Origin of the sequence: Dokdonia ponticola, from assembly GCF_042653865.1 — a bacterium.
Taxonomy (GTDB): Bacteria; Bacteroidota; Bacteroidia; order Flavobacteriales; family Flavobacteriaceae; genus Dokdonia; species Dokdonia ponticola.
Window position 1 is genome coordinate 346,028 of record NZ_JBHSFV010000003.1, and the last position, 46,607, is coordinate 392,634.

At 36.7% G+C, this 46,607-nt stretch carries 42 protein-coding genes (1 of these 42 cut by a window edge); 21 read left to right on the forward strand and 21 right to left on the reverse strand.

Annotation, left to right across the window (positions count from 1 at the left end; translation table 11 throughout):
* The 7 genes from ACFO3O_RS07815 to ACFO3O_RS07845 form a co-directional block, all read left to right on the forward strand.
* A protein-coding gene (locus ACFO3O_RS07815) for a tetratricopeptide repeat protein (RefSeq protein WP_379978033.1) crosses the window boundary here: on the forward strand, nucleotides 1-355 show its 3' portion. Its footprint begins 602 nt before the window's first position; 355 of the gene's 957 nt are visible here — the last part of the coding sequence; the start codon falls outside the window, past its left edge; the stop codon is at nucleotides 353-355.
* A 72-nt stretch (nucleotides 356-427) separates the two neighbouring features.
* A complete protein-coding gene (locus ACFO3O_RS07820) occupies nucleotides 428-1,447 on the forward strand; it encodes a sugar nucleotidyltransferase (protein ID WP_379978034.1) in 1,020 nt (339 codons plus the stop codon).
* A gap of 25 nt (nucleotides 1,448-1,472) precedes the next feature.
* Nucleotides 1,473-2,852 (forward strand): tetratricopeptide repeat protein, encoded by a 1,380-nt coding sequence (locus ACFO3O_RS07825; RefSeq protein ID WP_379978035.1) that lies wholly within the window; start codon nucleotides 1,473-1,475, stop codon nucleotides 2,850-2,852.
* Nucleotides 2,849-3,628, forward strand: a complete 780-nt coding sequence (gene lolB1, locus ACFO3O_RS07830; RefSeq protein ID WP_379978036.1) for a lipoprotein insertase outer membrane protein LolB1 — start codon at nucleotides 2,849-2,851, stop codon at nucleotides 3,626-3,628. The genes ACFO3O_RS07825 and lolB1 overlap by 4 nt, the downstream gene beginning before the upstream one ends.
* Nucleotides 3,615-4,847, forward strand: a complete 1,233-nt coding sequence (locus tag ACFO3O_RS07835) for a murein hydrolase activator EnvC family protein (protein WP_379978037.1) — start codon at nucleotides 3,615-3,617, stop codon at nucleotides 4,845-4,847. Before lolB1 ends, ACFO3O_RS07835 begins: the two co-directional genes overlap by 14 nt.
* A 57-nt stretch (nucleotides 4,848-4,904) precedes the next feature.
* Nucleotides 4,905-5,621: a hypothetical protein gene (locus ACFO3O_RS07840; RefSeq protein WP_379978038.1), complete on the forward strand. Its 717-nt coding sequence runs from the start codon at nucleotides 4,905-4,907 to the stop codon at nucleotides 5,619-5,621.
* Nucleotides 5,611-6,219 (forward strand): hypothetical protein, encoded by a 609-nt coding sequence (locus ACFO3O_RS07845; RefSeq protein WP_379978039.1) that lies wholly within the window; start codon nucleotides 5,611-5,613, stop codon nucleotides 6,217-6,219. The genes ACFO3O_RS07840 and ACFO3O_RS07845 overlap by 11 nt, the downstream gene beginning before the upstream one ends.
* Nucleotides 6,220-6,477: 258 nt before the next feature.
* Here ACFO3O_RS07845 and ACFO3O_RS07850 read toward each other — a convergent pair whose 3' ends face one another.
* The gene (locus ACFO3O_RS07850) at nucleotides 6,478-6,987 is read right to left on the reverse strand and encodes an acyl-CoA thioesterase (RefSeq protein ID WP_379978040.1); all 510 of its coding nucleotides are present in this window, start codon (nucleotides 6,985-6,987) and stop codon (nucleotides 6,478-6,480) included.
* Between the two features lie 159 nt (nucleotides 6,988-7,146).
* On the reverse strand, nucleotides 7,147-8,082 hold the full coding sequence (locus tag ACFO3O_RS07855) for an HU domain-containing protein (protein ID WP_379978041.1): 936 nt from the start codon (nucleotides 8,080-8,082) through the stop codon (nucleotides 7,147-7,149).
* 212 nt (nucleotides 8,083-8,294) lie between these two features.
* Between ACFO3O_RS07855 and dprA the strand changes: the two genes are divergently transcribed.
* On the forward strand, nucleotides 8,295-9,398 hold the full coding sequence (gene dprA, locus ACFO3O_RS07860; RefSeq protein ID WP_379978042.1) for a DNA-processing protein DprA: 1,104 nt from the start codon (nucleotides 8,295-8,297) through the stop codon (nucleotides 9,396-9,398).
* A 128-nt stretch (nucleotides 9,399-9,526) separates the two neighbouring features.
* Here the strand turns inward: dprA and ACFO3O_RS07865 are convergent, their stop codons facing one another.
* The 9 genes from ACFO3O_RS07865 to ACFO3O_RS07905 all read right to left on the reverse strand — a co-directional run bounded on the left by ACFO3O_RS07865 (nucleotide 9,527) and on the right by ACFO3O_RS07905 (nucleotide 18,642).
* A complete protein-coding gene (locus ACFO3O_RS07865; protein WP_379978043.1) occupies nucleotides 9,527-11,683 on the reverse strand; it encodes a prolyl oligopeptidase family serine peptidase in 2,157 nt (718 codons plus the stop codon).
* Between the two features lie 146 nt (nucleotides 11,684-11,829).
* A complete protein-coding gene (locus ACFO3O_RS07870; RefSeq protein WP_379978044.1) occupies nucleotides 11,830-12,207 on the reverse strand; it encodes a DoxX family membrane protein in 378 nt (125 codons plus the stop codon).
* A 104-nt stretch (nucleotides 12,208-12,311) separates the two neighbouring features.
* Nucleotides 12,312-12,767 (reverse strand): CatA-like O-acetyltransferase, encoded by a 456-nt coding sequence (locus tag ACFO3O_RS07875; protein WP_379978045.1) that lies wholly within the window; start codon nucleotides 12,765-12,767, stop codon nucleotides 12,312-12,314.
* Complete coding sequence (locus ACFO3O_RS07880) at nucleotides 12,761-12,934, reverse strand: CatA-like O-acetyltransferase (RefSeq protein WP_379978046.1); 174 nt, start codon at nucleotides 12,932-12,934, stop codon at nucleotides 12,761-12,763. Before ACFO3O_RS07880 ends, ACFO3O_RS07875 begins: the two co-directional genes overlap by 7 nt.
* A complete protein-coding gene (locus tag ACFO3O_RS07885) occupies nucleotides 12,931-15,117 on the reverse strand; it encodes a tetratricopeptide repeat protein (protein WP_379978047.1) in 2,187 nt (728 codons plus the stop codon). Before ACFO3O_RS07885 ends, ACFO3O_RS07880 begins: the two co-directional genes overlap by 4 nt.
* Nucleotides 15,118-15,188: 71 nt before the next feature.
* Nucleotides 15,189-16,178, reverse strand: coding sequence for an aspartate-semialdehyde dehydrogenase (locus tag ACFO3O_RS07890; protein ID WP_379978048.1), 990 nt, complete (start codon nucleotides 16,176-16,178; stop codon nucleotides 15,189-15,191).
* A gap of 208 nt (nucleotides 16,179-16,386) precedes the next feature.
* A complete protein-coding gene (gene mscL / locus ACFO3O_RS07895; RefSeq protein ID WP_379978049.1) occupies nucleotides 16,387-16,797 on the reverse strand; it encodes a large conductance mechanosensitive channel protein MscL in 411 nt (136 codons plus the stop codon).
* A gap of 84 nt (nucleotides 16,798-16,881) precedes the next feature.
* A complete protein-coding gene (gene alr / locus ACFO3O_RS07900; RefSeq protein ID WP_379978050.1) occupies nucleotides 16,882-17,979 on the reverse strand; it encodes an alanine racemase in 1,098 nt (365 codons plus the stop codon).
* Between the two features lie 6 nt (nucleotides 17,980-17,985).
* Complete coding sequence (locus tag ACFO3O_RS07905; protein ID WP_379978051.1) at nucleotides 17,986-18,642, reverse strand: thymidine kinase; 657 nt, start codon at nucleotides 18,640-18,642, stop codon at nucleotides 17,986-17,988.
* A gap of 102 nt (nucleotides 18,643-18,744) precedes the next feature.
* Between ACFO3O_RS07905 and ACFO3O_RS07910 the strand changes: the two genes are divergently transcribed.
* The 4 genes from ACFO3O_RS07910 (at nucleotide 18,745) to ACFO3O_RS07925 (ending at nucleotide 21,356) form a co-directional block, all read left to right on the forward strand.
* Nucleotides 18,745-19,602, forward strand: a complete 858-nt coding sequence (locus tag ACFO3O_RS07910) for a hypothetical protein (RefSeq protein WP_379978052.1) — start codon at nucleotides 18,745-18,747, stop codon at nucleotides 19,600-19,602.
* Nucleotides 19,603-19,614: 12 nt separating this feature from the next.
* Nucleotides 19,615-19,983 carry a DoxX family protein gene (locus ACFO3O_RS07915; RefSeq protein ID WP_379978053.1) on the forward strand — a complete coding sequence of 123 codons (369 nt, stop codon included), beginning with the start codon at nucleotides 19,615-19,617 and terminating at the stop codon, nucleotides 19,981-19,983.
* A 124-nt stretch (nucleotides 19,984-20,107) separates the two neighbouring features.
* The gene (gene rsmI / locus ACFO3O_RS07920) at nucleotides 20,108-20,779 is read left to right on the forward strand and encodes a 16S rRNA (cytidine(1402)-2'-O)-methyltransferase (protein ID WP_379978054.1); all 672 of its coding nucleotides are present in this window, start codon (nucleotides 20,108-20,110) and stop codon (nucleotides 20,777-20,779) included.
* A 1-nt stretch (nucleotide 20,780) separates the two neighbouring features.
* Nucleotides 20,781-21,356, forward strand: a complete 576-nt coding sequence (locus tag ACFO3O_RS07925) for a uracil-DNA glycosylase family protein (protein WP_379978055.1) — start codon at nucleotides 20,781-20,783, stop codon at nucleotides 21,354-21,356.
* 28 nt (nucleotides 21,357-21,384) lie between these two features.
* On the opposite strand, the gene ACFO3O_RS07930 is transcribed toward ACFO3O_RS07925, so the two are convergent.
* The 5 genes from ACFO3O_RS07930 to gdhA form a co-directional block, all read right to left on the reverse strand.
* Nucleotides 21,385-21,933 (reverse strand): hypothetical protein, encoded by a 549-nt coding sequence (locus ACFO3O_RS07930; RefSeq protein ID WP_379978056.1) that lies wholly within the window; start codon nucleotides 21,931-21,933, stop codon nucleotides 21,385-21,387.
* 12 nt (nucleotides 21,934-21,945) lie between these two features.
* Nucleotides 21,946-24,366, reverse strand: coding sequence for a TonB-dependent receptor plug domain-containing protein (locus ACFO3O_RS07935; protein WP_379978057.1), 2,421 nt, complete (start codon nucleotides 24,364-24,366; stop codon nucleotides 21,946-21,948).
* Nucleotides 24,367-25,086: a DNA repair protein RecO gene (gene recO / locus ACFO3O_RS07940; RefSeq protein WP_379978058.1), complete on the reverse strand. Its 720-nt coding sequence runs from the start codon at nucleotides 25,084-25,086 to the stop codon at nucleotides 24,367-24,369. It lies immediately after the preceding gene.
* Nucleotides 25,086-27,359: a type IX secretion system anionic LPS delivery protein PorZ gene (gene porZ / locus ACFO3O_RS07945; protein WP_379978059.1), complete on the reverse strand. Its 2,274-nt coding sequence runs from the start codon at nucleotides 27,357-27,359 to the stop codon at nucleotides 25,086-25,088. Before porZ ends, recO begins: the two co-directional genes overlap by 1 nt.
* Before the next feature lie 280 nt (nucleotides 27,360-27,639).
* Nucleotides 27,640-28,983 (reverse strand): NADP-specific glutamate dehydrogenase, encoded by a 1,344-nt coding sequence (gdhA, locus tag ACFO3O_RS07950; RefSeq protein WP_379978060.1) that lies wholly within the window; start codon nucleotides 28,981-28,983, stop codon nucleotides 27,640-27,642.
* Nucleotides 28,984-29,200: 217 nt separating this feature from the next.
* On the opposite strand from gdhA, the gene ACFO3O_RS07955 reads away from it, so the two are divergent.
* Together ACFO3O_RS07955 and ACFO3O_RS07960 are read left to right on the forward strand one after the other, a co-directional pair.
* Complete coding sequence (locus tag ACFO3O_RS07955) at nucleotides 29,201-30,022, forward strand: THC0290_0291 family protein (RefSeq protein WP_379978061.1); 822 nt, start codon at nucleotides 29,201-29,203, stop codon at nucleotides 30,020-30,022.
* Nucleotides 30,023-30,499: 477 nt separating this feature from the next.
* Nucleotides 30,500-32,281: a Na/Pi cotransporter family protein gene (locus ACFO3O_RS07960; RefSeq protein WP_379978062.1), complete on the forward strand. Its 1,782-nt coding sequence runs from the start codon at nucleotides 30,500-30,502 to the stop codon at nucleotides 32,279-32,281.
* Between the two features lie 16 nt (nucleotides 32,282-32,297).
* Here ACFO3O_RS07960 and ACFO3O_RS07965 read toward each other — a convergent pair whose 3' ends face one another.
* Entirely contained in the window at nucleotides 32,298-34,565 is a 2,268-nt protein-coding gene (locus ACFO3O_RS07965; RefSeq protein ID WP_379978063.1) for an inorganic phosphate transporter, read from the reverse strand.
* A 280-nt stretch (nucleotides 34,566-34,845) separates the two neighbouring features.
* Nucleotides 34,846-35,985 carry a cystathionine gamma-synthase gene (locus ACFO3O_RS07970; protein ID WP_379978064.1) on the reverse strand — a complete coding sequence of 380 codons (1,140 nt, stop codon included), beginning with the start codon at nucleotides 35,983-35,985 and terminating at the stop codon, nucleotides 34,846-34,848.
* Between the two features lie 491 nt (nucleotides 35,986-36,476).
* On the opposite strand from ACFO3O_RS07970, the gene ACFO3O_RS07975 reads away from it, so the two are divergent.
* Nucleotides 36,477-40,175: a T9SS type A sorting domain-containing protein gene (locus ACFO3O_RS07975; RefSeq protein ID WP_379978065.1), complete on the forward strand. Its 3,699-nt coding sequence runs from the start codon at nucleotides 36,477-36,479 to the stop codon at nucleotides 40,173-40,175.
* A gap of 219 nt (nucleotides 40,176-40,394) precedes the next feature.
* Here the strand turns inward: ACFO3O_RS07975 and ACFO3O_RS07980 are convergent, their stop codons facing one another.
* Nucleotides 40,395-40,853, reverse strand: coding sequence for a DinB family protein (locus ACFO3O_RS07980; protein ID WP_379978066.1), 459 nt, complete (start codon nucleotides 40,851-40,853; stop codon nucleotides 40,395-40,397).
* 83 nt (nucleotides 40,854-40,936) lie between these two features.
* Here ACFO3O_RS07980 and ACFO3O_RS07985 point away from each other — a divergent pair, with 83 nt between their 5' ends.
* The 4 genes from ACFO3O_RS07985 (at nucleotide 40,937) to ACFO3O_RS08000 (ending at nucleotide 43,797) form a co-directional block, all read left to right on the forward strand.
* A complete protein-coding gene (locus tag ACFO3O_RS07985; protein ID WP_379978067.1) occupies nucleotides 40,937-41,287 on the forward strand; it encodes an arsenate reductase family protein in 351 nt (116 codons plus the stop codon).
* 1 nt (nucleotide 41,288) lies between these two features.
* Complete coding sequence (locus ACFO3O_RS07990; protein WP_379978068.1) at nucleotides 41,289-42,182, forward strand: DMT family transporter; 894 nt, start codon at nucleotides 41,289-41,291, stop codon at nucleotides 42,180-42,182.
* Nucleotides 42,179-43,315 carry a hypothetical protein gene (locus ACFO3O_RS07995; protein ID WP_379978069.1) on the forward strand — a complete coding sequence of 379 codons (1,137 nt, stop codon included), beginning with the start codon at nucleotides 42,179-42,181 and terminating at the stop codon, nucleotides 43,313-43,315. Before ACFO3O_RS07990 ends, ACFO3O_RS07995 begins: the two co-directional genes overlap by 4 nt.
* A gap of 113 nt (nucleotides 43,316-43,428) precedes the next feature.
* Nucleotides 43,429-43,797, forward strand: coding sequence for a SnoaL-like domain-containing protein (locus ACFO3O_RS08000; protein WP_379978070.1), 369 nt, complete (start codon nucleotides 43,429-43,431; stop codon nucleotides 43,795-43,797).
* A 53-nt stretch (nucleotides 43,798-43,850) separates the two neighbouring features.
* On the opposite strand, the gene ACFO3O_RS08005 is transcribed toward ACFO3O_RS08000, so the two are convergent.
* Complete coding sequence (locus ACFO3O_RS08005; protein ID WP_379978071.1) at nucleotides 43,851-44,330, reverse strand: acyl-CoA thioesterase; 480 nt, start codon at nucleotides 44,328-44,330, stop codon at nucleotides 43,851-43,853.
* Between the two features lie 252 nt (nucleotides 44,331-44,582).
* Between ACFO3O_RS08005 and ACFO3O_RS08010 the strand changes: the two genes are divergently transcribed.
* Nucleotides 44,583-45,575: a YheT family hydrolase gene (locus ACFO3O_RS08010; protein WP_379978072.1), complete on the forward strand. Its 993-nt coding sequence runs from the start codon at nucleotides 44,583-44,585 to the stop codon at nucleotides 45,573-45,575.
* Between the two features lie 52 nt (nucleotides 45,576-45,627).
* On the forward strand, nucleotides 45,628-46,134 hold the full coding sequence (gene azu / locus ACFO3O_RS08015; protein ID WP_379978073.1) for an azurin: 507 nt from the start codon (nucleotides 45,628-45,630) through the stop codon (nucleotides 46,132-46,134).
* A gap of 12 nt (nucleotides 46,135-46,146) precedes the next feature.
* On the opposite strand, the gene ACFO3O_RS08020 is transcribed toward azu, so the two are convergent.
* A complete protein-coding gene (locus tag ACFO3O_RS08020) occupies nucleotides 46,147-46,377 on the reverse strand; it encodes an NYN domain-containing protein (RefSeq protein ID WP_379978074.1) in 231 nt (76 codons plus the stop codon).
* Between the last annotated feature and the right edge of the window lie 230 nt (nucleotides 46,378-46,607).

Genomic DNA, 46,607 nt, shown 5'->3' on the forward strand with positions numbered 1-46,607 from the left:
ATCACTGGCTCTTGATCCCAAAGGGAAAATGCCTTTGACAAACAAACCTATTGCCTATGCGATGCTTGGAAATCTTGACAAAGCAATAGAAGCATATCAAGACTATATTACTCTTTTTCCTGAAGATCCAGAAGGATATTATGGGATCGGCAGAATCTATCACGCAAAAGGGGATTATGAAAACGCACTAGATGCTACTATGAATGCATATATCCTGTATAAAAAAATACAATCCCCGTACGTAAGAGATGCAGAGGCAAACCTAAGCATGTATTATGGGGAACTAAAAGAAAAGAACAAACTAGACATTTGGAATAAAGCAGCAAAGAAATACAACATACAAATAACAGATTAAAATAGTACTAATCAACGTAAGATTCCCACTTTCATGGGGATGAAAATAAACCCCGTTTAAGCGGGCATACATATGAAAATAATAGTCCCAATGGCTGGACGCGGTAGTCGTCTTCGCCCACACAGTTTAACCGTACCAAAACCCTTAATTCCTGTGGCTGGACAGCCCATTGTACACCGATTGGTACGTGATATCGCCAAAGTATTAAACCAACCCATAGAAGAGATTGCCTTTGTATTAGGAGATCCCGCATGGTTTGGAGATGAGGTGGTAGGTAGTTTGGTCGATTTAGCCGAAAGCCTAGGCGCTATGCCGTCTATCTATCGTCAGGATCAACCCTTAGGAACAGGTCATGCCATTATGAGTGCAGCAGAGTCTCTTTCGGGCCCTGCCGTGATCGCTTATGCCGATACCCTTATACGTGCCGAGTTTGATCTAGACCCAGATGCAGATAGCGTTATCTGGACAAAAAAGGTGGACAACCCAGAAGCATTTGGTGTGGTAAAACTAAACGAAAAACAAGAAATTATCGAGCTGGTAGAAAAACCAGAAACCTTTGTTTCTGATCAAGCCGTGATCGGAATTTATTACTTTAAAGACGTAGCCGTTCTTAAAGACAAACTTCAGGAAATCCTAGACGAAAATATTATGAATGGTGGCGAATACCAGATTAATGACGGGATTAAAAAAATGATGGCAGAAGGCCGTGTCTTTAAAACAGGAACCGTAGATGAGTGGATGGATTGCGGAAATAAAGCGGTAACCGTAGAAACCAATGGTAGAATGCTTCAGTTTTTACATGATGATGGAGAGGAGCAATTGGTATCAGATAGTGCTATTTTAGAAAACGCAAGCATTATTCCGCCTTGTTACATATCAGAAAATGTAGTCTTACGCAATGTTACCATAGGTCCTAACGTTTCAGTAGGAGCTGGCACGGTGATTGAGGACAGTACGGTCAAGAATAGTTTGATTCAATCGCATAGTGTCATTAAAAACGTACAGCTAGATCAAGCCATGATTGGAAACCATGTAAAATATAATGGGAAGTTTACCCAAGTAAGCCTAGGAGACTATACCGTTTTAGAATAGCAAGCCTTTTAGGCAAGAAAATACCATGAAAAGAAATCTGTACATACTCCTGTTGTTTTTGTGTCTGAGTATGCTTTCGCGAAAGCATATATACGCACAAGACCTAACACCATTTGCAGATCAAAATGTAGATGACCTAGGAGATGTGTCTGATGAATTTCAAGAAACTTTTTTTGAAGCGCTGAAGCAAAAAGGGATTGAAAACTATGAGCTTGCTATTACGGCGTTAAATAGATGTATCGCTATGGAGCCCACACAGGCTATCTTGTATTTTGAAAGAGGGAAAAACTATGAGGCACTCAAAAAGAACGATCTTGCCGAAGAAGATTTCCTTAAAACACTTTCTTTAAAACCTAACGAAGAAGCTGTTTTAGAAGCACTCTACGAACTCTATTATAAGAGTAAAGATTACGGAAAAGCAGAAAATACCGTAAAGCAACTTATTCCGTTTGACAGTCAATATAAAGAAGATTTATCTCGTATTTACACAGCTACAAAACGCTACGATGAAGCATTACAATTGCTAGATGCATTAGATTCAGAAAAGGGAGGCGATCCGTATCGAGATCAGTTGCGGGATCGTATTTATACGCTTTCTGGTAATGAAAAAGGACGTACCGATGCTATCGAAAAAAAGATTGCCAGCAACCCCACAGCAGAGGCAGATTATCTAAAACTCATTTATCTCTATAGCGAACAAGGGGAGACTCAAAAAGCCTATGAAACAGCTTTGAAGTTAAAGGAAATCAACCCAACCGCAGAAGAAGTTAACCTTGCACTGTACAAGCTGTACTTGGATGATGGAAAGACAGAAGATGCTATTCTCGCGATGAAAAATGTGTTGAAGAGTAATAGAATCACTCCCGATGCAAAACACCGCGTATTGAATGATTTTTTACTTTTTGCCAATAAAAACCCGCAGTACGAAGGGGCTTTGGAAGAAGCTATTTTGCTTTTTGATTCACAGGTAGCGGGTTCAAAAATCTATCAGGAGTTAGCTAACTATTTCATAAGCAAAGGGGCAAAAAGTAAAGCCTTGCCGTATCTTAAAAAAGCACTTGAAAATGATCCTGATAATATTGAAGTGATAAAAAAAACACTCTTACTACAATTAGATACAGGCGCTTTTCAAGATGCCGAAGAAATTGCTGCTTCTGCATTAGAGTTATATCCCTCACAACCTTTATTATATCTTACCTATGGAGTAGCCTTGAACAAGCAATCCAAATTTAAAGAAGCTATAGATCAACTAGAAATCGGGATAGATTATATCATAGATGACACACGAATGGAATCTGATTTTTACCAGCAATTAGGAGATGCGTATGCTGGCACAGGAAATGTAGCAAAAGCGCAACAATATATAGATAAGGCAAACGCTTTAAAAGCACAAAACAATAAATGAAACGACTCCTTTTATTACTTTTTATAGGAATGCTTTCTAGTTGTGGAGGCTCCAAAAAAATAGCCAATACGGCAACAACAGAAGATATTGCTACCGCCCGCCTTATTGAAAATCACTATGCTAATAGTTTTGATTTTACAACCCTTGTGGCACGTACGCGTGTTCGTTATGAGGATAAAAAATCGAGACAGACCGTCACGGTGAGTATCCGTATGGAAAAGGATAAAACCATATGGATGAGTGCTTCCATTTTAGGAATTACAGGCGCGAAAGTATTGATTACTCCAGAGAAGGTTTCTTTTTATGAAAAGATCAACAGAAATTACTTTGAAGGAGATTTTTCATTCTTAAGTCAATACTTTGGTGTGCAGATGAATTTTGAGCAATTACAACGCTTGCTCATAGGGCAAACGGTATATAACTTAAGAGAAGGGGCTTATCAAGTAGATCAAGTAGAGGGGTTGTATAAGATGACCCCCAAAAAACAACTAGATCTATTGAATCTCTTTTTCTTTATGGAACCTCAAGATTTTCTTATTAAAAAACAACAAGTTACACAACCTCAAGATAACCTATCGCTAGATGTAAACTACACCGAGCATCAATTGGTCAATGGGAAGCCATTTCCTAGAAATATTGATATTCAAGTGCAAGAAAATGCTGATCAAACTGATATTGAAATAGAGTATCGAAGTGTAGAGATCAATATTCCTGTGCGATTCCCCTTTTCAATACCTTCAGGATATACAAAAATAGCTTTAGATGCGTTCAAGTAAAAGAACATACACATTCATTTTAATACTAGGCCTTCTTTTAGGAGGTTTTCAAACAGTATATGCCCAAAAGCCTACACGTAAACAATTAGAAGCACAGAGAGCTTCTTTACTAGCAGAAATGCAACAATTAACCCGCTTACGCGAAAGCAATAAAAAGCAGGAAATCTCTCTATTAACGCAAGTAGAAGACTTAGATCAGCAGATACAAGTGCGATCTGATATCATAAAAGTAACCAATCGTCAAGCCAACCTCCTTACTCAAGAGATTAATGAAAATCTCAATAAAATGGAGAACCTTAGAGATGAGTTAAAAGATCTCAAAGAAGATTATGCGCTGATGATTCAAAAGTCATACAAGAGTAAAAGCGGTCAAAGCAAAATCATGTTTTTACTCTCTAGCGAAAGCTTTAAACAAGCCTATAAGCGTATGCAGTATATGAAGCAATACGCGAATTACCGTAAAAAACAAGGCGAGCAAATAAAAGAGCGTACCGCTTTATTACAAGAGGTAAACAAAGATCTTGTAGAACAAAAAAAAGCAAAAGAAACCCTTATTGCAGAAAATAAAGTAGCCAAGCAAAAACTCGACAGAGAAAAAGAATCGCAAGACCTATTAATCACTCAAATACGTAAAAAGTCAAACGTATATGCCGCTCAGATTAAAAAGAAGCAGCAACAAGCCGATGCCATAGATCGTCAGATAGATAAACTTATTGCAGAGGCAATTGCGGCAAGTAACGTTAAAGTAGGAAAATCAAAGACCAATACAAATTTTGCCTTGACACCCGAAGAGGTAAGTCTTGCTTCTAATTTTGCCTCTAATAAAGGGCGTTTAATATGGCCCGTAGAACGCGGTAGAGTATCAAGACGTTACGGTACTTCAAGACACCCCACACTTCCTAATGTCACCACGTATAACAGTGGTGTAGAAATAGAAACACCTCCAGATGAAGTGGTAAGAGCTGTTTTTAAAGGAGAGGTATTAAGCATACAAGATATGTCAGGAAGTAATTTGGTTGTTTATATAAAACACGGAGATTACATAACAGTATACTCTAATATAAAAAAAGTAAAGGTAAAAAAAGGAGACAAGGTTGATTTTAAACAACCTATAGGAGAGGTAGGTCTTAACGCATTCAATGGAAAAACATTATTCAAGTTTAGAGTTCAGAAAAATAAAACAAAAATGAATCCTTCAGATTGGGTAAAAGGATTGTAAAAATCAAAATCATCACATTGCTGCGCAACCAAAGCCAACTTTATACATCTACTTAGTATGTATAAAACAAAAATGTTACTATGGCTTGCCCTATGTTGTCTTCTGATAAGCTGTAGCGATCCTATAGAAAATAATAGTCGAATCGTTTTCGAGTTAAAAGTAATTGATGATACAAATCAGCCTATTCCTGATGTAGAAGTTAGCACATCTGTATTTAGAAGATTTGCTACTGCGATTGTTTTTTCAGTATCGAGTTTTGAAGGTATTCTAGGAGTAGGGGCAACAGATGCCCAAGGAGACGTTAGTCTGATTTCACTAGAACCAGACCAAACAGCAGATCGAATAGGCGTTTTGATCAATAGTAATGAGCAGTTTGCTGGAGATCCGATTAATCAAGATTATGGTGTTGTCATCTACCAACTAGACAGTATTGTAACTAAAACCACACTACTTCCTGATGTGATTTTAAAACGTAGTGCCATATTAGAAATAGAGATTATAGATTCTCCTGATATAGAAAGTACACTAGACTACACCATTACCTACCCTACAAGAATTCAACAATTTCAATTTCCCTCAGGAGAAGAGGCTGTAAGCGACAGTAGAACGGGATCAGGAATACCTGGGCCTATGGGTATACTAACTTTCGAGACCTTACAAAATACAACCGCTACGTTTGCGTACACTTTAACATTTAGTACGGGAGCGGTAGAGACCAATACTGTAGAAATTCCTATTAATCAAGAAATTGTCCAATATGCACTTGAATTTTAAAATTTTTATAGGCCTCTTTCTTTGTACGCAATTAGGTTGGGCACAAGAAAAAGCCAAAGACACAACTGCTATAAAAATTATTGAGACTTTTTTTGAAATCGCCTACACACAGCCCCTATTTTATGGAGATAATTTTATAAATAAAGGATACGATGTCAACAGCACGTTAGATTTTGGTGTTACCACTGATTTTTACTACAAAACAACCTTGCATTTTGATTTAAACGTTACATCTGCAGATGTGGTAAGACCTGAGTTAATTGGAAATATCAGATCAGCAAACTTGACCAGAGTTTCTTTTGGTATGGGCTACCCACTAGATATTGTAGATAAATTAAGTTTCTTGCCTTCATTACATGTAGGATATATAAAAATAGGACAAAAGGTAGAAGATGGAAAATTTAGAGATGATGGTGTTTTTCTTCAAATAGAAGCGGCTTTAAATTACAGATTATTTGAGTTTTTTGATATTTCTTTAGGTCTTAAAAATCACTATGATTTCATACGTATAGAGGCTCCATCTCAAGTACAATCATTTTTTGATAATGCACAATCTGTATACCCATATCTAGGCGTACGTTTTCGAGTAGATAAGTGATTTTATAAATAATTTGTTTAAAACGGATCGTTAAAACTGTCCTTACTTTTTCGGCGGAATCTAAGGCGTATTTCTAATTTAGAGAGGAATCCAAAAGCTTTTAGCTTGCCTAAAGATTATTTATTCATAAAGGGTACGCTTTCGCGAAAGCGGATACCACACAACACGCTGTAATGATTACTTTTCTAAATCACGTATATATCCGATAGACGGTACAAGATAATACTGCTAGTTTTGGGAGCGTATTATGAATGCTTTTTATGTGAACAGTGCTTTAAGCTCAGTGGCATCATTAGGTTTCATTTTTCCAGCAAGGACAAGACTCAGTTGCTTACGGCGTAATGCAGCATTAAATCGTTCTTTTTCCTGATCGGTTTCTGGAATTAGTTGTGGCACAGGAACAGGTGTTCCTTGTTCATCTACTGCTACAAAGGTATAAATAGCCTCGTTAGCCTTGCTACAGATTCCGCTCTCACGGTCTTCTATCCATACATCAATGTAAATCTCCATAGAGCTTTTAAAAGCTCTAGAAACTTTGGCTTCTACGGTGACCACAGTTCCTAAAGGAATCATCTTATTAAAAGCTACATGGTTTACAGAAGCAGTGACTACAATTCTTCGAGAATGTCTTCTGGCAGCGATACTCGCAGCTCTATCCATGCGCGCAAGTAATTCTCCTCCAAAAAGATTGTTAAGTGGGTTGGTTTCACTCGGTAAAACAAGATCTGTTAGTATGGTTTTAGATTCACTAGGTGTGCGTGCTTGCATAGGGACTTATTTTTTTGGCAAAGGTAGTCGGTATGACACAAAATACGAAGTTTGGAATCAATAAATTACGCTTAGATTTAAGCATCGCTTTTAGTGCTTTTGATAAGCAGCATGCATAAAAATAAATATAGATTAAAAAGGGAAGTAGTCTTACAAGTATTACAATACTCTTACATCCAACCAAGCAGATTTGTTATCTTCTTTTCTCACCTTACGAAGCACGGTTAATGCTTCTTGACTATTTTGATAACTTCCATAAACAACTTGATGTAAACCAAATTTATTGACACCAACAAGTCTGGCTTTGTCATATCCTTTGCTCTGTAATTGTTGGATTCTTTTTTCAGCATTTTCTTTGACTCTAAAAGCACCGGCAACCACGTGGTATTTTCCTTTGGGTTGTGTAAGATGTAAGGTAATAGCAGGTAGCGGATTTTCGATGACAAAAGTAGCTTGCTGAATTTGTTCATCTACTTGAGTTTTTGCCTCTTGCTCTGCGGCATAATTATGTGCTTCTATGTTTTTAAGGTAATTAAATCCCCCAAAACCAGCAATTCCAAGTGCTATAACAGCAATGGCGGCGTATTTTGTCCAACCGAAGGTAGCCCTTCTTTCTGGAGTAAAAGCAATCGGTGCTTTTACTTCTAAAGCTGTGATCTCTTCTTTATACACTTCTCTAGTAATTTGAGAGGAAGTAAAGGAAGAGAGTCCAAAAGAAGAAGACAAGTAGTTAAGATGATACGAAGGCTCAAATTGAAGCGTATGTTCTTCGCTTAATTGAAAAGAACCTACATTTTTAAGCTCAATAATAGACCCTTTATGCAAGCTATCAAATAAAAAGCGGACATAAGACGCGATCTTAGCATTCGCATCCTCGTGAGGAATTCTATCTTTTTTTGCAATATAATTCGCTAATAAACCATCAGTATCTGTAAGCTGTGCGTTGAAAGAAAGCTTTTTCTTTGGCGGATAAAAAGCATTCGTACTCTCATGAATGATAGCAGATTGATACTGTGTTAAAAACGCCCCAAAACCGGGTACGATTACACACTCATAACGGTATAAAAGGTCACTTATGTATTGGTCTAATTGCATAAAATAAAGATACTTTTTTTTAAAACTTCACAAAGAATCAACATGATATTTTATTAACAAATATGGGAGTCAGCTATGACTTCTTGATTTCCTGTATTTTGACGTAAAGAAGCACAAATTTTGAAAAACAATTACCTTTATGTAAAAATTCCTAAATCTTGTTTTTATTCCAATAATAAAAGTTGTTTCTTGTGTGCTTATTGCATACGTATATGACTGAAAACGAATTCCTTTCTTTACTCACCCTTCAGCATATCCCTCATCTAGGGGATGGAAGTATTAAAAAATTGATTCAACATTTTGGGAGTGCAGCGGTTGTGTTACAACAAAAAAAAGAGCATTTGCTTAAAATAGAAGGGATCGGAGAGCATAAATTACAATCCTTTTGGGATGAGAAGCATGCCGCTTTCGCGAAAGCAGAAGTAGATCACATCAAAACGCATAACATTACCTATAGTTGTTATACTGACGATCACTACCCACAGCGACTCAAACATTGTATTGATGGTCCTGTGATCCTTTTTGAAAAAGGAAATATACAACTACGCCAACGTAAAATAATTAGTATTGTAGGTACTCGGAAAATCACCTCCTACGGGACTGCTTTTGTAGAAAAACTCATCGAGGAAATCGCTCCTTTTAATCCAGTGATTGTTTCAGGATTTGCCTACGGCGTAGACATAACGGCCCATAAAGCTGCCATAGCCAATAACCTTCAAACGATAGGTATTCTTGCCCATGGGCTAGATAAAATGTATCCCAAAGTACATAGTAAGTACGTAAAAGAAGTAACTGAAAACGGGGGTTTTATGACTGATTTCTGGACTTCAGATACGTTTGTACACACTAATTTTTTACAACGTAATCGTATTATTGCAGGACTTAGCGAGGCGACTATTGTGATAGAAAGTGCCGCCAAAGGCGGCTCTCTGGTCACCACCGATTTTGCCAATGGCTATCACCGTGATGTATTTGCTGTACCCGGAAGAGCCAATGATCCGCTGAGTATCGGATGTAATAATTTGATCAAACAACACAAGGCACATTTGCTGACTTCTGCAGCAGATCTAGCGTATATCCTTAATTGGAAATTAGAAGAAGATACCCCATTACCTGTGCAGAAAAAACTTTTTGTAGAATTAGATGATGATGAAAAATGTATCTGGCGCTTTTTGACAGATCATGGTAAAGAACAACTAGACCTGATTGCATTACACTGTAAAATGCCTACACATAAAATAGCGGGTATTCTCCTCACCATGGAACTCAAAGGTGTGATCCGTCCTTTACCCGGGAAGTTATTTGAGGTAATTTGATACTTTTTATCACACTTTCGCAAACTTACTAGTTAGCGGAGCAAGAGCATAAAATCAAAAAGGCCCAAGTAATACTTGAGTCTTTTTGATTTTATTTCCGATTTCGTTTTTCTATTTTCTCATATAGATTACCCTTTTATCTTTTTTGGCAATGCTTTGTATCCCATATTGTATAAAGTAAACCCATAGATATCGGCATATTGCTCAATGGTTTTACTTACAGGAGTCCCTGCACCATGTCCGGCATCAGTTTCAATACGAATGAGTACTGGAGCATCTCCAGCTTGTTTTGCTTGTAATTCAGCAGAAAATTTAAAAGAATGTGCAGGGACCACACGATCATCATGATCTCCTGTAGTCACTAGTGTTGCTGGATATGAAACCCCTTCTTTTACATTGTGAACAGGCGAATACCCTTTAATGTATTCAAACATTTCTTTACTGTCTTCTGCGGTACCATAATCATATGCCCATCCTGCACCCGCAGTAAACGTGTGGTATCTGAGCATATCCATAACACCTACTGCTGGTAAAGCGACTTTCATAAGATCAGGACGTTGGGTCATGGTAGCGCCTACCAGAAGACCTCCATTAGACCCTCCGCGAATAGCTAAATATTCGCTAGAGGTATATTTCTGGTCAATAAGATACTCTGCCGCAGCAATAAAATCATCAAATACATTTTGCTTTTGCATTTTAGTTCCTGCATCATGCCATTCTTTTCCGTACTCGCCACCGCCACGTAAATTAGGCACTGCATACACACCACCTTGCTCCATCCAGACTGCATTTGTAATACTAAAACTAGGCGTAAGACTTACATTAAAACCTCCATAACCATATAAAATGGTAGGGTTTTTTCCGTTGAGTTCGATGCCTTTTTTGTGGGTGATAATCATAGGTATTTTAGTCCCATCTTTTGAGGCATAAAATACTTGGGTGCTTTCATAGGCATCTGGATTAAAATCAATAGCAGGTTTTCTAAATAATTCTGATTCACCACTTTTAATATCGTATTTATAAATATTACCAGGCGTTATGTAATTACTAAAACTATAATAAAGTTCTGTTTCTTCTTTTTTACTTCCAAAACCTCCTGCAGATCCTACCCCCGGTAATTCAATTTCTCGGATGAGGTTGCCGTCATAATCATATTGGAGTACTTTGGAAACGGCATCTACCATATAATTTGCAAAAATATTTCCTCCGCCAGTTCCTGCATTTAATACGTTTTTTGTCTCAGGAATAAGATCTACCCAGTTTTCAGGACGTGGGTCACTTGCATCTACAGCAACAACACGTTTATTAGGCGCATTAAGATTGGTAGATAAAATAAGTTTAGATCCTACATTATCCATGAGATAGGTATCACTATCTGTATGATCTAGAATGGTGACAAGCTTGCTATCGGGTTTTGTGAGGTCTTTAATATATAACTTATTCCCAGAGGTGCTTACTCTTGGACTAATTAATAAATAACGATTATCTTGAGAAACAGTACCATAAATATAACGATGCTTTTCTTCCGGAGTACCCCCAAAAATAAGGGCATCCTCAGATTGTGGGGTGCCAAGCTTGTGATAGTATACTTTATGCTGGTCTGTTTTAGCAGAAAGCGCACTTCCTTCTGGTTTGTCATAACTTGAGTAGTAAAAACCTTCATTTTTGTACCAACTCATGCCAGAAAACTTAATATCTACAAGGGTGTCTTCTACGATTTTTTTTGACTCGGCATCCATAATTAGGATTTTACGCCAGTCACTTCCACCTTCTGAGATGCTATACGCAAACGTTTTTCCGTCTTCAGAAAAACTAGTGCCTCCTAAAGAAATGGTTCCATCTTCAGAAAATGTGTTTGGGTTTAAGAATACAGTAGCTGTTTCTGGGTCATCTCCTGTTTTATAGTGATAGATCACATATTGATTCTGCAACCCATCATTTTTATAAAAATAGGTGTAATCTCCCTCTTTAAAAGGAGACCCTATTTTTTCATAATTCCATAATTTCTCAAGACGTTCTTTAAGTTCTGCTCTAAATGGGATGGTATCAAGATATCCATAAGTAACTTGATTTTGGCGTTTTACCCAATCTTCAGTTTCGGCACTACGGTCATCTTCGAGCCAACGGTATGGATCAGGTACGTCTATGCCAAAATAGGTATCAACGGTATCTACTTTCTTGGTGGGTGTATAGGTCACTGCAATAGGTTTTTCTATAAATTTTACATCATTTGTACAAGAGAATAGCACGCTACTCAAAAAGGCTAAAAATAGAACTCTTTTCATAAGACTAAAATATATTTAAGTAGTGAAGATACGGATTTGTACGCTTTCACGAAAGTGAAGTTTATATTGAGCTTGTCGAAGTACGAGAGCATAAAAAACCCCACCTAAAATTGGCAGGGTGTATTTTACTTTATAGAGTGACTTATTTACTGCATAAGATGCCTGAAATTAGCCCAGCTTTTATAAATAAAATAGAAATTAACAATGGCTACTAATAAAGCAGGTCCTATGTTTGCTGGGTTTAACACTGCATGGAAAAGTACCACATTTACAGAGATAGGTATGAGGGCAAGTAAGGCTGCGGGGAATGCTTTTTTTATGATAAATAAAATACCTACCACCGCTTCAAGACCTCCTACCAATGGCCACATATAGCCACTATCTGTAAAGGCTTGAAATAATGTTTTAGCACCTACATCTTGTCCGAAATCAAAATCTGGTAAAAACCAGAAAAATTTATTAAGTCCAAAAATAAGGAGCATGACTCCCATACCGATTCTAATAATTGTGTTTACTAATTTCATGAGTCTTATTTGTTTTGGTTATTATCGAGCTCTTAGACGCAGTACTTTTACTTCTATTACAAAACAATATAAAACAATTGTCAATTTTACTTAAATCTCACAAATCACTCATTTAATAAATCTTGAAAAAGTGCTATAAAACGGCTTATATGAAGACCGTCTACGAGACCATGATGAACATATACAGCAACAGGCATTGTCTTTTTTTCATTTTTTGAAGTTACTTTTCCAAAAGAAATTTTAGGAACACTGTCTTTTCTTTTAAACATTCTTGAATGAGTAATGGCGCTAAAATCAAGCCAAGGAATTGCTGAATAATGAATAACACTGTTAGGATTTTCATCAGAAAATAAGGCATCACTTTGCTGGATACGTTCTATTTCTTTTTGTGTAGTTTTTGCAAACGTATCAAAATCTTCTGCATACGGAATGTAAGTAAACCCAAAGGTTTCATTAGATCTCATAATAGTCGCTGAGGCACCGATATGGTTATGTACAATCACTTCATTATCTGGCGTAATACGGTATTTAAAATTTTCAATTTGATTGGTTGCTAACACGCATTTATGTAAATAATATTGAAAAAAAGAAACCCTTTTTTCTTTTGCTTTTGCATGGCTATGGTCACATCAACCGTTACGGTGAGACCAAAATAGGGTTCTTCAAATTGGTTAAAAAACTCGAAATGCTGTTTGCGCTTCCAAGTGGATAGATTTATTTTTTTCATGGTTGTGCATCTATAAAATCACGAACTCTTTTTGATAAATAATGTTCATTTCCAAATTTAGACACATATATACTTAGCGCTCTATTCGCATGTATTTGTGAGTATTTTTCCTCTTTCTCAATTCTAGCAATTTGAGCATAAAGAAAGTAAATGTCTGCAAGAAAATCATGTGAATCAGGGTATTTTAAAATCGCAATCTCTTTTGCTTTTTGAAGTTCTTTTTTTGCTAAAATAGTATTCCCTTTGTTTAAATTAAGTTCAGCTATATTGTAATATATTTTTGAATTGTTAGGATGATTTTTACCATACACTTTAAGACTAAGTGCGATTGCTTTTTGAAACAAGGAATCTGAGGTTTTATATTTTTTTTCGTGTAACGCTACAAGCCCTTTTCCGTTTAAAGTGACAGATACATCAGCTTTTAAGTATGTTTTTTCTTTATTGTTTAGTATATGATTATATATAGAATCTGCAATTTTCAAATTGTCTTGCGCATAATATAAATAAGCTATTTTGTTTAGAGTCGCAGCACTTTGTATAGAGTAAGTGTCTACAGTTTCATCAATTTGATATTTTGTTTTTTCAGTATATGTTTTGAGCGCATCAAAACGACCCAAGATAAGATTGATTTCTGCTAAACTAAGAAGAGGATTGACTAGATCTAAATGTGTTTTCCCGTTAGTCCTCTCAAAATAGTTAAGCGATGCTGTGTATATACTTTCTGCATTGGTGTAATTGCCTAATTGTAATTCAATAGCAGCTTCTTTAAGTTTAAACCTATGGTATCTTACATTGTCTTTACCTATTTGATTTATTATAATTTCTGTTCCCTGTTTAATTTCTTCTTTTGCCTTTTTATATAATCCTTTAGCCAAAGAAATAGAGGCCTGTAAGCTTAAACTTTCACTTACTAAAATAGGGAGCTCTTTTGCCTCATAACAATTCTTTGATTTTAATGTAATCTTTTCTGCTTTGTCAAGCTCATATATTTGAAGTTTTAAGAATGCATCGTAAAAAAGATTGCTACAATAATAATCTGAGTATTCATTTATAAGATCATAATTTTCATCAATCACTTCACTTGCTTTTTGAAGACTATCTAAAGCAGATAAATTAAGTGCTATGTTCTGATTATTACTCACAATTTCATCTTGAAAATCTAGCAATTCGTTATCCTTAATTATTTGATTTGATATTCTATATATATCATTAGAATCATTATAATATTCCTGTTCCTTTAAATATTCAGCATAATCTACTAAAAGATTTGACAGTGAAATATCTTCTTTATCTACAAGTTCCTGATAGGTTATGATAGCTTTATAAAATAAAGAGTCCGCTAGTTCAGGCTCAAATTCTTTTATTGCCATAGCTTGATTTCTTAAAACATAGGCGGCTTCGTCACGATAATACATGGGGATAGAATCTGTATAATATAATTCCTTCTCAGCGAGTTGATAATATCGTAAAGCTTCTTTATATTTTTCATTGTCATATAGCTTACTTCCTTTTTTGGCGTATGCATTATAAAGAGTCGTAAATGCACCGTTTATTTCCCATAAATCTGATTTTGAATTAGGAGTAATGCTATCAATACCTAACCATTTTAGCCCTTCATTTTTAGATTTTATGGCATATTGAATAGCAGTATCAAACTGTTTGTTTTTAATTGCTTCTTTATAAAGCTTTTCATATCTAAATATATTGATATTTGCTTTTAAATGAGGAATATCTCTGTTTAGACTATACAAAACTGCCTGATAAACAGTTTGTCTAGGCTTTGGAAACGCAAAAAATAACATAATAATTAAGAGTACTGTAGATCTAAGTATAATCCATTTTTTACGCTTAAAATAGCCACTTTTAAGAATTGCAAAAATGAGATAATATAATAAGATTCCCACAAGAGGGAATAAAGGTAGTATGTATTGAACATCCCTTTTTATTCTTATAAGGGAAGGAAGCGTAAAGAATATTAGTCCAAAAATGATTCCAGTAATTATAGATAGAGACTTGTATTCAAGGGTGTCTTTAAAAAGAAAATACCCTCTAACACTATAAAAAAGGCTTAGTATCCATAATGATAAATCAAAAAGGACATGTGTAGCCCAAACTCCTGAAATAAGATGGATGCTAAGTAATCCTAAAGAGATAAGTAAAAGTATTTTTTCTGTTTTTTGCAAAAGAATATTTTTAATAATAATACAAAAAAACCTCCACAAGGGAGGTTTTGAATACGGTATAAAATTACTTTTTACACCAATCCATTCGCGATAAGATATTCTCCAATCTGAACCGCATTGGTAGCAGCTCCTTTACGTAGGTTGTCAGAGACAATCCACATATTCAAAGAGTTTTCTTGTGAGTGATCACGACGTATACGCCCTACAAAAACATCATCTTTGCCTTCTGCATACATTGGCATTGGGTAGGTGTTGGTATCTGGATTATCTTGTACGGTAACCCCATCTGTCTCACTAAGGAGTTTACGTAGTTCATTAAGATCATAGTCTTTATGAAACTCTAAATTCACAGATTCACTATGACCTCCTACCACAGGAATACGAACAGCAGTAGCAGTCACTGCAATCGTACGGTCATCTAGTATTTTTTGAGTTTCATTAACGAGCTTCAGCTCTTCTTTGGTATATCCATTTTCTTCAAAAACATCACAGGCAGGAATGGCATTGCGGTGAATAGGATAGGGATACGCCATTTCTCCTTTGGCTCCTGCATATTCGTTTTCTAATTGTTGTACCGCTTTAACGCCTGTTCCTGTGATTGATTGATACGTAGAAATCACTACTCTTTTGATTCCATATTTTTTATGCAATGGCGCTAGTGCTAATACCATTTGTATCGTAGAGCAGTTAGGGTTAGCAATGATTTTATCTTCTTTGGTTAATGCATTTGCATTTATTTCTGGAACCACTAGTTTTTTAGTGCGATCCATACGCCAAGCAGATGAGTTATCTATAACTGTAGTACCTACTTCAGCAAATTTTGGCGCATATTCAAGAGAAGTCGCACCTCCTGCAGAAAAAATAGCAATATCGGGTTTGGCAGTAATTGCCTCCTGCATAGAATAAATAGTATATGCTTTCTGTTTATAAGTAATCTGTTTCCCTACAGATCGCTCAGAAGCGACAGGGATCAATTCGGTTATAGGAAAATTACGCGCTGCAAGTACTTGCAACATGACTTGGCCTACCATTCCGGTAGCACCGACAACGGCTACTCTCATTAGGATATGTGGATTAAAATATAAAAGTTCAAATGTAGCAACAAGTGCTTAATTAATTGATGTAAAAAGATCTAAAAAAGAAATAATGTTTCTGTGGGATACAAAAGAAGCAAAAAATGTAGTATTTCTAACAAAAAGAACCGCCTCTGTTAGATGACAAAGGCGGTTTAAATTGAGAATATATAGTGTAGCGGTGGCTACGGTACTTTTATTTTTTAAGCGAATCTCTGATTTCTTTTAATAAATCAATTTCAGATGGCCCTGGATCTGGTGCAGGAGCCGCTTCTTCTGCTTTTTTCTTTGTTTTATTGTATGCTTTTATAATCATAAACAATACAAAACCAACAATAATTAAATTAATAACCGTGTTAATCCACTCTCCATACATGATGGCATTTTCAGGAGTAACCACAGCACTGTCAGCGCCAAGAACAGCTTCAGTAAGAACAATCTTTTTATCAGCAAAATCGATTCCTCCTGTGAAATATCCTATAATTGGCATCATGATTTTATCGGTAAATCCTTTGACTACGCCGTTGAGAGCAGCACCTAGAATGACTGCTACCGAAAGCTCTATGACGTTACCCGTCATGATAAATGCTTTAAATTCTTTTAACATCTTAATTTGGTTTAAAGGTTAATGAGCTTCGAAGGTACTAAAAAAATAAATTCATTTAACAAAACTTTAATAGTCCAACGCCTCCTATCGAAGAATGACACGTTTTACCCGTTGAGATACCGCCGTGAGTAATTCATAAGAGATAGAATGGATCGTTGCCGACACATCAACAGCAGAAACATGTTTGTCAAAAATGACCACTTCGTCGCCTTCTTTACAGTTTATATCTGTAACATTCACCATGAGCATATCCATGCAGACATTGCCTATAATAGGAGCTTTTTTGCCGTGTATGGTGACATATCCGACTCCATTTCCGTAGGCTCTAGAAATCCCATCAGCATGACCTATCGGTATGGTGGCGGTTTTTTGATAATCGCTGGCTTTATAAGCACGATTATATCCAACAGTTTCACCAGGTTCTATGGTGTGTATTTGGGAAATGACCGATTTGAGAGAAGATACGGGTTGTAATTTAGCATCCTCCTCGGGCGTATTGCCATACCCATATAATCCTATACCCGTCCTGACCATATCAAATTGTGCTTCTGGATAATTGATAATGGCAGAAGTATTACTTTGATGTAAAAAAGGGGTATAGTCTAACGAGTTAAGAAGTGTGCTTGCTATTTTTGTAAAACGAGCAATTTGATTTTTGGTAAATTCTTGTTCCTTTAGATCTTCACTAGCCGCAAGGTGAGAAAAAATAGAGGTAACCTTGATCGCATGCGTTTCTTTGAGCTGCTCTAAAATCCATTGGGTGTCATTTTCCCAAAACCCTAGACGGTTGAGTCCTGTATTAAATTTGAGGTGTACAGGATAGTTTTGTTGGTGTTGTGCTTTCGCGAAAGCGGAAAAACCTTTAAAAACACGGGGACTATATAAACTAGGTTCCAGACAGTGCTTAATAATCATGTGGAAATTATCAGGCTGGGGATGTAATACTAAAATACGTGACTTTACACCTGCTTTACGCAATGCTTTCCCTTCATATGCATAGGCTACTGCAAAATAGTCAATCCCTAATTCTTCTAGCAAAAGAGCCACTTCACAGGCATCGCTTCCGTAACCAAAAGCCTTTACAACGCCCATCATTTTGACATTCTTAGAGAGCTTAGATCTGAGATACGTATAATTATGCTGTAAGGCTTTAAGATCTATTTCTAGACGAGTGACACCCATAAGAGCTTATTTATTGGTGTTTGTATTGGGTGCTTTTTCTGGAATCACCTCAGTAGGGTCAGTTACCTCCATTTTTTTGAGACGATCTCGTAGCATCGCTTTGTAATAAGCGCCTCGACTTAAAGGCTCGTACTCTTCGGTTTCTCCTAAAAGGACTAGTTTGTCATTTTGTGCTTTACGATAGCTATATTGTGCTAGATTTCCTGTACGGGTACATACCGCATGTACTTTGGTTACATATTCGGCTGTAGCCATGAGCGCTGGCATGGGACCAAAAGGATTTCCTTTAAAATCCATATCAAGACCAGCAATAATGACTCTAATACCTCTGTTGGCAAGGTCATTACACACTTTTACAATCTCATCATCAAAAAACTGAGCTTCATCAATACCTATCACATCACATCCATCGGCTAGCATAGGAATATTTGCAGCCGCAGGAACGGGTGTAGAGCGTATTTCATTCGAATCGTGAGAGACTACCATATCATCGTCATAACGGGTGTCTACAGTGGGTTTAAAGATCTCTACTTTTTGCTTTGCAAACTGGGCGCGTTTAAGCCTACGGATGAGTTCTTCTGTTTTACCAGAGAACATAGATCCGCAAATTACTTCGATCCAACCGAATTGCTCTTTATGATTTACTGTGTTTTCAAGAAACATTTTGTACTTTTCAAGACCAAAACGCCATTTCTAGCGTTTGATGTAAAATCAGGGTAAATTTATCAAAAAAGGGGCGTAATCAACGTTACCTATTCAAAAGTTATGAAGAAATCTATTAAAGCAGAATTAATAAGTCTCGCACACAAAATATTACAAGGCAAGGATGACACTTCGTATGCACAAATGACAGCGCAGTCTCGAGCTCTTTATGAGAAATTAACGGTGCTATCTTATGCAGAAAAGCTGGAGAAGTCTGGACAACCTACGATTGGATTGTCTCAACTTGAAGAAATTATAGAGGAGGTTTCGACTACAGAAACACTAATTTCTGACCCAAAAGAAATTGCGACGCCACCTGTAGTAGAAGTAGAAGAAAAAACACAAATACCTGAAACACCTACCCCTAAAACACCCGCTCAGATTGTTGCAGAAAATGAAGCGCGTTTTGCAGAAGCTAGAGCTAATGATAGACATAGACCTGACGGAACTGTTTTTAATGAAGATGATCCCGTACACGAACCCGTTATTGAAAAAATAAAAGATATGGTGGCCGAAATGCCACCAGAGGCATCTGCTATAGATGCCATAGTAGAGTCTATAGAGCCTCAGGATCGCTATCAAAAAAACGATATGTTTGACATTGGAGGAGAGTTTGCTCAGACGCCTATTTTTGATCCTGTCACTGTTGCAGAAGAGGAGGTAACTCCTAAAAATTTGAACGACAAACTCAAAAACGGACTCAAAATAGGACTGAATGATAAGCTTGCTTTTATAAAACATCTCTTTAACGGAAGTGATACGGATTACAATCGCGTATTGTCACAATTAAGCACATTTGGCTCCTTAGAAGAAGCAAAGCAGTTTATACATCAAATGGTAAAACCTGATTATGACTCTTGGGAAGGAAAAGAAGAGTACGAAGAGCGATTTATGCAGATTATTGAAAACAAGTTCAATTAATCGCTCTACGCTATGAAAATTCAAAAAATTAGCTACTGGATCGCTACCCTGATAACATGTGGAATTTTTGTGTTTTCTGCCCAAATGTATTTTAGAAATACCGAGATGGTAGAAGGATTTTTTGAGATTCTTCAGTATCCTACCTATATTGTTATTCCGCTAGCAATAGCAAAAGTCCTTGGAATTGTAATGGTGCTTTGGCGAGGGATACCGTGGTTAACAGAATGGGCCTATGCAGGCTTGTTTTTTGATGCTGTTTTAGCATTTGCAGCCCACACACATGCAAATGACGGCGGGTATCTTTTTTCGTTACTAATATTAATTTTCTTACCCATATCGTATTTCTTGGGAAAAAGAATACGCCCCATGTATGACGTGTGAAATCGAAAACGAAATCGAAGTTGAAAAAGTGAAGCAATTGATACGTTCATTTTTTTTCTTTTTTTTGATAACCCAATAACCCAATAACCCAATAACCCAATAACCCAATAACCCAATAACCCAATTGTCAAAACTATACCTTGTCCCAACACCTATTGGAAACTTAGAAGATATTACGCTGAGAGCTATACGTGTGCTTAAAGAAGTAGATCTTATTCTCGCTGAAGATACCCGTACCAGCGGAAAGTTGCTAAAGCATTTTGAGATTACCACGCCTATGATGAGCCATCATATGCACAATGAACATAAAACGGTAGAAAACCTTGTAAAACGCCTACAAGCAGGAGAAACCATTGCTTTGATAAGCGATGCGGGAACACCTGCTATTTCTGATCCTGGGTTTTTATTAACTAGAGCCTGTGTAGAAGCCGGTATTGAAGTAGATTGCCTTCCAGGCGCAACCGCATTTGTCCCTGCACTTGTCAACAGCGGATTGCCCAATGATAAGTTTGTTTTTGAAGGGTTTCTTCCTGTAAAAAAAGGAAGACAAACACGCCTTTTAGCACTCGCTGAAGAAACACGAACCATCATTTTTTATGAATCTCCTCATAAACTCATAAAGACCTTGGGACATTTTGCCGAATTTTTCGGAGATGATCGTCAAGTATCTGTATCTAGAGAGATTACAAAGCTTCATGAAGAAACGATACGCGGCACTGTCAAAGAAGTGCTGGCGCATTATACCAAAAAACCTCCAAAGGGGGAGATTGTGATTGTACTTGCTGGGAAAAAATAAGATGAAAAATTTAGTTACATCTATACAATCTTGTACTGTTTGTAAAGCCCACCTTCCAGTAACACCCAACCCTATATTTAGGATACATCCCAAAGCACGTGTCGTTATTATTAGTCAGGCGCCCGGATCTATTGCGCATCAATCTTCTGTCCCTTGGAAAGACCCAGGGGGTCGCCAACTAAGATTATGGTTGGATTGTGACGAAGAGACTTTCTATGATCCTACAAAAGTGGCTATTGTTCCTATGGGATTTTGTTATCCTGGTAAAGGAAAAACAGGTGATTTACCCCCAAGACCCGAATGTGCTCCATTATGGCATGAAGTAGTGCTTAATAGTATGCCAGAGACTAAACTTGTAATTTTAATAGGGAACTATTCACAAAAGTACTACCTAAAAAAGACAAGAAAAAAGAACCTTACAGAGACCGTCAGACATTTTCAGGAGTATTTGCCAGAGGTGTTTCCGTTGCCACACCCTTCGCCTCGTAATAGGTTTTGGCTCACTAAAAACCCATGGTTTGATACAGATGTTCTACCTAGGGTTCAGTCCGCTTTCGCGAAAGCGGTATCAGATTGATTTTATAAGGAAGAGTGAAAAGAGATCGTTAGTCGTGTTTGGGATACTTAAAAGGTAATTTTAAATCGTCAACGTTCCAGGGTGTTTGAACGGCGATCATGCGTAATAATTCACCTAATCCAACAAGATGTTGATGTGCTTTTATTTTTTTGCCATGAGCGTTTGTGAAGATAAGAAGACCTGTTAAAGGGTTGAATTTTATAGAAGTAATATCACTCCAATTCATGGAGACTCCCTTTTTATAGACACTAATAGCTTCTATTCTATTAGAGTTAAAGTGAACGCTGTGATTTACATACCAAATAGCAGAGATATACCCTAATCCTCCAAACAAAATCAAAAATGCCGAACCGATTACCCATTCATTACCATCCTTAATAGTCAGACCTGCAGCAAGAAACCCTACACACCCTAAACTAATAAAACTAATACCCATATACCAGTATAGTTTATGCAGTTTCAGCTCAAAATTGCCCCCTAATGAACTCCTTACACGTTTCTTTATGCTTTTGTTTAGATAGGAAGACACTAAAGCTACTAAAATCATGGTGATTGCTGGTACTATGATTTTATCCATTTGTTTTATCGTCTAAAAAGAATACTTGGCCGCTAGAATCAAATTACGACCTGCTGCCGAAATTCCAGAGGCGTATGTTCTATAGCGTTGGTCTGTAATATTATCTAAGTTTGCTGTAAGATTCCAATGCTCATCTAGCTTGAATTGACTAGATAGATTGAGTGTATACCATTTTGGAGAAAATGGATTTCCATTGGCGTCTACTGCAAAAAGCTCAGGACTGTCACTAACTTCAGGTGATAAATCTTCAAAGTTTAAAGCGCCATTATAGTTCACAAAGGCATTGAGGATCCATCTGTCTTTTTTCCAAATAAGATGTGTATTTCCAAACGTAGGAGCTACGTGACGTACAGGAAGTAAAGATCCGTCTTCTTCCTTTTGTTCTCCTCGGGTAATATTAAATTGAGAAGTGAGGTTAAAGTTGTGCGGTAATGTAATATCAATTCCCGCTTCAAAACCCCATACTCGTGCAGATCCAGCATTTTGGACAGCTTCTATATTGACGGTTTCTCCATCAAACTCGATGGTTGAAGATCCATTAAGTGTAAAATCTCTACGTACCAACGCATTTTCTAGTTTTGAATAATATACATTGGCATCAAACGTAACGATATTATTGAAGTTTAAAACCGCTCCTATCTCTGCATTATAGGCATATTCGGCTTTTAAATTAGGATTTGGAATAACCAAGTCCCCATCGCCACTATCAAATACTTTTCCGAGGTCATCTATATTGGGGGCTCTAAAAGCAGTAGAGAGATTTGTTTTAAGTAAGACTGTTTTAGAAACTTCATAGTTAAGCCCCGCACTCCCTGTAAAATTTCCAAAATCTAATCGGGATTCTTCAAAAGGGAAGTTGAAAAAGAGATTATTACCTCTAAAATCCGTAAAAATAAATAACTCGTTATAGCGTAAGCCTGTATTCAGCTTTAGTTTAGGAGCAAGATTAAATTGCCCCGTTACATATACAGCCAATGATTGCCATGAAGAGCCATCAGGATAGCGGGTATCGGTACGTTCAAATGCTCCTGTTTCTATATCGGTGGTAGAGCCGTTAGAATTTACGTAGTTATAGACATATTCAAGACCATAGTTAAGTTTGGTTTTGCGATTTTTAAGTTTTTTGGTAAAATCTAATGCTGCCGAATACGCATTGACTCGTTCTGTACGACTCCGGAGGCTAGTTCTTCCAAAACGCCTATCATTTCTACTTTCTTCAGAATTTTGAAAAGCAACGGTTGCTTGGACGCGATCATACCAACGACCTGAACCTTCTTTGTTAATCTGCAAGCTTGTTAAAAACCATTTTTGAGGGCCATAAAACCATTCTGCAGATCGTAAGTTCCCATCTTCATCTCTTTGTGTGAGGCGATCATATCGATCATAATCTGAAGTAATTGCATAGGATACATTAAAATTAAAATCCCATGTATTATTGGGTGTATACCTTACTTTTTGTAAGAAATTATAGCTAGTATACCCAGTGCTTACTTGTTGCAAAGGATCATCATTTTGTACCACTACATCTTGGCCATCGATGCGGCGGACAAATTCATTACGTAAAAACGCATCTGGGCCATGTTTTCCTTGACGTTGATCTCCGTAGTCTGAAAAACTTGCACTGGTAAGAAATGCCCATTTTTTTGATCCTATAGTAACATCAAAATGTCCTGTTTTTTCACTATTTGCTGTACTGTAGCGTGCGAGTGCATTTCCAGATACCAAAAGCCCTACAGAGTCTGTTTTTAAAAGTTGCGGTTTTTTAGTGTAAAAATTTAAAACACCTCCTACGGCATCACTACCATATATCACCGATCCTGGCCCAAGGATCACTTCTGTTTTTTCTAGAGCAAAAGGATCTATTGAAATAATGTTTTGTACATTTCCGCCTCGAAAAATGGCAGTATTAAAACGTATTCCGTCTAGGGTAATCAGGAGTCTATTGGTAGAATATCCTCGTATAGAAGGGCTTCCGCCACCTAGTTGGCTTTTTTGCACAAATACTTGTCCACTTGTTTGTAGTAAATCTGCAGCGGTTTGTGGGTTGTACAATTCAATATCTTCTTTTGAAAGGCCTACTATTTTTTGAGAAATATCGCTTTTCTTTTGTCCAAATTTTGATACAGATAAAATGATTTCACCAAGACTATTTTCTAATTGTTTTAAAAAAACTTTATTGTCATAGGCTATAATTTGTGCTTTGGTATAGCTGGCTTTTTGATGTGCTACTTCTGAGAAGATAATTTTTTCTGCTTTCGCGAAAGCGGATATATCTGCCTTACCGTCAAAATCTGTAATCGTACTTATACTTTTGTCTTCATTGTACAGCGTGACACTTGGAATAGGCTCTCTTGTATCTATATCAAGAACGGTAATTTGTTGTGCTTGCGATGTAAATGTTATCAATAAAAGTAGAATAAATGTATGACGCATTTAGGTAAAAATTGAATTAAGCACAGCAAGTGAGCGAGGTTTTTTAAAACCGTGCAAATGTAGCTCATAATACTGTAGTAACATAGTGAGGAAATCACTACGTTGTCTTTGGTTTAGTTTGATTTCAGGTAATGCATCAAATTTTATGCCCAATAGCCTTTTTAGAATGTTAATTTGCATACCATTTTGGCAATACATATTTATTTCTGAAGCTTCAAAAGTGCCCTCTATAAGATTAAAATATTCATAATCAATATGGGTCTGATCGGGATAAAAACCAAGGTATTCTGTAAGTTTTACTAAAAATAATAGATGAAAATTTGCAATGTTATCATGAGTGTCTAACCAAATTGTAGAAGCAGTCAAGTAATCAAATAATAGTGCGTTTTCTTCTTCTTCTATAATCGTATTGCGCAATACGTCAGAAATAAAGAAGACTACTGCTGTTTTGGCAATATCTGTATGAAGGTTTCTGTACTGATAATCTACTTTTGCCTCTCGTATAGTTTCTAGTGTGCCCTTGTCTTTATGGTTTGCTTCTATCTCTAGTAAAGTAAGCGGTTGAAACATGGCTGTTCTGAGCTTTCCTTTTTTAGATTTTAAGATATTTCGCAGTAGATATGACTTAAGACCGCTGCTTTTTGTAAAACATTTTACGATAAGATCTGCTTCGCTATACTTAAGAGCAGAGATGACTATTGCCTGCGTTTTAATAAGCATTATCGTATAATCATCAGTTTGGCGATTTGAGTTTCTAGTGCATCTGGACCTGTAATGAGGATGAGGTATACACCAGAAGCAACTCTGTGCCTTCCAAAAGCTCTCGTATCCCAAGTAATGCTTCCGCCCACGGTATTTTCTTCGTACACAAGATTTCCAGTTATATCTGTAATTTTCACATTGGTACGTGCTGTAAGTCCTTGTATGGTTACTTCTCCATTAAAGGTAGGCCTCACAGGATTAGGATATACAATGACTTCTTCCAAATTTTCTGCGGGTCCTGTATTAGTACCATTAAAAGAGACTAGCCCTTCGGTAGTGGCAAAGTATACGGTACCTGTTTCTGGATCGAGTGCGATATCTTGAACGTTATTGGAGGGTAAAGGCGAGTTGTCTTCTGTAAAATGAAATAGGGTTTCTTGACCACTTGGAGAAAAAAGAAAAACACCAGAATCTATAGTAGATATCCATTTGTTGTTTGCGCCATCTACTACAATTTCTGTAACAGATTGGTCATTAAGTAACTCTTGGGCTAGGCCATCTTGGAGTATAATAATAGCATTTGTAGTTACACTAGATTCTGTAAATATAGAGGAGGGTGAAAATAAAACACGTAGGCCTCTTCGAGTCCCTATCCATAAGGATCCGTTGCGATCTAGGGTGAGTGCTCTTATATCGTCATCTGGAAGATTTGCACCTTCTTCTTCTCCAAAAATACGGGCAAAGTTTCCCGTATTTGGATCATATCCTGCTACGCCAGCATTACTAGTTCCTAAATATATTCTACCATCTCCTGCAATCACAACATCATCTATTCCTAAGGCATCAATTACGTCAGGAAGATCGTTTTCGAAGGAGATAGCATTAAATTGCCCCCCAGGGGAAAGCCGATTAAGGATATTAGGGACTCTAGCATTTGATATCCATAAATTTCCTTGCCTGTCAAAAGCGCTTCCGTTTACACGAACACTGTTATTATTGGCACCTATCCCTCGTAAAGAACTATTATTTTCGTCGTACAAAATAGTGGGTACTTCGTCATTTACTTCTAAGAGTCCAGACCCAAAAGAACTAATATAGAGTTGATTGGTGTTTTGAGGATTTATAGAGATAAAAGAAAGATCTCTAGCTCCAAAAATACTATCTGCTGAAATATTATTCCATATACTTTCTGTGGTGAGATGGCTTATGCCTCTTCTTCTATTTCTAGGTGCATATGTGATGCTATATTCTCCATAGGTAACCCATAATTCATTGGCAACGGCATTAATATTAAAAGGATCGTTGCGCAAAGGACCGTTGGGTAGTATTTGAGAAGCTTCAGCTCCATTTAGCGGGACACTTATCACACCAGAACCCAAGGTCGAAATAAATAGAGAGCCATTTAAAACAACAGATGCACTATAGGCTGAATCAAAATCAGGAATATTTGAAAATGAATTGGTCACAACACCTCCTGTATTATATATAGTTACTGTATTTTCTGTGGTAACACTTAAGACTTCACCATTGGATTCAAGGTCTTCAATGGTTTCTGAAAGTTGCTGAAAAGGCGTAAAATTGGTTCCTGTAGTAGATTGTAATAATTGTGTTCCATTTGCTAGATATAAGGCATCATCAAGAGCGGTAATTCCTTGATAAGATCCTGTCGTAATGGTAGACCAATTATTAAAATCTATAATATTTGAATTATTGACAATAGCTCTTCTTACGCCTCCATCGCTACTTGAAGCATAAATAAATTCATCGAGGATGGTGGTTTGCGTGATATTTAATTGAGAACCATTGTCTCCAATAAAATAAGAATCATCAAACTCTAATTGTCCTAGGTCGTATAAAGAGATACCAAATCCAGTAGAAATATATACGAATCCATTAAACTCTGAAAAGTGATTGATTCGTTTGGTGTCTGGAGGAATAGAGACTCGATTAAATATATCAACCACGGTAATTACATTTTCACTATTTCCTACAATGATATCTATGATCCCATTTTCATACCCAATGAGTAGGGTGTCAAATGCTTCACTATAATAGATAGAAGAAATACGATTCCCGGAAAGACCATTTATGGTTGATCTTGTGATGGTACTCCCATTAATGGTCGAAAAGATAAACACCGCATTTTCTGAAGCGGCATAGATTCGCCCGTTTCCTTGATTAATATCCCCTACAGTAGCAAAAGAAAAATGACCTGTCCACTCATCAGAAAAGTCCTGTCCGTAGAGTGGTAGGCACAACAATAGTAATAAAAGGATATAAAGTTGTCTCACGTGTGTTTTATTCTTCTTTTAAACCGTTCAAAAATACAATTATTGCCTCAGTCTTTTAATAATACTATTTACCAATTAAATTTACTGTAATAAAACGTCCTTCTTTACTTTCTATTTCAGAATAAAAAAGAAAAAAAACAATATTTCCTTTTCCAGTAGATTCAATAAATAACTGGAATAAGATGTTTAGGCATTCTGTCTTTTCGCTTTAAGCGAAAAAAATTCAAAAAAAATAGGCGACATCTGTCGCCTATTTAATGATATATATATTTATAAGAAATTAGACAACACCTTGTGCCATCATAGCATCTGCTACTTTTACAAAACCAGCAACGTTAGCTCCTTTTACATAATCAACGTATCCATCTTCTTCTGTACCGTATTTTACACACGCTTCATGAATATCTAACATGATTCCGCGTAATTTTTCGTCTACTTCTTCTGCGGTCCAGTTGTATCGTAAACTGTTCTGGGACATTTCTAATCCTGAGGTAGAAACTCCACCTGCGTTAGACGCTTTCCCTGGTGAAAAAAGGATTTTCGCTTTGTGAAAAACTTCAATAGCTTCTGGAGTAGAAGGCATGTTGGCTCCTTCGGCTACACAAATACATCCGTTTTCAACCAATGTTTTTGCAGCTTCTTGATCTAGTTCATTTTGAGTAGCACACGGAAGTGCAACATCACAGGTAATACCCCAAGGCTTTTCACCTTCGTGGTATTCGGCAGACGGGTATTTGTCAAGATATTCCTTGATTCTTCCACGACGTACATTTTTGATTTCCATAACGTGCGCAAGCTTTTCAGCATCAATCCCGTCTTTATCATGTATGAAACCTCCAGAATCAGAAAGTGTTACCACTTTTCCTCCAAGTTGTGTTGCTTTTTCAGCAGCATATTGTGCTACATTTCCAGATCCAGAAATAACAACTGTTTTTCCTTCAAAAGACTCATCTCTTGTTTTAAGCATGCTTTCTGCAAAGTATACATCTCCATATCCTGTAGCTTCAGGGCGGATTAATGATCCTCCGTATGAAAGACCTTTTCCAGTAAGCACACCCGTAAACTCATTACGAATACGCTTATATTGCCCAAATAAGTATCCTATCTCACGACCTCCTACACCAATATCTCCAGCTGGCACGTCTGTGTTAGGGCCTATATGACGAGCTAACTCTGTCATAAAGCTTTGACAAAAACGCATTACCTCTGCATCAGACTTTCCTTTTGGATCAAAGTCTGACCCTCCTTTTCCACCACCCATAGGGAGTGTTGTAAGGCTATTTTTAAAGACTTGCTCAAATCCTAAAAATTTAAGAATACTTAAATTAACAGAAGGGTGGAAACGTAAGCCACCTTTGTATGGACCTATTGCACTGTTAAATTCTACCCTGTAACCACGATTTACTTGAGTGTCTCCATTGTCATCTGTCCAAGCTACTCTGAAGATGATAGTACGCTCTGGCTCTACCATACGTTCCAAAAGCTTTTGACCTTGATATTTTGGATTTTTTTCAATAAATGGAATCACCGTTTCTGCAACTTCTTGAACGGCTTGCATGAATTCGGTTTCATTTGGATTGCTTTTAGCAACGTAATCGACAAAGTTTTTAATGCTGTCTGACATATCTTTTTAGTATTAGATAATTTATATATTAAAAATGCGTTTCTAATAGGGTACAAATATAATGTATCCTGAAAATTCCGTCGGTTTTTTTTTGAAATTCATAATAATAATGTGATTTGATTAAAAAAAACGATGAAATTTTAAAGCTATAGCTTTAAAATTTCGCTGTTAGTCTAGATTTTATATATTTGTTAAAGTCTCAAATTACCTATAATTCATGAAAGCCAGATACCTACTCTTGGCAATTTTATCAATTTGCTTTGCTCAACAGGAGCTGAAAGCGCAACTAGGCTTTTCCCATGAAGTCGGCGTTATCACTGGTCCCGTGGCATTTCAATCTGATTTTGGATTGCGAAACAACTTTGATACCAACAGCGGAAACGTGGGCTTTGGAATTGGAATTGTACACTACTTAAACTTTGCTTATAGAGCAGATTGTAACTGCTATTCTAAGGATACTTACTTTAATGATCACTTCAAAGTACGTAACGAAATAGACTATCACGTCACAAATCTTGACCATTTTGGAGAAGAATCTGAAGATAATGACTTAGGAGGCTTACAACTCAGAAGTCATAAAGGAAAAGCACAAGTTTTTGAAATAGGAACTCAATTAGAATACTTTCCTATGAGTATTAGAGATTTTACGGCAGGCGCATATAGAGTCGCACCTTATGTAAGTCTTGGAGTTCATTTTGTCTCTTATAATCCAGAAGCTACTTCAGATTTGGGTCCTATTGACGGGCAATTTATAAATCCTTTTACAGGTGAACTTGCTCCTACTATTTTTTCAGGGTTTTTGCCAGGAGAAGGTAAAAACGGAGGTATTGATGATAGCCCTGGTTCTACTTGGGCGATTACCTGGAGCGCAGGTGCGCGATACAAGCTATCTCCACTTAGTGATTTGGTGCTAGATGCAAGATGGCATTATTATACTTCAAACTGGGTAGATGGATTAAATCCTGACCCTAGACCTGTAAACCGAGCCAATGACTGGATATTCTGGTTAAATTTTGGATATATCTATTATTTAGAATAAAATAGCAGAGGGTACGCTTTCGCGAAAGCATACCACAAAAACATATAGATGGCTTTCAAATTGAATTTGGAGGCCATTTTCTTTTGCGAGTAAAACGCAGTTTTTATACAGTTACTAAGGAATGAGTTTGAAAAATGGGTCAAACTCCTTCTGTCTTTAGTGTAAGGTAAGGCTTAGTGCTTCGAAGCTTTTTTGGAAATAAAAAACCTATGTTCCACAGAAAGCATCAAAAATATCTTCAAAAATCAATATCAAATAGAGCATAGAATACACAGAGGTTTTGACAAATTTATGACAAATCCATATCTGAATTAATAACATACCTATCCTATTCTGCTAAACCTAATAGCAACAATAATAATGTATAAACAATAAAAGAAGATCAAATCAAACTCACGTTATTTTGTGAAAACGGTCTAATAATTACAATTAATTTACTTTATATTTACGTTAACGTAACATTAAATAAAGACAGATTTGAATTACGGATTTTACGATATTCTACAACTTTTTGGGTCATTAGGCCTTTTCTTATTCGGAATGAAGGTGATGAGCGATGCGCTTATGAGACTAGCAGGAGATAAGATGAGAAAGATATTGGCGACAATGACTTCCAATAGATTTTTGGGGATATCCACCGGGTTTTTTATCACATCGATTATTCAGTCTTCCTCTGCTACCACCCTAATGGTGGTTAGTTTTTCAAATGCATCCCTATTGACACTAACCGAATCAATAAGCGTTATCATGGGTGCAAATATTGGAACCACCATTACCGCTTGGCTAATTACCCTTCTTGGGTTTAAGGTTAGTATGAGTTCTATTGCATTGCCCTTGGTTGGATTGGGTTTTGCCTTCACTTTTTCTAAGAAAGAAAATATGAAGAATTGGGGAGGGTTTATCATTGGATTTGCCATTTTATTCATTGGATTACAGTTTTTAAAAGATGCAGTGCCCGATATTAAACAAAATCCTGAGATTCTTGAGTTTTTAACGAGGTATACCGATTTAGGCTTTTGGTCTGTTTTGTTGTTTTTGTTTATAGGAACCTTATTGACTATAATTATTCAGTCTTCAAGTGCAACTATGGCGCTTACGTTAATTATGACGGCTCAGGGTTGGATTCCTTTTCCTCTGGCTGCTGCGATGGTTTTAGGAGAAAATATTGGTACTACTATTACTGCAAATTTAGCTGCTATTGTGGCTAACTATCACGCAAAGCGAACTGCAAGGGCTCATTTAATTTTTAATATCTTAGGCGTTATTTGGGTTTTGGTGTTGTTTTACCCTTTCTTAAAATTTATTGAATGGTTAGTATCGCTGACAGGCTCTGAATCACCCTACCTCAGTGCCGCAGCCATCCCTGTTGCGTTATCCCTATTTCATACCACTTTTAATATTACAAATACTTTTCTTTTGGTATGGTTTATTAAACCTATTGCAGGTATTGTAGAAAGATTTGTTCCTGCCCGAATAGAACCTGAGAAAGAAATTGATGAGCCAAAGTATTTGAGTAAGGCAGTAATGAAATACCCAGAGACCTTGATAGTGTCGTTGGTTAATGAATCTAAATACTTGTACGAAAACGCTATTTTTGAAATTGTTACCCATGGATTGAACATTCATAGAGAAGATATAAAATCTGATTTACGAGCTAAAAAAATTGTCAAACAATCCAAAGAAGATTTTAAGGCAGATGTTCGGGATATGTATTACAGAAAAGTGAAATCTATTTATGGAGAAATCATACGGTATGCAACTACAGGACAAAGCACCTTACAAGTCACAAAAAGTCAAAATGACAGAATATCCCAAATAAAGATTGCAAATCGATTAATGGTGGAAATTATTCGCGATGTAAGAGAGTTAAATAGAAATGTCTCCCAATACCTATTTTCTGAGAACAAACATATGGTTAAGGAGTATAATAAATTTCGCAAGAAATTAGTCAAAGTACTTCGTGTAATTTATTTATTTAGAACACAAGAGGAAACAGGAAGAGAGCAATATTATGCCAAACTTCTTAAACTTAAAAATGAAGCCAAAGAGGCAAGGAATCAAAGCAGTAAATCAATTGACAAGCTTATACGAGAAAACTTGATTACGGTAGACATGGCCTCTTCCTTAGTAAATGACAATGACAATGTAAATGATATCATCAAACACCTGATAGAAGTCGCCGAATTCTTATACGTAGAAAAGGATTCATTGATAGAGAATGGAAAAGAGCAAAAAACCCAAGATGAGGTCGCCGTTTGATATCCTTTACAGCCTATTATTCATCTGATTTGAGCATCTCTTTGGAACGATTATGTTCGGCGTAGTATAAATTCAAAATATTCATATTAGCCAAAATCAAATCTTTGGTTTCTAGTAAAATACTAAAATAAAGCGTTGTGTTTTTAGGACTTGATTCTTCCGTTCGTGTACGTTCTACTTGTTTTTGTATGGACTGTTGAACACTATCAAGTAATAATTGTTTTTCTTCAATGATGTCGGGCACTATTTCTTGGAAGTTTCGTGAATCGAATATTGCTCTTATTTCTCCGAAAAGGTGAACTAATTTTTCATTGATGTCCAGCAACTCTTCAGCTTGTTTTTTCTTTAGAGCTTTATGGTTATTGTTCACGTGTTTATGACTTACTTTTGCAATTAAACTTGCAGATTGTGCCACATCTTGTATACTACCAATCACATCGATATAAAATTTACTCGCTCCCAAATACGAATCATCGAGATCTTTGATAAAGTAAAAGATATCATTTTGTAATTCCTCAATTTCAGATTCAAGTTTGATAACGGTAAGTTTGGCCTTTTTCAAGGCATCCAAATCTTGATTTATTAAACCATTTATAGTGACTTGGCTTATTTTACTTACCCTTTTAAGTGCTTTAGAGATATTATCTGCACTTTCTTCTATAACGCCGTGAATAGAATTACTTTCTGCCTTATTCAGGCTGTCTTCAGCTTTAACAGCTTTAGATCTTTTGTTATGGCTAATATAATTACGCGCTAAAAGAAAAACTGCCAAAAGCAACAATATTGCAATCATTGTTCCTCCTCCAAGATATATTAAGTATGCAACTGTGCCTGCTGCAATAAAGGCACTAATAGCCGTAAAAAACCAGCCTCCAATTACATTTAACACCCCAGCAACCCGATAAACAGCACTTTCGCTACCCCAAGCCCTATCTGCAAGTGAAGTACCCATGGCCACCATAAATGTAACGTACGTAGTTGACAAAGGAAGTTTCATTGAAGTGGCAATAGAAATCAAAACACTGGCAACCATTAGGTTTACTGCAGCACGCACCATGTCAAACGCAGGTAGCTCGTGTGTCTTACCTTGCTGTAATTCAATAACAGGTTTTTCAAATTGCTTTTCTATTTTCCCTTGAATTGACTTGGGAATAACAGTTGCCGTATATTTAGATGCAAGAATAGCAAGACGCACTAAATTTCGTGATAAAAAGTTAGGTTCAAAACGTTCATGGGTCTCTGATTGGCTTGAAAGGTCAATCGAAGTCTTAACGACTCTTTTTGCTTTACTTGAAAACCAGAGTGTCAAAACCATGATAAAACCTGCGAATAATAGAAGTAATGTTGGGGTAGGTACTTTGCTAGCTAAAACATCCATAGGAAATTCGCTTGCAGGTATACCCGAGGCCAACCATGCCTCGTAGGATTGCCAAGCGGCGATTGGGACCCCAATAAAATTCACCAAGTCATTACCAGCAAATGCCAATGCTAGAGCAAATGTACCCACAGCAATAATAAGTTTATAAATATTCTTTTTTAGAAATTTAACGAAGATATAGGATAGCAAGGTCCAAATAACAAAGCTTATAGTAATAATTAGGGCAGTTCTACCTTCTATTAAAGGCTTAATCTCTGTGTAGTAGTCAGTCCCTTTTAAGCCTTTTATAAAAATAAAATAGGTTATGGCCGCCAAAGCGATACCTCCGAAAATGGCTCCAAACCATTTTGATTTTCTTTCAAAATTAAAAGAAAGCAAAGCTCGTGAAACATATTGTACGAGTACCCCTACGGAAAATGCAACAACTACGGAAAGCAGAATACCCAAGATAATTTCTATTGCCTTTTCGGTATTAATGTAGTTGTAAACATCTGAAAAAGAACCATTATCTGCTCCAATTTTTATAAAGGATATTACTACAGCGGCACCCAATAATTCAAAAACAATAGAAACTGTCGTAGATGTTGGCATTCCAAGCGTGTTGAAAAAATCTAACAACAGGATATCTGTAATCATTACCGCCATAAAAATGATCATGATTTCGTCAAAATAAAATTCGCCAGGGACAAAAATTCCTTTTCTGGCAACTTCCATAAGTCCACTTGAAAAAACGGCGCCGATAGCAATTCCTAGACTTGCTACAATCATCATAGATTTGAACGAAATCGCTTTGGAACCTATAGCAGAATTCAAAAAATTAACAGCATCATTACTAACTCCAACAACTAGATCGGCGATAGCCAAAACGGCAAGCGCAATTATCATTAAAAAGTAAATGTTATCCATAATTAAAATGAGTTGGTACAAACTATAAATATGAAAAAATCAATTTACATGGTATATGATTAATGTCATATTATAGATGAGCGTTTATTTGAAATGGCTACACATAAAACTATTGGTGACCAAAAATCAATGATCAATAGGGGGTATAAGATACAGAAGTTTTGACAGCTTCATAACTAAGCACATATCTGGACCAATGAGTATATTCTTTTTATATAACGAAAGCTAATATCGATATGAGTAGTATATAAAAATAGAAGAAGATTAAATCGAATTCGCTTTAACCTAATGCCTGTTTTATATCTTCGATTAAATCATCTATATCTTCAATACCTATACTTAAACGAATTAAAGAATCTTTAACACCTATTTTTTCGCGTTCCTTTTTAGGAATGGATGCATGGGTCATAGATGCAGGATGGCCTGCAAGAGATTCTACACCTCCAAGACTTTCAGCCAACGTAAAAATCTTTAATTTCTCTACAACCTTTACGATTTCTTCATAAGAATCTTCTTTGGTTGTAAATGAAACCATACCTCCAAAATCTCTCATTTGTTCTTTTGCTATTTGGTGATTAGGATGATCTTCAAAACCTGGCCAATATACCTTGTCGACTTTAGGATGTGTTTTTAAGAAATAAGCAATTGCTTTTCCGTTTTCACAGTGTCGTTGCATCCGTACGTGCAATGTTTTTATACCCCTTAATGCAAGAAAACTATCTTGAGGGCCACATATAGCACCACTAGCATTTTGAATAAAATAAAGTCTCTTAGAGAGTTCTTGATCTTTAACAACAAGTGCCCCCATCACAAGATCACTATGTCCACCTATATATTTTGTGGCACTGTGCATGACAATATCTGCACCCAAGTCTAAAGGTTGTTGCAAATACGGTGTTGCAAACGTATTATCTACAGCAAGAAGAAGATTATGTTTTTTTGCGACGGCTGCCACCGCTTTAATATCTATAATATTCATCATTGGGTTTGTGGGAGTCTCTACCCAAATAAGTTTTGTTTTTTCGGTTACGTACGCTTCGATATTGCGTGCGTTTTCCATACCAATAAAGTGAAAGGTGATCCCAAAGTCTTCAAATATTTTTGTAAATAGACGATACGTTCCACCGTATAAGTCATTAGTAGAAATGACTTCATCACCTGCCTTGAGTAATTTTATAACAGCATCGATGGCGGCAAGTCCAGAACCAAAGGCAAGTCCGTAATGTCCATTTTCAATACTTGCAAATGCATTTTCTAGTGCATGTCTAGTAGGGTTGTGTGTTCTACTGTACGCATATCCTTTGTGGCCTCCGGGTGTAGATTGTGCATAGGTAGATGTTTGATATATGGGAGGCATTACAGCATTATAGGCTTTGTCATTTTCTTGACCTCCATGTATTGTTTTGGTATTAAATTTCATAGATAATGTATAAGATATTTATAATGTGAGGTCTTTATGCAAACGCACAATTTTCTTTCTCTTTAAAAATACAATTAAACAAGTCTTTGAGCAAAGCAATTATTAAAGTTTGTTGTATGTATTATAGATCTTTTATTATGAGGTATATACGTTATTTGCTTTCGCGAAAGCGAATAAGAAATTTATCATTTCTAGAACAGGGAAGCAGTTTTTCAAATAATGAATTTTATAGAAGTTTACAAAAAGTAAAGCCGTATAATTATACTATTACAGTAGCATGTATACAATGTAAATAGATAAATAGGTCAAAAATTGACTTAACGCTTGATCCAATGTTAATATTGTAACTTTTTCGCAAAATATTATGTTATATGCCGATCAATAAGTGTCACTTGTCGAAAATATCTTGAATTTTTCTTAAAAAAGATTCAAAGTATATATCTTTTTACTCGGCATTTTAATACGAATTCACTTTTAAAAACAAACCAAACATGAAAAAAATTACATTATTACTATGTCTTTTTGCTGTCGCGGCATTTGGGCAAAACCCTCTGACTCTTCAGGAGTATGTAGACGCTGGTTTACATAATGGGGTAAGAACTGTAGAAAAACCAGAAGGACATGTTGCTTCCATTCAAGCTAGAGGGGCAAACGTTACTGTTTTTGATGACAGAGTTGACTATTTAGCCAACTGTTCAGATGGAGCATTATTAACATTAGAAGATTTTGCAGGTGGTCCAGGAGCACTTATAGGATGTGGTGAAATCTTAAGTTCAGCAGGTGATACTTGCTATCCTGCGGGTGAATTACAAGAAGGATTTGAAATTACTGCAAGCACACCTGGTAACATAACGGTATATTTAGACCCAAATGATGGTTTTGGTACTGTAGATCCGGCAGTAGGGTCTAATACATTTGCTGATTTTACGATTGTTACCTTTACTGGGGTTGATCCAGTAACTAGTACAGGATTTGATTTATACTCTCTTGTAGGTGGATCTAGTGTTGATATTAGAGTAATCGGAGAAGGTGGGTTAATAGATACGGTAACAGTAGATGTTAGTACGACAGGGCCTGTATTTGTAGGTATTTTAGCAGCAGAAACTATCGTAAGCCTAGAAATAGAAGATCTTACTCAAGCTAATGTAGAGCTTATCGCTCAGTTTTTATATGGTAGCTGTGCACCACCACCACTTAATGATGATCCAGAAACTGCAGCAAATTTAACTGTAGGTGTTGTTTTTGAAGATAATCCTGTTATTGCAGATAATACAGAAGCAACGGCAACTATGATAGATGATCCTTCTTGTGGAAACTTTACAGAAGCAGATTTATGGTACACGTTTACAGTGCCAGACAGTGGTTCTGTAAGTGTAGAATCTCAAGAAGATGATGGTTCTATTACAGATACGGCTATCAGTATTTATGAAGGAACGCCTGGAGCACTTGTTGAAGTAGTTTGTAATGATGATGGAGGAATAGGCTTATTTTCTTTAGCAGAAGTAGAAGGACGTACTCCTGGAGAAGTGCTTTATGCACGTGTATGGGAGTGGAATGGAGGATCTCTGGGAACTTTCCAGATGTCAGCATATGATACACCTCCACCTGTAAATGATGATCCTGAAGGAGCTATTGCATTAACGGTTGGTTCTGTTTTTACTGATTTTCCTGTAACAGCTTCTAATGTAAGTGCTACAGATACTGCTATAGATGATCCTTCTTGTGGAAACTATGGTGGAGCAGATGTTTGGTTTACTGTTGCAGTACCAAGTACTGGACAAGTATCAATTGAAGTTGATACAGCAGGTGGTATCACTGATACAGGAATGTCTATATATAGTGGAGAAATAGGTGCTTTAGTTGAAATTGAATGTGACGATGACGACGGAAATGGCTTATTTTCTTTAGTAGATTTAATTGACCAAGAAGGAGGAGCAACTCTTTACATTCGCGTATGGGAATGGGGAGGCGGAGGCTTCGGACCTTTCCAAATTGCTGCGTATAGTGATTGTGCTGTAGATGGTGGTGAAATTGCTTTACCAAATGGAGCAACTGAAGCTGCTTTTTGTATAGATGGTGGAGCAGATGCTGTAGACGCTACTCTTAGTGGTATGGTAACAGGTATGAATTCGCAATGGGTAATTACAGATACTGCGGGCATTATATTAGACTTACCAGCGCCTCCACCTTTTGACTTAACTGGACTAGGTGTTGGAAACTTCTTATTATGGCATCTTAGTTTTGACGATGGATTAACAGGAGCTACTGTAGGTGAAAGTGCAGGAGATTTAATGGGATGTTTTGATTTATCAAACCCAATAGCTGTTGAACTTGTTGATGAAGGCGGACCTTGTGAAGTATGTGATTATACCCTTGAAATGAATGATTCTTTCGGTGACGGATGGAATGGAGCGATTATGGATGTTCTTGTAGATGGCACTGTTGTCTTAGATGATGTTTCCCTAGATGATGATCCTAATAATAACGGAGTACAAGGATTCCTTTCATTCCCAGTAAACAGTACAGCAGATGTAACAACTGTATTTGTTGATGGAGGAGGATTCCCAGGAGAAGTTTCTTACAGAATACTAGACGCAGAAGGAAATGAAGTAGGAGCAGGAAACGTAGATATGAATATTGAGACAAATACGCTTATCGCAGATTGTCCTTCATGTTTTGCACCGTCTGATTTAATGGTAGATAATGTTACTGACGTTTCTGCAGATTTAAGTTGGACCGACAATAACGATCCTACGGCTCCAGATTTTACTGTAGAGTGGGGTCCAATAGGATTTGATCTAGGGACAGGAACTATGGAGACTGGAATTGCCACAACTTCTTTTACGCTTACTGGATTAGACCCAGGAACAGAATATGAATATTATGTAACAGCAAATTGTGCTGTAGACGACGTAAGTAATGTGGCGGGACCTGAACCATTTACAACAATGGCACCTCCAGGAGATTGTTCTTATACCCTAGAAATGAATGATTCATTTGGTGATGGATGGAATGGTGCGTTAATTGACGTTCTTAGAAACGGTGTTCTTGCTTTAAATGATGTTTCTCTAGATGACGATCCAAATAATGATGGTTCTCAAGGGAGCTTACAGTTTGAAATTCTTCCAGGTGATGACATCACCACAGTACTTGTAGATGGTGGAGGATTCCCAGGTGAGATTTCTTACAGAATATTAGATGCCAACTTTGTCGAGGTTGCTACTGGAGATGCTACAACAAATGTTGAGACAGGAACCGTAACAGGAGATTGCCCTACGTGTTTTGCGCCATTTAATTTAGCTGCAGGTAACTTTGCACCAGGATCTGCTGATATTTCTTGGGCTATGTCAATGAATGCATTAGGATACAACTGGGAGATTCAAGATGTAGGAGTTCCTCAAGGAGATGCAGGAGCAATTGCTGCTGGAAACACACTGATAGATACATTTGATACAGCTACTGGGCCATTTGTAGATGGTAACTTCTATACACTTTATGTTCAAGCTGGTTGTACTGTAGATGATTTCAGTATTTATAATTCAGTTGATTTCTTATACTTCTTACCACCAGCAAATGATGATTGTGAAAATGCGATCGAAGTTTTCTGTGGTGATACCGTAACAGGAGCAACAACAAATGCGAATGATTCAGGATCAAACGCTGCTCCTGATGTATTCTACACCTATACAACACCAGATACAGCACAGAATGTAACTTTATCATTTTGTGATGGTGCAACAGATTATGATTCTTTTGTTCGTGTATTTGATGATGGCTGTGGTTTAATAAGTGAAATTGCTTTTAACGATGATACTTGTGGATTACAATCTGAAGTTACCTTTACAGCAACTGTAGGAAATACGTATACAATTATGGTAGAAGGATTTGGATCAGGCTCAGGTAACTACTCAATGGCAGTTACATGTGAAGAAGCTTTATCTACCGATGATAATACGTTAGAAGGATTTAGTTTCTACCCTAATCCAGCACAAGATGTAATTACTTTAGATGCAAGAACTGCTATCGAAGATGTTACTATCTTTAACCTATTAGGTCAGAAAGTACTACAACAAAAAGTAGATGGAGTATCTAACTACCAATTAAATGTAAGTTCAATGGCAAAAGGAGCATACCTAATGCAAGTGACTACAAATGGTAAAGTAGGAGTATACAGAGTTCTTAAGATGTAATACACATCATTCTTAGTATAAAAAGAAACCCATCACTGGAAACAGTGATGGGTTTTTTAATGCATTAAAATGGATATATAGATGACACAGGTAAACCTTAAGTATCTTTGACAGCCATAAAGAAACCCTATGTATTACTGTTGGTCTCTAAATGACTAACAATTAAGTCTTATATCTCACGTCTTAGTCTTGTGTAACTAAATCTGTAATCTATTGTCTTTAAATAGCTCTGATTAATGCCATCGCATAACCAAGGTGTAATCCTTCATGAAAATTATTAAAAGCAATCGCATCTTCTACCTTATGAAGAGTACCTCCACTAGTGCTTAACGTATAGGTTTTAAACTTAGTAAAAATACCCCTTTCATAATCTTGTTCGAGTCTAGTTATTGTAGAGAATAATAAGGATTTGATTTCATTTATTTCTTCTACCGTAGCAGGCTTTTCAGGCTTGGTTCCTTTTTTATAATGGTCAATAATATGTTTTGGAACTTGAATGTCTTCTCCAGACAACCCATATACCAATAATTGTTGTGTCGCTATAGTGTGTCCAACATTCCATAGAACATTGTTATTATATCCTTTAGGAATAGTTGTGAGTTGCTCAGGAGTGAGTCTCTCCATGAGGTTATACAATAATTTTCGGTTTTTTTTACAAATATCAAAGTCGTAAAGCATGGCGTGAATTTTTTATTAAAAGTAGCTTATTTCGTAATAAATGACCGAATTTTGCTATGTAAACCTTATAAACTTTTGTCGCTTTGAAAAAAATATACCATCTCTCCACGTGTAATACCTGCCAACGCATTATCCAAGAAATTAACCCAAGTAGTGATGTCCAATTACAAGACATAAAAACAGAGACTATTACAAAAGATCAATTGGAGGCTATGTACGCCCTTACGGGAAGCTATGAAACACTTTTTAGTAAAAGAGCACAACTATACCGCCAGCGTAATTTGAACGAACAGACACTTTCTGAGGAGGATTATAAAAACCTCATCTTAGAGCACTACACGTTTCTAAAAAGACCCGTGATGCTGGTAGACAACCAAATCTTTGTTGGAAATAGCAAAAAAGTAGTAGCACAGGCCGTAGAAGCTTTTAACTAATATGAATAAGCGTCACTTAGCCTTCTTAGCAGCGTTTGGCGCCAGTTTTATTTATGGGGTCAACCATACACTTGCAAAAGATGTAATGCCTACTTACATTGAAGCTTATGGTTTCATTATGTTGCGGGTGCTCGGAGCAGCCGTCTTGTTTTGGATCACAAGCCTATTCTTTCCTACAGAAAAGATAGATCGTAAAGATTGGATACGTTTTGTGCTTTGTGCATTTTTTGGAATGACCCTTAATATGCTCATGTTCTTTAAAGGACTACAATTATCTACCCCCATAAACAGTAGTGTGGTTATTACATTGTCTCCTGTTATTTTACTTGTCTTATCTGCTATTTTTTTAAAAGAAAAAATTACGTGGCTCAAAGGCTTTGGAATTGGTATTGGGTTAATAGGCGCATTGGTGTTAATTCTTTTTGGTTCAAAAACACAAGAAAACGCCCCTAATATCCCTTTAGGAAACATGCTTTTTATTGTAAATGCTACAGCCTATTCGGTGTATTTAATTCTTGTAAAACCGCTTACAGTAAAATATTCTTCAATTACATTAATGAAGTGGTTTTTCTTAATAGCAGTTTTTACAAACATGCCCGTAGCGTTGCCACAATTTCTTGAAGTGAAATGGACAACCCTTCCATTATCAGTCATTGGAGTGATGACTTTTGTGGTAGTCGGAACGACGTATCTTACTTATTTGTTTAATGTTTTTGCGTTGCGCACGCTCAAGCCCTCCACCATAGGCGCATTTATTTATCTACAGCCTCTCATAGCGACATTAGTGGCTATTATATTGGGTGCAGATACCCTTACGGGAATACGTATTTTTGCGGCAGCCTTGATCTTCTTAGGGGTTTATTTAACAACAAAACGTAAAGCATCTGGTTATTGAGTACTATAGAAGTAACATATTACCCTTCTGTACAAGAAGTTCCAGAGGATGTCTTTACGGACTTATCTTGTGAAAATACACTCTATTTTACACGTGATTTTCTTGAAGCATTTGAGTTCGCAAACGCTAAGATAGAATACTGCTATTTGGTGCTTTCTCAAAATAAAATTATCGTAAGTTTAGCCATTTTGCAATGTATGAGCGTTGCAATAGATAATGCTCAGGAACACCTTCCCTTTTCAGAGCGTATAGCCCGTTCTTTACAATGTTATATAAGCGCTCGCAAAATACATACAATGGTTTGTGGAAATGTGTTTCTAAGCGGAAATTACGGCGTGATCATAAAAGAAGGGATACCCCAAGAGCCTATTTATAATAAAATAGCGCAAGAGATAAAAACGGTCCCGACCCAAAAGAAAGCCTCTGTCTTCTTTTTTAAGGACTTTGTAGATCAAGACCTTCCTGTGGTTTCTGAAATAGAAAAACACCAATTTCAGTCGTTTGCGGTGGAGCCTAATATGCGTCTTCAATTACGTGAAGCATGGACAGATTTTGATGCCTATAAAGCATCCTTAAAATCAAAGTATCGTGTAAAAATCAATAAAGCAGATAAAAAAAGCGCCGTCTTGAAGATTCGTTCTTTTGAAGCAGAAGATATTGATACCTATCGTAATGATCTACAACAACTTTACAGCAATATCACAGATCGAGCATTATTTAAAACCATAGATCTGGAGATAGAGACGTATCGATTATTGAAAATACGCTTTCGCGAAAGCGTACTCATAACCACCTACTGGATGGAGAACCAAATGGTAGGGTTTGCCACTGCGTTTAAAGTTAACAACCAACTAGACGCCCATTTTATAGGAATTGATTATACCCGTAATAAAGAGCTGTCTATCTACCCTAGAATTTTAAATGACTACGTCCGCTTGGGGATTGAAATGAAGGTAGATGAAGTTAATTTTGGAAGAACCTCCTCAGAAATTAAAAGTACACTGGGTGCTCAGGCAGAAGATCTTACCTGTTACGTAAAACACAGAAGAACAGTTGCCAACCTTTTATTTAAGCCACTTGTTAGACAAATTAAGATGAAAACGTATAAACAGCACACGCCTTTTAAATCCTAAAAACCCATCAAAAAATATACTTTGTTTGACATAATCGCTTTGAAAAGTGTATTTAGATGTTTACTTTTAAACAAAGTAAGTGGTTGTACTTGATGTACTTAAAATTGAATCAAATGGAAACGAAAGAAATCGCAGAAAAATTAGTCAGTTGGTGTAATAAAGGAGATTATGGTAGTTGTTATCAAAACCTGTATAGCCCAAATATCGTTAGTATCGAGCCAAAAGGAGCTCAAATGGAACAGGTACAAGGCATGGAAGCCGTCGCTCAAAAAGGAGCTTGGTGGGAAGAAACATTTGAAGTGCATAGTAGTACTGTAAGCGAGCCTATTGTAGCAGATAATTGGTTTTCTGTGCGTTTTGATATGGATACAACACATCGTCCAAGCGGACACCGCTCACAATCTTCCGAAATAGCCGTATATGAAGTAAAAGATGGTAAGATCGTAAAAGAACAATTCTTTTATGATATGCCAGCAGGATAGGGTATACACAGCCTCAAATATTAAAATATGCTATAGTATAGTTACGTAGTATCTTATTGATCTAAATGCACAGGTGTTTGTCCATGTGCTCTCATGTCTTCTTTGGTAAGTATTTTATAGTCAGGTGTTTTTGGTGCATTCTCAAACATGGGTAATAGCGATTCAGGAAGACCACATAATTTGCGGGTTGTGAGATCTATCCAGCCGCCTTGCATCGTCCCTCTTGCGATATTACGCCCTTTATGATCGTAAAAATTATGTACAAACTTAAAAAACATCCCATCAGGGCTATTCCCACCTAATTCAAAACTCACACGAATAGGCTTTCCTTGAAAAGCTTCCTTAAAAAAGAATAATTGCTCATGAAAAATAACAGGGCCAATATTGTGAATAACCATTTCTTTCTGACTTAGTCCATTTTCTATCAGAAATCCCATTCGGGTGTGACTCATAAAATTTACATAAGCACTATTAGCCAGATGTCTATTGGCATCTATATCACTCCACCGGATATCAAATTCTTTAAAGTACATGTATGACTGTTTTGTATGCTTTAACGCTGCGCTCTCCCTGCGATCGTGAATCGCACAAGTTCGCTTTCGCGAAAGCGTATAATAAAGCTATAAAAATACATAGAACCTAGGGAAGACAAACAGGAAATGCTATAATAATTTATGATTTGGTCTTTGAGCGCCTTAAAACTATTTGAGTGATGAATCCTTTTGATTCCTGAGTGTCAAATGCGTATTTTTAACCCTCACTGAGAAATCGATTAGACTCCATAAATGCCATTAATCACATCTAAATTTCGTGCCAGCGGACTTTTTAAAAACACGCATTTTTCCACTATTTATTCTGCAAAAATTAGGCAGGTAAGAGGCGTACATCAGGATCGAGAGCGCATAGAGCTACCCGATGGAGATTTTTTGGATATCGATTGGTCATATTCGCTTTTGCCTGATGGTGACGGAGGTTCGCGAAAACAAACTCAAAACGTAGCCCTCCTTTTTCATGGTCTAGAAGGAAATGCACAGCGCACCTATATGCTGGCAATGGCAAAATTACTGACGCAACATGGGTATGATGTGGCGGCAGTCAATTTTAGAGGATGTAGCGGAAGTGATAATCGGTTATATCGATCCTACCACAGTGGAGAGACGGATGATATGCGTTTTGTGATACAAAATATCGCAGCGCGAGACAGGTATACAAACATTTTTTTATACGGCGTAAGCTTAGGTGGAAATGCCTTACTGAAATACGCAGGTGAAAAAAAAGAAATTCCTTCTCAAGTAAAGGCCATAGCAACGGTAGGAGTTCCTGTAGATTTAAAAGCGTCGCTAGAGCAATTAAATTATAGCGAGAATTGGGTCTATCGTACTTCTTTTCTTTTAGATTTAAAAAGTAAGTACCGCAAGAAAATGCAGAAGTTCCCAGAAATAATGACACCAGAGATTTATCGTACGATCAAAACACTTAAAGATTTTGATGACGTGTATACCGCTCCTGCTCATGGGTTTAAAAACGCATTAGACTACTATGAGAAAGCTAGTAGTTATGAATTCCTTCCAGAAATTACGCTTCCTACACTCATTTTAAATGCAAGAAATGATTCTTTTTTACACGGACATTGTTATCCAGATATATATGCTGCACAGTCAAAAAGTCTCTTCTTAGAAATCCCTAAAAACGGTGGACACGTTGGGTTTTATAAACCAGGTGATTTTTATTACAGTGAGTTGCGGTGTCTAGACTTTTTTGAGGAAACTGTGGAGTAAAATAAGGAAGTTTAGTATCTTCGAAGTTCTATTAGTTTAAAAGATTGAAAAAATGAAAATATCACGAATTTTAATGGTACTTGCTCTTGGCCTATTGGTAAGTTGTGGAGGTGAAACCAAAGAAGAAAAAAAGGAAAGTGTAAAAATAGGAGGTGCAAAGACTGAAAAAAAGAAGGATGATTCTAAGGTGAATTTAGCACTTTCAGGCAATGACTTGATGCAGTTTGATAAGAATGAGTTTACAGTAAAAGCAGGTCAAGAAGTAACGCTTACGCTAAGACATATTGGAAAGATCGATATCAAGGTAATGGGGCATAATTTTGTGTTGCTAAAGCCTGGCACTGCGATTCCTGCGTTCTCTGCAGCAGCAGCATCGGCTGGACAAGCAAAAGATTGGATTCCAGATGGTGGAAAAGACGTGATTGCACATACCAAAATGATAGGCGGAGGCCAATCAACCACAGTGACATTTACCGCGCCAGCTGCAGGAACCTATGATTTTATTTGTAGTTTCCCAGGACATTCTGGCTTGATGAAAGGAAAATTTATTGTGGAGTAGTTTGATTTTGAGTTAATCAAAGTAAACTTCATCTAAACAAATATATTTATCTACGTGATTTAATAATTCTTTATTTAGACCTCTAGAAAAAAATGCTAAATAGACTAGCTTACCTCTTCTAATCACCTCTTTTATAAGAGGTAGGTAGTCTCCATCACCAGCAACCAGATATAAGGTGTCAAAATTGTCATTATATAAATGTGATAATATATCAACTGTCATTTTAATAGGTAATGTGGTCAAATATAGTTGGTGGTTTTTTCGTTTAGATTGTTTATTTTGTCGGCATTGGTTCGAAGAGGAAATAAGCTCTGGTGGAGACCAACTTATGAGCAATAGAATCAATCTTATACAATAGAGAGTGACTTTCGGGTTGCTCTTTTTTTTATCTCTATTGGTTAGTCTTATGGCTAAAGAAAACTCATCGTTTTTCATTAGAAAAATGTACATACCATTTTATAAAGTTTATCCTG

What these genes read in the sequence shown, in the direction of transcription:
- ACFO3O_RS07820 (WP_379978034.1), top strand. Translation starts at nt 428, where the DNA reads ATGAAAATAATAGTCCCAATGGCTGGACGCGGTAGTCGTCTTCGCCCA.
- ACFO3O_RS07825 (WP_379978035.1), top strand. Translation starts at nt 1,473, where the DNA reads ATGAAAAGAAATCTGTACATACTCCTGTTGTTTTTGTGTCTGAGTATG.
- lolB1 (WP_379978036.1), top strand. Translation starts at nt 2,849, where the DNA reads ATGAAACGACTCCTTTTATTACTTTTTATAGGAATGCTTTCTAGTTGT.
- ACFO3O_RS07835 (WP_379978037.1), top strand. Translation starts at nt 3,615, where the DNA reads ATGCGTTCAAGTAAAAGAACATACACATTCATTTTAATACTAGGCCTT.
- ACFO3O_RS07840 (WP_379978038.1), top strand. Translation starts at nt 4,905, where the DNA reads ATGTATAAAACAAAAATGTTACTATGGCTTGCCCTATGTTGTCTTCTG.
- ACFO3O_RS07850 (WP_379978040.1), bottom strand. Translation starts at nt 6,987, where the DNA reads ATGCAAGCACGCACACCTAGTGAATCTAAAACCATACTAACAGATCTT.
- ACFO3O_RS07855 (WP_379978041.1), bottom strand. Translation starts at nt 8,082, where the DNA reads ATGCAATTAGACCAATACATAAGTGACCTTTTATACCGTTATGAGTGT.
- dprA (WP_379978042.1), top strand. Translation starts at nt 8,295, where the DNA reads ATGACTGAAAACGAATTCCTTTCTTTACTCACCCTTCAGCATATCCCT.
- ACFO3O_RS07865 (WP_379978043.1), bottom strand. Translation starts at nt 11,683, where the DNA reads ATGAAAAGAGTTCTATTTTTAGCCTTTTTGAGTAGCGTGCTATTCTCT.
- ACFO3O_RS07870 (WP_379978044.1), bottom strand. Translation starts at nt 12,207, where the DNA reads ATGAAATTAGTAAACACAATTATTAGAATCGGTATGGGAGTCATGCTC.
- ACFO3O_RS07880 (WP_379978046.1), bottom strand. Translation starts at nt 12,934, where the DNA reads ATGAAAAAAATAAATCTATCCACTTGGAAGCGCAAACAGCATTTCGAG.
- ACFO3O_RS07890 (WP_379978048.1), bottom strand. Translation starts at nt 16,178, where the DNA reads ATGAGAGTAGCCGTTGTCGGTGCTACCGGAATGGTAGGCCAAGTCATG.
- mscL (WP_379978049.1), bottom strand. Translation starts at nt 16,797, where the DNA reads ATGTTAAAAGAATTTAAAGCATTTATCATGACGGGTAACGTCATAGAG.
- alr (WP_379978050.1), bottom strand. Translation starts at nt 17,979, where the DNA reads ATGGGTGTCACTCGTCTAGAAATAGATCTTAAAGCCTTACAGCATAAT.
- ACFO3O_RS07905 (WP_379978051.1), bottom strand. Translation starts at nt 18,642, where the DNA reads ATGTTTCTTGAAAACACAGTAAATCATAAAGAGCAATTCGGTTGGATC.
- ACFO3O_RS07910 (WP_379978052.1), top strand. Translation starts at nt 18,745, where the DNA reads ATGAAGAAATCTATTAAAGCAGAATTAATAAGTCTCGCACACAAAATA.
- ACFO3O_RS07915 (WP_379978053.1), top strand. Translation starts at nt 19,615, where the DNA reads ATGAAAATTCAAAAAATTAGCTACTGGATCGCTACCCTGATAACATGT.
- ACFO3O_RS07925 (WP_379978055.1), top strand. Translation starts at nt 20,781, where the DNA reads ATGAAAAATTTAGTTACATCTATACAATCTTGTACTGTTTGTAAAGCC.
- ACFO3O_RS07930 (WP_379978056.1), bottom strand. Translation starts at nt 21,933, where the DNA reads ATGGATAAAATCATAGTACCAGCAATCACCATGATTTTAGTAGCTTTA.
- ACFO3O_RS07935 (WP_379978057.1), bottom strand. Translation starts at nt 24,366, where the DNA reads ATGCGTCATACATTTATTCTACTTTTATTGATAACATTTACATCGCAA.
- recO (WP_379978058.1), bottom strand. Translation starts at nt 25,086, where the DNA reads ATGCTTATTAAAACGCAGGCAATAGTCATCTCTGCTCTTAAGTATAGC.
- gdhA (WP_379978060.1), bottom strand. Translation starts at nt 28,983, where the DNA reads ATGTCAGACAGCATTAAAAACTTTGTCGATTACGTTGCTAAAAGCAAT.
- ACFO3O_RS07955 (WP_379978061.1), top strand. Translation starts at nt 29,201, where the DNA reads ATGAAAGCCAGATACCTACTCTTGGCAATTTTATCAATTTGCTTTGCT.
- ACFO3O_RS07965 (WP_379978063.1), bottom strand. Translation starts at nt 34,565, where the DNA reads ATGGATAACATTTACTTTTTAATGATAATTGCGCTTGCCGTTTTGGCT.
- ACFO3O_RS07970 (WP_379978064.1), bottom strand. Translation starts at nt 35,985, where the DNA reads ATGAAATTTAATACCAAAACAATACATGGAGGTCAAGAAAATGACAAA.
- ACFO3O_RS07975 (WP_379978065.1), top strand. Translation starts at nt 36,477, where the DNA reads ATGAAAAAAATTACATTATTACTATGTCTTTTTGCTGTCGCGGCATTT.
- ACFO3O_RS07980 (WP_379978066.1), bottom strand. Translation starts at nt 40,853, where the DNA reads ATGCTTTACGACTTTGATATTTGTAAAAAAAACCGAAAATTATTGTAT.
- ACFO3O_RS07990 (WP_379978068.1), top strand. Translation starts at nt 41,289, where the DNA reads ATGAATAAGCGTCACTTAGCCTTCTTAGCAGCGTTTGGCGCCAGTTTT.
- ACFO3O_RS08000 (WP_379978070.1), top strand. Translation starts at nt 43,429, where the DNA reads ATGGAAACGAAAGAAATCGCAGAAAAATTAGTCAGTTGGTGTAATAAA.
- ACFO3O_RS08005 (WP_379978071.1), bottom strand. Translation starts at nt 44,330, where the DNA reads ATGTACTTTAAAGAATTTGATATCCGGTGGAGTGATATAGATGCCAAT.
- ACFO3O_RS08010 (WP_379978072.1), top strand. Translation starts at nt 44,583, where the DNA reads ATGCCATTAATCACATCTAAATTTCGTGCCAGCGGACTTTTTAAAAAC.
- azu (WP_379978073.1), top strand. Translation starts at nt 45,628, where the DNA reads ATGAAAATATCACGAATTTTAATGGTACTTGCTCTTGGCCTATTGGTA.